Source organism: Kitasatospora sp. CM 4170 (genome assembly GCF_032110285.1).
Taxonomy (GTDB): Bacteria; Actinomycetota; Actinomycetes; order Streptomycetales; family Streptomycetaceae; genus Kitasatospora; species Kitasatospora aburaviensis.
In genome coordinates this window covers 4,743,133-4,800,803 of the sequence record NZ_CP134877.1, presented here as the reverse complement: position 1 = coordinate 4,800,803, position 57,671 = coordinate 4,743,133, and the positions used below count along the sequence as shown (strand labels likewise).

Below are 57,671 nucleotides of genomic sequence, written 5' to 3'. Positions count from 1 at the left end.
CGACTACACCGGCTCGACCGCCTTCGGCGACTGGCTGGAGGAGAACGCCCGGCAGGCCGAGGTCTACACCGAGAAGGCCGGCGTCAACACCGTGGTCGTCGACTCCACGGACGACTACAAGGGCATGCTGAACAACCTGGCCTTCTCCGTCTCGCTCTACAGCGGCCAGATGTGCACCACCCCGCAGAACCTGCTGATCCCGCGCACCGGCATCACCACCGACCAGGGCGACAAGTCCTACGACGAGGTCGTCACCGACCTCGCCGCCGCCGTCGAGGGGCTGCTCTCCGACGACGCCCGCGCCGCCGCCATCCTGGGCGCCGTGGTCAACCCCGGCGTGCTGCAGCGCTCGGTCGCCGCGGCCGACGGCGAGTACGGCGAACTCGCGCTCGCCCCGCGGGTGGTGCAGTCGCCCGAGTTCCCGGCCGCGACCGTCCGCACCCCCGCGCTGGTCAAGCTGGACGCCGACAAGCCGGACGACCGGGCGGTGTTCCGCAGCGAGTGCTTCGGCCCGGTCTCCTTCGCCGTCGCGGTCGAGTCCACCGCCGCCGCCGTCGAGTTGATGCGCGACACGGTCCGCACCCAGGGCGCGATGACCGCCTCCGGCTACACCACCTCGCCCGAGGTCGAGGCCGACCTGGTCGAGGCCGCGCTGGACGCCGGCGTCTCGCTCTCGCTCAACCTCACCGGCGGGGTCTACGCCAACCAGACCGCGGCCTTCTCCGACCTGCACGGCACCGGCGCCAACCCGGCCGCCAACTCCGCCTACTGCGACGGCGCGTTCGTCGCCAACCGGTTCCGCACGGTGGAGATCCGCCGCCACAGCTGAGCCGCCGCACCCGGGCCCCGGCGCACCCGCGCCGGGGCCCGACGCGTGCCGCCGCAGCGCCGGAGCACGCCACCGGGGGCCCGGAGATTCACAGCCCCGCCCGGGGCAGCGATGATGGAGAGCGGGAGGGCGCCCAGCGGGGCGTCCAACCTCCGTCCGAGCACCGGGAGCTGACACATGACCGCGAAGCAGACCGTCACCGACGTCCTGATCGTCGGCGCCGGACCGACCGGACTGCTGCTGGCCGGCGACCTGGCCGCCGCCGGGGTCCGGGTCACCGTCCTGGAGAAGCGCGGCACCGAGTCCAACCTCACCCGGGCCTTCGCCGTGCACGCCCGCACCCTGGAGCTGCTCGACGCCCGCGGCCTCGCCGACGACCTGATCGCCACCGGCCGCCCGCTCTCCTCGCTGCGGCTCTTCGACCGGCTCCACATCGACCTCTCCACCCTGCCGACCCGCTTCCCGTTCGTCCTGATCACCCCGCAGTCGAACACCGAGCGGCTGCTCCAGGAGCGCGCGCTGAAGGCCGGCGCGACGATCCTGCGCGGCGCCGAGGTGACCGGGCTGCGCCAGGACGCCGAGGGCGTCACCCTGGAGACCGTCGAGGACGGCACCGCCGCCGTCCACCGGGCCCGCTACGCGGTGGGCACCGACGGCGTCCACTCCACCGTCCGGGACCTGCTCGGCATCCCGTTCCCCGGCGAGTCCGTGGTCAACTCGGTGGTGCTGGCCGACGTCCGGCTGGAGCGGACGCCCAGCGAGGTGATCACCGTCGGCGCCACCGGGGACGGCTTCGCCTTCATCGCCCCCTTCGGCGACGGCTGGTACCGGGTGATCGCCTGGGACCGGACCGAGCATTACGCGGACGGCCGGCCGCCCACGGTCGAGCGGATCGCCGAACTCGTCCGCACCACCGTCGGCGAGGACTACGGCCTGCACGACGCCCGCTGGACCTCCACCTTCCACAGCGACGAGCGCCAGGTCCCCAACTACCGCTCCGGCCGGGTCTTCCTGGCCGGCGACGCCGCCCACTGCCACTCCCCGGCCGGCGGCCAGGGCATGAACACCGGCCTCCAGGACGCCGCGAACCTCTCCTGGAAGCTCGTCGCCGCCGTCCGGGGCCACGCCACCGACGCGCTGCTCGACACCTACCAGACCGAGCGGCACCCGGTCGGCAGGGCGGTGCTGCGCAGCTCCGGCGCGCTGATCCGGCTCGCCCTCGCCCACTCGGCGCCCACCCGGGCGCTGCGCGGCGCGCTCACCACGCTGGCCGACCACGTCGACGCCGTGCCCGCGCGCGGCGCCCGGATCGTCTCCGGCATCGGCATCCGCTACGCCGCCCCCAAGGACGCCCACCCGCTGGTCGGCCGACGCGTCCCGGACCTGCGGCTGACCAGCCTGGAGCAGCCCGGCGAGGACGCGGCCACCGGGCCCGAGCGGCTCCACGAGGCGCTCCGCGCCGGGAAGTTCGTGCTGGTCAGCAATGACGAGCTGACCGCCGCCGAGCCGTGGGCGGACCGGGTGGTCACCGCGGCCCCGGCCGATCCGCACGGCAAGCTGCGCGACACCGTCCTGCTGGTCCGACCGGACGGCTACATCGCCTGGGCCGCCGTCGACCCGGGCCGTGGCGAGCTCCGGGCCGCCCTCGGGCAGTGGCTCGGCGCCCCCACCGAGGACTGACCGGACCGGCTCCCGCGGGCGGGGCCGGTGCGGGAGCGCCCCGTGCCGGCCCCGCCCGCGGAACCGCCCGCCGTCAGCCCCGCACCTTCTCGTAGTGCCGCGCGGCCTTCGCCCGGTTCCCGCACACCGCCATCGAGCACCACCGCCGCCGGCCGTTCTGCGACGCGTCGAAGAAGTGCAGAATGCACGCCTCGTGCGCGCACTTCCTGATCCGGTGCGGCCCCTGCGCCAGCAGGGCGAGGAAATCGTCCACCGCCAGCCAGGCCGCCAGCCGCTGCGGCGCGTCCACCTCGACGTGCGACGCCGGCCCCGCCGGACCGAGTTCCCGCCGCAGCCGCCCGTGCTGCAGCACCTCGTTCAGTCCGGCCACCGCCGCCGCCCCGATCGCGCCCTCCCGGTCCAGGTCCCCGACCGCCGCCGCCAGCGCCGCGCGCGCCTCCCGCAGGGCGGCCAGCCCGGCCTCGTCGGCGCTGCAGCGCCCGGCCAGCCCGGCCGAGGAGAGCCAGACCGCGTACCCGCCCGGCTCCGCCAGCAGGTCGTTCACCGGGGTCCCCGCCCAGCGGGTGTTCAGCAGGTCCAGGGAGAGCGGCTCGCCGATCAGCGGGCGCGGGTCCTGCGGGTCCGCCGTCCGGTCCGTCATCGGTCCTCCCTCACGCTCGCCCGTCACCCGATTCTACGTCCGCCCTTCCCGCCCCGAACGTCCCCGAATTCCCCGGAAGGAACCGACCGGAACGAATCGGCCGGGCCGGCCGCGGGGAATCGGGCGGGCCGGCCGCCGCGAATTCCGGCTTTCACTGTATGGAGCACCCTCCATTCCGTTCTCCACAGTTGACTGTTCTTTAGCAACGAATTGCTTGACCATGAGCCAATTCCCGCACCGCCTCTGACATGTTCTAGCCAGCGCCTCGCCCCAGAGGCGCCCTGGCCCCTGCCGGCCCCCACATGCCGGCCAGAGGAGGATTCCGTGCGCCCCCGCTCCCTCGCCCTCGCCGCGGCCTTCGCCGTGCTGCCGCTGTCCGCCGTCTCGCTCGGCGTGACCACCGCACAGGCCGCCACCACCCCCAACGCCGCCGCGCCCCGGGTCGCCCTGCCCGAGACGGTGACCCCCGCCGTGGCCCGCTCCGAGAAGAAGGGTGACGTCCCGGCCGACCAGCAGCTCTCGGTCGCGGTCAGCCTGAAGCTGCGTGACACCGCCGGGCTGGACCGCTTCCTCGCCTCGGTCGCCACCCCGGGCACCCCGGAGTACGGCCACTACCTGACGCCGCAGCAGTTCACCGAGCGGTTCGGCCCGACCCAGGCCGCCGTCGACCAGGTCAAGGCGTACCTCGCCGCCCAGGGCCTGACCGTCTCGGGCGTCAGCGACAACCGCCAGGTGGTCGACGCCCGCGGCAGCGCCGAGCAGATCGCCAAGGCCTTCGGCACCCACGAGAGCGCCTACCTGGACCCGCAGCAGCAGCGCACCTTCTTCGCCAACGACGCCGCCGCCTCGGTGCCGGCCGACCTGGCCGCCGTGGTGCAGGGCATATCCGGCCTCAACAACCACACCGTCCGGACCACCCGCAACGTCAAGCCCTCGGCCGCCGCCGCACCCGACGCGGTGGCCGCCGCCCCGAGCGGCTTCGGCCCGACCCAGTACGACGGCGCCTACAACCTGGACAAGAGCGGTGCCGACGGCACCGGCGTCACCGTCGCCCTCTGGGAGTTCGACGGCTACAGCGCGAACAACCTGAAGACCTACGACAGCCAGTACGGCCTGACCGGCCCGGCCGTCACCACGGTGTCGGTGGACGGCGCGAACTACGACTCCAAGCCCGGCGAGGGCCAGGGCGAGGTCGAGCTGGACAGCGAGATCGTGCGCGGCGTCGCTCCCAAGGCGACCCAGCTGGTCTACGAGGCGCCCAACAGCGACCAGGGCGAGATCGACATGGCCGCCAAGATCGTCGCCGACAACCGGGCCTCGGTCATCTCGATCTCCTGGGGCTCCTGCGAGCCGGACACCACCGCCTCCTCGATGACGGCGGTCGACAACTCCTTCAAGCAGGCCGCCGCCCAGGGCATCTCGATCTTCTCCGCCTCCGGTGACGACGGCTCGCGCGACTGCACCCGCTCCACCAGCGGCTCCACCGTCAAGGCGGTCGACTTCCCGGCGTCCAGCCCACACCAGACCGGCGTCGGCGGCACCAACCTCAAGGTCTCCGGCTCCGCGTACTCCTCGGAGAGCGCCTGGAGCACGGCCGGCGGCGGCGTCTCGACCGTGTTCGGCAAGCCCGCCTGGCAGACCGGCACCGGCGTCTCCGGCACCATGCGCACCGTGCCCGACGTCTCCTCCAACGCCGACCCGGCCAGCGGCTTCGCCATCTACACCGTCGGCGGCTGGCAGGTGTACGGCGGCACCAGCGCGGCCGCGCCGCTCTGGTCCGGCTACGCGGCCCAGTTCAACCAGAAGGCGAAGGCCGCGTCCAAGCCGGTCCTCGGCGAGGCGAGCCCGAAGCTGTACGCGGTGGCCAACAGCACCGCCTACGGCTCGGCGTTCCACGACGTGACCACCGGCAAGAACCAGGACTTCACCACCAAGGCCGGCTACGACCAGGTCACCGGCTGGGGCAGCCCGATCGCCGACGCCCTGACCACCGCGCTGCTCGGCGACACCACCCCGCCGCCCTCGGGCGGCTGCACCGCGGCCCAGCTGATCGGCAACGGCGGCTTCGAGACCGGCACCGCGGCGCCGTGGACGGCCAGCAGCGGCGTGGTCGACAACAGCACCGGCGAGGCGGCCCACGCCGGCTCCTGGAAGGCCTGGCTGAACGGCTACGGCAGCGCCCACACCGACACCCTGGCGCAGACCGTCACCGTCCCGGCCGGCTGCAAGGCCACGCTCTCGTTCTGGGTGCACGTCGACACCGCCGAGTCCGGCAGCACCGCCTACGACAAGCTGACCGTCCAGGCCGGGTCGACCACGCTGGCCACCCTGTCGAACGCCAACGCGGCGACCGGCTTCGTCCAGAAGTCCTTCGACCTCTCGGCCTTCGCCGGCCAGACGGTGACGATCAAGTTCACCGGCACCGAGGACTCCTCGCTCAAGACCAGCTTCGTGATCGACGACGCCGCGGTCGCCGTCTCCTGACCCCTCCCGGTCACGCCCGCGTGATCACCCGCCGGTCGCACGACCGGCGCCCCGTCACCGGGGCGGTCCGCACCAGGACCGCCCCGGTGGTGTGTTTCCGCACTGTTTCAAGATCGATAACCTTGAGGTTCGACACTCGTGACCACTGTCATACGCACGACTGATGACGTAGCCTCTCGACCGTGCATAGGGTTCCCCACAGCTCGGTGAAGCCGCTGACGGCGCCCCCCGGCGCCGGCGGCCCGGCCACGCCGAACCCGCATGGTGGGGAAGGTAACCGCATGGGCTCACAGCACCCCCAGGACGCTCGGCTGCGGCTGGTCGGCCCGCGCCCCGTCACGCCCGCGCCCGCCCCGGCGCCCGTACCCGCGCCGGCCGCGCCCGCCGCCGTCGGCCGCCCGGCCCCCAACGGGGGGTTCGCCGAGACGCTGCACCTGGCGATCGAGGCCAGCGGCCTCAGCCTGGACCGGATCCGCGCCGCCCTGGCGCAACGCGGGGTCAGGGTCAGCGTCACGACGCTCAGTTACTGGCGCCGCGGGCGCAGCCAGCCCGAGCGGGCCAGCTCGCTGCGCGCCGTCCACCTGCTGGAGGAACTGCTCGGGCTGCCGCACTCCACGCTCTCCGCGCTGCTCGGCCCGCCCCGCCCGCGCGGCCGCTGGGCCGCCGCCGCCAACACCTGCACCCTGCGGCTGGAGGACGTCTGGCCGGGCGAGCAGGAGATCGCGGACGTCTTCGCCGAGCTGGACGCCCCGCCGGCGGGCGAGCTGGAGCGGCTCTCCATCCACGACTCGTACTACGTCGGCGCCGACCGGTGCGGCAACCTGCTGCGGATGCGCCAGGTCGTCCGGGCCACCGTCGGCGGGGTCACCCGCTGCCTGGTCGTGCACAAGGCCGACGAGGAGGCCTCCGGCTGCCCGGAGATCACCGGGGTCCGGCACGGCCGGCTCGGCCGGGTCCGCCGCCGCCCGGAGATCGGCCTGATCGTCGCCGAGCTGATGCTGGACCGCCCGCTGGGCCTCGGCGACAGCACGGTCTTCGAGTACGAGGTGGAGATCCCGTCCGGCGGCGCCGAGACCATGGAGTACAGCCGCCGGTTCGCCATCCCGGTGCGCGAGTACGTGCTCCAGGTGCACTTCGACCCGGCGGCCGTCCCGGTCCACTGCGAGCGCTACGACCGCGACCCCGGCGAGGACGTCGACCGCCGCCGCGAGCAGCTCTGGATCGGCGCCTCCGCCAGTGCCCACGTGCTCGCCCCCGACCAGCAGCCGGGCCACATCGGCATCCGCTGGGAGTGGGAGTAGTCCCACCGCCCGGCCCGGGCGTGCCCCTCCGGGGCCGCACTCGGGCGCATTCTTGTCATGCAACGGACATCATTCTTCGAATCTAACCCCTTCACCGGCGCGTACCGGTTGACGCCTCATCATCTAACCCTTAACGTCTTTAGCAACGGTTAGGTATCGGCATCCCCCGGGATGCCCCGGCCACGGGAGTGATCCGGCATGTCCAGCACCACCCTCAGCAGCACCCTGCAGACCGGCCACATCGGCCTGAACGTGACCGACCTGGACCGCTCCGTCGCGTTCTACCGGCGCACCCTCGGCCTGGAGACGATGCGCGAGGGCACCGAGCCCGACCGCCGCTTCGCCTTCCTCGGCCGCGAAGGCCGTCTGGTGATCACCCTCTGGCAGCAGAGCGAGGGCACCTTCGCCACCGGCGCGCCCGGTCTGCACCACCTCTCCTTCCAGGTCGACTCGCTGGAGGAGGTCCGCGCCGCCGAGCAGGTGCTGCGCGAGCTGGGCGCCGGGTTCGCCCACGACGGCGTCGTCCCGCACGGCGAGGGCACCGCCTCCGGCGGGATCTTCTTCACCGACCCGGACGGCATCCGGCTGGAGATCTACACCCCGAAGGGCGTGGACGAGACCGGTGCCGAGGCGCCCACCAAGTCCGCCCCGACCTGCGGTTTCTTCTAACCGGCGGCCCTCCGGCCGCCGGTCCGGGCCGCACCCACCCCCTCGCAGACCCAGGAGGCACCGCCATGACCGGCAGCACGCCCTACCACCCGGGCGAGCGGGCGGTGCAGGCCCGGGCCGGCCGCACCGACCGGGCCGACCACTCCGGCCGCGCCATCGGCTCGACCATCCCGGCCGTGGCCGCCCGCTTCCTCACCGAGCGGCAGGTGCTGGTGGTCGGCGCCGCCGACGCCGACGGCCGGCTCTGGGCCACCCAGCTCACCGGCGAGCCCGGCTTCCTCCGGGCGCCGGACGAGCGGACCCTCACCGTGGCGGCCGGGCCCGCCGCCGACGACCCGCTGGCCGCCGTCCTGGCCGGCCCGGCCGAGGTCGGGACGATCGCACTGGACCCGGCCGGCCGGCGCCGGATGCGGCTCAACGGCCGCTCCACGCCGGACGGCCGGGGCGGCCTGGTGATCGCCGCCGACCAGGTCTACGCCAACTGCCCGAAGTACATCCAGCGCCGCAGCCCGGCGGGCCGGCCGGCCGCCGGCACCCCGTACGCGGTCGCGGCCGGTCCCGCGCTCTCCACCGCCCAGCAGCTGGCGGTGACCACCGCCGACACGTTCTTCGTCGCCACCGCCGGTCCGGACGGCCGGGTGGACGCCTCGCACCGCGGCGGCAACCCCGGGTTCCTCCGGGTCCTCGGGCCGGACCGGCTGCGCTGGCCCGAGTACGCCGGCAACAGCATGTTCATGACCCTGGGGAACCTGGAGCTCGACCCGCGCGCCGGGCTGCTGCTGCCCGACTGGGAGACCGGCGGGGCGCTGCTGATCACCGGCGAGGCCCGGACGGACTGGTCCGGGCCCGCGCGGGACGGTCTGCCGGGCGCCGAGCGGGTGGTCGACCTCACCGTCACCGCCGTCCTGGAGCTCGCCGACGCCACCCCGCTGACCTGGACCGAGCCCGAGTACTCCCCGGCCAACCCGCCCGCCGCCGCCTGACCCGCCGCCGCCCGGCCCGCCCGGCGGCCGCGGCCACGGCTACCGCGGCGGGCCGGGCGGGCGCCCCGACATCCAGTGGAAGAGGCCCATCGCCACGCTGGTCGCCAGGTTGAAGCTGGAGACCCCCGGCTGCATCGGCACCGCGACCAGGTGGTCCGCCCGCGCCCTGAGCTCGTCCGAGACGCCGTGCCGCTCGGTGCCGAAGGCGAGCAGGGCGTCGTCCGGGAAGGCCGTCGTCCGGATGTCAGCGCCCTCCGGGTCGAGCACGTAGAGCGGGCCGGCGGGCAGCTCCGGCAGCTCCAGCCGCTCCACGGCGGTGGCGAAGTGCAGGCCCGCGCTGCCCCGGACCACGGTGGGGTGCCAGGGGTCCAGGGCACCGGTGGTCACCACGCCGGTGGCGCCGAAGCCGGCGGCCAGCCGGATCACCGCGCCGACGTTGCCGAGGTTGCGCGGGTTCTCCAACAGGACGACGGGGGCGGTCCGGGGACGGCGGGCGAGCGCGGCCAGGTTGGCCGCCGCGGTCGGCCGGGCGGCCAGTGCGATCACGCCGGTCGGGTGCAGCCGCGGTACCAGCTCCCGCAGCACCGCCTCAGGCAGCTCCACCGCCAGGCGGTCCAGCGCCGGCCCCACGTCCTCGGCCAGCTCCGCGGCGAGCGCCAGCAGCACCGCCCGGTCGGCGGTCAGCACCTGCCGGACGTCCCCGCCGAAGCGCAGCGCGTGCTTCAGTGCGTGGAAGCCGTCCAGCAGCACCGTCCCGGGCTCCTGCGACCCCGCCCGCCAGGCCCGCACCCACTGGTCGTCGTTCATGCCGCCCACTCTGCCACCCCGGGCGCCCGTCCCCGTCGGCGGGCGGTCGTCCGCTTCAGCGGGCGGTCGGCTCCGCCGCGAGCTGGGCCGGGGTGGCGGTGCCGCCTCCGCGCAGCGCGCGTTCCAGCTCCCGCAGGGCCTGCAGCAGCAGTCGGCTGCTGGCCCGGACGACGTCCCGCTGCACGCTGGCCGGCGCCGCCGCCAGCCGCTCCTCCAGCAGCTCCTGCGCCTCCCGCGCCGCGTCGAACTCCACCGGCCGCCCGGTGAGCAGCGCGCCCGCCCCCAGCGCGGTGGACAGCTTCAGCTCCTCGGCGAACTCGGCCGTGCCCGGCACCGGTTCGGCGTCCGGCACGGGCAGGTGGGCCTCCAGCAGGACGACCACCCGCCCGAAGTGGCCGACCGCCGCCCGCGCCCGGTCGAGCTGGCGGCGGCTCACCCCGGGCAGCCCGGAGGCGTGCCGGCCGGGCTCGGCGTCGGCCCGCTGGATCGCCTGGAGCAGTTCCGAGCGGGCCTCCCGGGAGTCCAGCAGCGCCGAGCGGACCTCCCGCCCGCGCGGCGCCGCCGGGTGTTCGTAGACGGCGAGCACGGCCGCCGCGTACTGCCCGACGGCGGCCAGCCACTCGGCCAGCCGCTCGCCGAGCCGGGCGGTCTGCCAGGTCGGGAAGAGCGCGTACGCGAGCAGCGCGACCGAGCCGCCGAGCAGCGTCAGGCCGACCCGTTCGACGGCGGTCAGCAGCGGGTCCCCCTCCTGCAGGCCGAGCAGGAAGACCACGTACGAGGAGACGCAGACCGTCATCAGCGCGTAGCCGGTGCGCAGCGTCAGGTAGGCGCCGCCGATGCAGAGCACCGCGAGTGCCGCCAGCACCCACTCACCGGGGTGGGCCAGCTGCACCACCAGGGTGGAGATCGCGACGCCCACCATCGTCCCGGCCAGCCTTGCCACGCCCCGGCTGTAGGTCTGGGCGAAGTCCGGCCGCATCACCATGGCGGCGGTCATCGGCGCCCAGTAGCCGTGCTCGAAGCCGACCAGCCGGGCGAGCAGGTAGGCGAGGACGACCACCCCGGTGAGCCGGACGGCGTGCTGGAAGACCGCCGAGCGCGGGTGCAGCTGACGGCGCACCGCCCGGGCGGCGACCGGCAGCATCCGGGAGAGCGGCGGCTTGCGCAGCTGTCCGCCGCTCTCGACCACGGGGGTGCTGATGGTGTCCTCGTCGCCGCGTTCCAGGGCGTCGGCGGCCTTGCGCAGCAGCCCGGCCAGCCGGCGGGCGGCCCGCCGGGCGGCGCCCCGCAGCTCGGGCCCGTCGGCGGGGACGGCCAGGGTGAGCGCCGGCGCCGAGCGGGGCAGCTGCAGCGGGTCGCCGCTGCGGATCGCCCGGGCGAGCGCGTCCATCGCCTCGGCCGAGGCCGCCAGCACGGCGCGGGCCCGGTCCCGCTCCGGCCCCTCGGCGGGGGCGCCGACCTTGGGGTCGGCGACGGCGCCCAGGGCGGGCCGGATCCGCTCCGCGATCCCCCGCAGCCCGCGCAGCTCGGGCGGCCGGTTACGGTCCTGCCAGGGCGTCAGCGTGGCCGCGTGCCGGGCCGTCATGAACGGTTCCGGGTCCACGTGCGCGGTCGGGTCCTGGCGCAGCCGGCGCGCGTAGTCGGCGAGTTCGGCGTAGGTGTCGGCGAGCGCCGCGCGCTGGGCGGTCCAGCTGCCGATCGGCCAGAGCGTGATGACGGCCGCCTGGACGAGGCCGCCTACGGCGCAGAGCAGCCCGTGGCCGAACGCCTCGGCCGCGCTGACCGGGAGTTGGACGACGACCAGCATCACCGCCAGGGTGTTGGCGGCGACCACCCCGGCGGTCGGCCCGATCGCCCAGACCAGCCCGGCGCCGAAGGCCCAGAGCGCGAGCAGCACCGGGAACGCGCCGGGCACGCCGACGGCCAGGTAGCCGAGGAAGGTGCTGGTGCCGAGCCCCGTCCCGGCGGCGACGGCGAGCGAGGCCCGGGGCCGGAAGCTGCGCTGGAAGGTGGCCGTCCCGGCGATGAAGGCACCCATCGCGGCCGAGGTGGCGAGCCGCGCCCCGCCCAGCGCCAGGGCCGGGAAGAGCACCAGCGCGACGGCGACGGCGCCGCGGACCGCGCGTTGCGGGTCGGTGAGCGCCCGATCCAGGGTCAGTCCGGTTCGCGCGGTGTCTCGAAGGGCGGCGAACCAGGACATACCGGTCAGCTTAGGGGAGCGGCTCCCCCGACGGCCGGAGGCGGCGGATCCAGGGCCGGGGAGGCCTTGAGCGGGGAGGCCGGGCTGCCCGGCGGCGGTACGGCCGGCGGCGGTACGGCCGGCGGACGCAGCCCGGGGAGCCCGATCCACCGCCCGACGCCGGCCACCCGGGCGGCGAACCAGCGCAGCGCCCCGGTCGGCAGGAAGACCGCGTCCGCCGCGACCATCGCCAGCGAGAACACCGGCAGGCCGAGCAGCACCGCGATCCCCAGGTGCTCGGCCATCATCACCACCAGCAGCGCGTTCTTGACCCGCCGGCTGACCAGCGTGAACGGGAAGGCGACCTGCAGCACCACCGTCCCGTAGGAGATCAGGAAGACCGGCAGCAGCGCCGAGGCGACCAGCCCGGAGAGCCCCGGCCAGGGGGTGAAGTAGTCCAGGTGCAGCGGGTAGTAGAGCGCGGTGCCGTCCTGCCAGCGCGAGCCCTGCACCTTGTACCAGCCGGCCGTGGCGTAGATCAGCACGACCTCGGCGGCGATCACCAGCATCGCGCAGTTGTGCACCATGGCGGCCAGCGCGTCCAGCACCGCGCGCGGCTCCCCGTCCGGCCGCAGCCGCCCGAGCAGCCACCAGATGCCGGCCACCGCCCACAGGCCCCAGAACATCGGGGCCCAGCCGACGTACGGGAAGGCCGCGGCCGTCCAGGTCAGGCTCTCGCCGGAGAAGTCGCCGAGCTGGCAGACCAGCAGCAGCCCGCCGAGCACCGCCCAGAGCAGTACCCCGCCCCGGCCGGCGGCCGGGCGCCGGGCGTCCAGCGACCAGACCTCGGCACAGCGGGTGAAGACCAGGTAGACCGCCATCAGGTGGACGACGTTGTCGCCGCCGTCGCCGAGGAAGACGTTGCGGTTCTGCAGCGACAGCACGGTGACCAGGAACAGCACGCTGCTCGCCCTGGTCCGCCAACCGAGCAGCAGCGCGGCGGCGGAGAGCACCGCCAGGTGGTAGACGAGCTCGAACCAGAGCCGGCCGCCGAACCAGGGCAGCACGGTCAGCGCCCCGTTGTCGGCGAGCAGCCGCTCGGCCAGGCCGAGCGACCAGGGCGAGGTGTCGCCGTAGAGCATCCGCCGGTTGGGCCACTCCCGCACCAGGTACGCCAGCCAGACCAGGCCGAAGCCGATCCGCACCGCCGCCGCCTGGTACCGCCCGAGCGTCCGGCCGGTGAAGGCCGCGAACAGCCGGGCGAGCACCGCGCCGAGCTCCTGGCCCCGGCGGGCGGCGGCCGTTCCGGGCACCGGCGCCGCGGCCGTTCCGGCGGCCGGGGGAACGGCCGGCCGGGCGGGGACGGCGTCGGGCAGCGGCCCCGGGCCGGCCGCCTGCGTCGTCTCGTTCACCCGAGCCCCCGGTGGTCCTCGTCGTCGACCGGCCACCAGGGCAGCTCGCGCACCTTCGGCGCGGGCGGCGCGGCCTCACCGCTCCACTCCGGCGGCGGGACGGTCGCGGCCGTCACCCGGAACTCGATCTCCAGTATCCGGTCGCCCTCGACGGTGCGGCCGATCCGCTGCAGCGCGATCCGCTTGAGGTACGTCTCCGCCAGTTTGCCGCGCGGGTTGGTCAGCGAGTCGTCCTGGGCGCTGTGCGAGCCCTCGTAGAAGTCCCAGGCCCGGCGGAGCAGGTTCTGGTCGGCGTGGCTGGGCGCCGGGTTGCCGCGGATCGCGGCGACGTCCCGGGCGGTCAGCCCGATCCAGTCGTGGGTGCGGGTGGCGCCGCCGGGCTCGACCGTCCGCACCCGGGCGTCCAGGGCGACGTTCTGCTGCAGCGGGTTGGGCGCGAACAGCTTCCAGTTCTGCTCGAACTCCGGGTACACCAGGCCGTCGACCTCGTCCCGGTACTCCCGGGACAGCGTGTTGGCCGGGGCGACGTGCAGGAACACCGCGCCGAGGAAGAGCCCGGTGGCCGCCACGAGCAGCACACCGGCCGTGCCGAGCACCACCAGCGCCGGCCTCGACCAGGCCCGCCCACCGGGCGGCGCGTCGGCGCTCTCCGCCATGGACCCTCCCCCAAGCTGCGGCCGGGAGGCACCGCCACCCGGGCGGGCGCCGCCGGTCCCGTCCCGGCTCGGTCGCGCGCCCATCCTGCCCTACCGGCCGCGGCGGCGGGAGCCGCGGCCGCGCCGGACGGCGCCCGGGGCCGGAGCCGGAGCCGGAGCCGGAGAGGACCCGGGAGAGGACCTAGAGGACGAAGGCGTCCTGGCCGCCGGAGGAGACCATCGGACGGCCGGCGCCCTCCCAGGCGTACATGCCGCCGTCCACGTTCACCGCGTCCCGGCCGTTCTGCACCAGGTACTGGACGACCTGCGCGGAGCGCCCGCCGACCCGGCAGAAGACGTACAGCTTCTCCTCCGGCAGCTCGCCGATCCGCGCGATCAGCTGGCCCATCGGGATGTGCAGCGCGCCGTCCACGTGGCCGGCGTCCCACTCGTCCTGCTCGCGGACGTCGAGCAGGGCGGCGTCGGCGGGGACGGAGGCGGCGTCGGTGGTGGGGATCTGGGCGAACATCGTCTGGCTCTCCTGGGGCTCGGAACGGTCCGGTCCATTGTCCCGCACGGCCGGGCCCCCGCCGAGCAGCTGCTCCAGCTCGGCCTGCTGGGCGGCGGCCTTGGCCAGCAACTGCTCGGCGAGCTCCTCCAGCAGCTTGTCCGGGTCCTGCGGGGCGAGCGCGAGCAGCTGGCCCATCGCCGTGTTCTCCAGCCGGACCTGCTCGGTGGCGGTCTCGGCGATCTTGGCGTTCAGCCACTCCAGCCGGCGGCGCAGCCAGCCGAGCCGGTCGGGGGAGTCCACCGCGGGCGCCGCCTCGGGGGCGGTCGACCACTCCGCGGCGAGCCCCTCCAGAGCGGCGGTGTCGCCGAACGCGTAGGCCTCGTTGACCCGGACGAGGAACCCCGCCCGGCGCTCCTGCTCGGCCGGGTCGGTGGTCAGGTCGGGGTGGGCACGGCGGACCAGCTCGCGGTAGATCCGCTGGGCCTCCCGGCCGGGCCGCACCCGGGCCGGCGCGGCCGGCGGCGGGGCCGCGTCCTGCTCCTGGACGCTGTCGAACAGCGCGTCCAGGTCGGGCAGTTCGTCCACCCGCCGGCGCGCCTCGGCGGCCCGCCGGACGTCCTCCGGGTGCCCGGTGCGGGCGGCCACCGTCTCGGCGATCAGCGCGTCCAGCTCGTCCAGCCTGGCGTAGAGCGGGCCGAGCAGCTGGTGGTGGATCAGGGCGAAGTTGTCGATCTCGACCCGCAGCGTCTGCATGTCGACGTCCATGGTGAGCCAGGCGAGTTCGGCGGCGGCGACCCGCTCCTCCAGCTCCTGCTGCTCCGGGTCCGTCCAGCGGGCGGGGATCTGCGCGGTCACGTCTCGCCTCTGTCTCGTCCTGCCGACTCGGTGCCGCCGCCTCGACCTGCCGCCCGGCCCTCCGGGTGCCCGCCGCACGGCGCGGCTCGGCCTGCCACCCTACCCCGCGCGGTTTCCCGGCCACCCGCCCTCGGCGGGCCCTCCGTCCGGGGCACCGCCGCCGGTCGACGGGGAGTGCGGACCGGCGCACGCCGAGTGACACGCAACTGATACTGATGAATCTCCCCGTTTCGGTACCGAGTCCGGCCCGGTCCGTGCTTCGCTGGTATCCGCACAGCGTGCCTTCCTCCGTAGAGACGGGCCGCCTCCAGGCGTGGCGGCCAGGCGGGAGCAGACCGAATCCATGGTGGACGAGCCCAACTCCACAGCGCGCACGGCGGCCACCGCGGCCGCCCCCGGAGCCGCGTCGGGTGACCAGTCGTCAGGCGTGGTCGCCCTGGTCCGGCTCGCCCTCGTGCTGGTCGACCGCACGGGCCGGATCGCGCAGTGGAACCGGGCCGCCGAGGAGCTCTTCGGGCACCGCGCCGAGGTCGCCCAGGACCGCCCGGCCGCCGGCCTGCTGCCCGCCGTCGAGCCGCGCAGCGTCCCCGGGCCCGCCGCCCCCGGCGCCCGCCGCCGCTGCGACGCCCTGGAAGCCCTGGCCGAGCTGACCGCCGCCGAGGGTGCCTGGGCCGGGCAGATGCCGGTCGTCGACCGCGAGGAGCACCTGCGCGACGTGCTCTGGTGGGCCTACCGCCCGGCCGACCCGGCCGCCGGCCTGCTGGCCCTGGCCGCCGACGCCCGGCCGCTGCGCTCGGCCGGCCCGCGGCTCGCCCTCGGCGAGCGCCGGCTGCCGTTCGCCGCCGCACCCGCCGCCCGGGGCGGCTTCCACCGGCTCTCCGCCGCCCTCACCGCACCCGGCCGCCCGGTGCCCGAGCCGTTCACCCGGCTGCTCCCGGCGGGCTCCGCCGAACGCCGGGCCGCCCTGCTCGACGGGCTCGGCCGCGCCGGCCTGCCCGCCCTGCGGCTGGACCCCGGCACCCTGCTACCGGTCCTGCCCGCCGACCCGCCGACCGGGGCCGCGCACGCCGCCGCCGGCATCGGCCGCCGCTACCCGACCGCCCAGCAGCGGGCCGGCCGGAGCGGCCCGCCGCCGCAGCCGGAGCAGTCCGCGCCCGGCCGCCGGCCCGCCGGACCCCTGCCCGTCCAGCGCGACGCCGCCGACCGGCCCGCCGCCTCCGCCGCCGCGGGCCAGCCCACCGGGCACCCCGCGGCCGCCGCGGGCGCCCCGCCCGCGGCCACCCCGCCCGTCCAGGCCGCGACCGCCCCGGCCCCGTCCGCGCCGGCCCCGCCCACAGGAGGACCCGCCATCGAGCAGGCCGCCGTCGAGTCGTCCGCCAACGGCCACCAGGCCCGCCGGGGCGACCAGGCCACACCCCCGACCGTGCCCTGCCCCGCCGCCGCGGAGGAGGGCACCCGGCCGAGCGGCCGGCTCGGCCCGTTCCTGACCAACGGCCAGGCCGGCGAGCAGCTGGCCCTGCTCAACGAGGTCGGCGGCAAGGTCGGCACCACCCTGGACCTCGGCTTCACCGCCCACGAGCTCTGCCAGGTGCTCGTCCCCCGGGTCGCCGACTTCGCCTGCGTCGACCTGGTGGACGGCCTGATCTCCGACTCCGAGCTACCCGAGGCCCGGCCGGACGACGACACCATGCTCCGCCGGGTCGCCCTGGTCTACAACGAGTCCGCCGGCCAGTGGGACCACGTCCTCGCCGAGGGCGCGCTGGTCGCCATGCCCCGCCGCACCCCGCCCGGCATGGCGCTCCAGCTGAACCAGCCGGTCCTGGTCCCGGTGGTCAGCCAGGACGTCGCCGTCGACTACGCCGCCGCGCTCGGCGGCCCCCGGCTCGCCTCCGTGGTCACCGGCCGCTCGATGCTGGTGGTGCCGCTCTCCGCCCGGGGCACCGTGCTCGGCATCCTCAAGCTCCTGCGGCTGCCCGACCGCGCCCCCTTCGACGAGGGCGACGCCGCCACCCTCAAGGAGCTGGCCGCCCGCGCCGCGCTCTCGCTGGACAACGCCCGGCTGCACCGGGCCGAGTCCAAGGTCGCCACCACCCTGCAGCGCTCGATGATCCCGACCCGCCCGCCGCAGATCCCCGGCGTGCAGATCGCCCACCGGTACCTGCCGGGCGACTCCAAGGCCGAGGTCGGCGGCGACTGGTTCGACGCGATCCAGCTGCCCGGCAGCCGGGTCGCCCTGGTGGTCGGTGACGTGATGGGCCACGGCCTCCACTCGGCCGCCGCGATGGGCCGCTTCCGCACCGCGATGCAGACCCTGGCCGCCCTCGACCTGCCGCCCGGCCAGCTGCTGCGCCACCTGGACAACCTGGCCCACAAGCTCGGCGACGACCACCTAGCCACCTGCCTCTACGCCGTCTACGACCCGATCAACCGGACCTGCGAGCTGGCCAGCGCCGGCCACGTGCCCCCGGTACTGGTGCACCCGGACGGCAGCGGCGAGCTGCTGGAGATCCCGGCCGGCGCCCCGATCGGCGTCGGCGGGGTGCCGTTCGTCGCCAAGACCATCGACGTCTCCGACGGCTCGATGCTGGTGCTCTGCACCGACGGCCTGGTCGAGGTCCGGGGCGGCGACATAGGGGCGGGGCTGGCGGCGCTCTGCGGCAACCTGATCGACCCGCGGCAGAGCCCGGAAGAAGCCTGCGACGTGGTGCTGGAGCGGCTCCACTCGGACGACCGCAAGGACGACGTCGCCCTGCTGGTGGCCCGCTTCGACGGCGTCGCGCCGACCGAGGTGGCCACCTGGGACCTCACGGTCGACCACCGCGAGGTCCGCCGCGCCCGGGCCCTGGTCCGCGAGCAACTGGCCGCCTGGCACCTGGAGACGTTGAGCGACACCACCGAGCTGCTGGTCAGCGAACTGGTGACGAACGCCGTCCGGGTCGCCCGGGACCGGGTCCAGCTGCAGCTGATCCGGGTGGACAAGCTGCTGGTCGAGGTGAGCGACGACAACCACAACCTGCCGTCGCTGGAGCCCGCGGAGCAGCTCGGCGAGACCGGCCGCGGCCTGACCCTGGTCACCAAGCTCGCCGAGCACTGGGGCACCGCCCGCAAGGCCGTCGGCAAGGTGGTCTGGTTCGAGCTCCCGCTACCCCCCGCCTGACCGCAACCCGCTCGCCCCGAGCACCACCCCGGGGCGAGCGGGCGAATCACAGCCGATCAAGCCTGGGCGGCGCCGGCGGACGTCCGGCGGCGGGCCTCGGCGGCCACCTCCATCGAGGCGGCCGCCGCCACCGATGCGGCCGCGCCGACCCCGGCGAGCACCCGGGGCCAGAAGTCCCCGAACACCTCCACCGAGACGGCGATCAGCAGCGCCATGATCACCGCGACCACGTGCTCCAGACCCGCCAGGTTCGGCAGGATGATCGCCTCACCGACCATCAGCGCCACCACCAGCCCGGCCGTGAACCAGGCCCGGCAGCGGAACGCGATGCAGATCGCCAGCGCCACCACGGCCGCCGACGGCCCGGTGTCGCGGACGTAGGCGACCCACTTCGGGAAGCCGAACACGTGCTCCGGGCCGATCGCCACGCCCACCCGGGCGAACAGCGTCCCGGCCAGGGTGCAGGCGTAGGCCACCACCAGGGTCAGCCGCCGGCCGAGCACGATCTCGGCGATGCCGAAGACCACGAAGACCTGCGCCAGCGCCCCCCAGACCGGCAGGTCCAGCGCCGGCACGTACAGCGACAGCGGCGTCCGCAGCAGCGAGACCTCCAGCGGCAGCGCGGCCTTCACCACCCCGATGTGGGTGACGAGCCGCTCGCCGCCCGGCAGGTGCTGGACGATGCTGAACAGCAGGATCAGGGCCGTCGCCGCGGTGGCGAGCGGGACGGCGGCGAACTTCTTCGCCACCAGTCGCTCGCGAACCGTGCCGAACAGCAATCCCCACTCGGCGACAGCGGCCGCCCCGGCAATAGCCAGCGGCCCCTTTCGCACGCCCCCCGCGTGGGTCAGGTCAATCACAGCAGTCTCTCCAAATCCCCGAAGCCATCCCCGAAGCCGGAACGCCTTCCCGACCACCCCAACATTAGAAGCCGATTAATGAATCCACATCGGCATAAATGTGGAGCCGCGTCATCCTCTGGGGGGAGAGAACAGCACGAAACACCCCCATACGGACGACCGGTCCCCTCCGCCCCCCGGCGGAGGGACTACCCCTTCCCGTCCCGCGCCGCCACCGGCACCCGGGGAGCCGCCACGGCGGTCCCGGAGTGCCGACGACGGAACAGGGCGGGCAGGCTCGGTGCGGTGATGAAGCCCTCGGCCCGGGCGCTGGCGATACCGATCCGCGGAATCTCGCTGCTCTTCTCGAAGAGCAGATAACGCGGCTCCCAGATCGGCCGGTACTTGGCGTTGGCCCGGTACAGCGATTCGATCTGCCACCAGCGGGAGAAGAAGCCCAGCACGGAGCGCCAGAGCCGGAGCACCGGACCGGCGCCGAGTCGCGAACCGCGCTCGAAAACGGAACGGAACATCGCGAAGTTCAGCGAGACCCGCTTCAGCCCGACCTCGTCCGCGCGCTGCAGGAGTTCGATCACCATGAACTCCATCAGGCCGTTCTCGGTGTCCCGGGCCCGGCGCATCAGGTCCAGCGAGAGCCCGTCCGGCCCCCACGGGACGAAGCTCAGCAGCGCCTTCAGCTCGCCGTCGCCGTCGTGGCACTCCAGCATCACGCAGCGCCCGTCGGCCGGGTCGCCGAGCCGGCCGAGCGCCATCGAGAAGCCGCGCTCGGTCGCGCCGTCACGCCACTGGTCGGCCTTGGCCACCAGATCGGCCATCTCGGACTCGGGGATGGCCTCGTGCCGCCGGATCCGCACCGTGTAGCCGGCCCGCTTGACCCGGTTGTAGGCCTGGCGCACCACCCGCATCGCCCGGCCGTCGAGCGAGAACTCGTCCAGCTCGACGATCGCCTCGTCGCCCAGCTCCAGCGCGTCCAGCCCGTGCCGGGCGTAGATCACCCCGGCCTCCTCGGACGCACCCATCACGGCCGGCGCCCAGGCGTGCTCACGGGCCTCGGCCAGCCAGGCGTCGATCGCGCCGGGCCAGGCCTCCGGGTCGCCGATCGGGTCGCCGGAGGCCAGCGAGACCCCGCCGACCACCCGGTAGGTCACCGCCGCCTTGCCGCTGGGGGAGAACACCACGGCCTTGTCGCGGCGCAGCGCGAAGTAGCCCAGCGAGTCGCGCTCGCCCTGCTTGTCCAGCAGCCCGCGCAGCTGCTCCTCGTCCTCCGGGGTCAGCAGCTCCTTGCCCCGGGGGCTGCGGAAGGCCACGTAGAGGACGATCAGGAAGAGCACCGCGCCCATCGCGTTGATCACCGCGTTGACCCAGGTCGGCGCGGAGATCACCGAGCGCAGGTGCTCGGACGGCGTGATGGTGATCATGCGGCCGACCGAGTAGCGGAAGAGGTCCCAGAAGTCGGCGCCGGAGCGGTCGTTGGCCAGCCAGACCAGGAACGCGCCGACGATGCCGCCGAAGGCCAGGCCGCCGACGAAGGTGGCCGCCGCGGTCTTCGGGTTGGAGCGGTCGCCCTTGGAGGTGAACTCCTTCCGCCCGACCAGCAGCGCCAGCACGAAGGCGCAGGTCAGCACGGTGGAGACGTAGTTCAGCGGGTGCCGGTCGAAGCCCTCGCCGGGCAGCGCCATGGCCACCAGGTAGAGCAGCGCGAAGAGCCCGGCCAGCGCGGTGTTGAAGATCCACGCGGCCCGCTTGCGCCGCCGCATCGCGATGGCGAGGAACACCGACAGCACGGCGCTGCTGAGGCCGGCCGTCATCAGGTAGGGGGTGAAGTACTCGCCCTCGTTGTGCGTCTCGACCTGGTCCCGGAAGGGTGCCAGCAGCACGGTCACCAGGTTCAGCAGCGCGATCAGGCGCAGGTACCAGACGGTGGCCGTCGCGGCCCGCGGGCGCCAGCGGTCCAGCAGGGAGCCCGGCCGGGACCCGGTCGAGGCGGCGGACGGCTCCGACTTCACAGTGGACGACACAGCTCAATTCCAAACGATCAGATGGTGGGGCGCATCCGCACACGGCCCGGCGCCGGGCGCCCGCACGGGCCCGACGGACTGACCAGCGGCCCTCGCCGAGGCCGGAAGAACCGGCAAAGGGGCAGCCAATTCCATGGTTCCCCACCCCGGATGAGAATTGCGTGAACCCGGTAGGCGATTCCGACCCCCGCCGAACGGCGGGGGTGCACGCCCCGCCGTGCGCTCGGCCCCCCGCGCACGCCGGCACGGCGCGGATAGCCGGCCACGCACTAGTCTCGAAACCGCGCAAACAGACCACATCGAGCGCGGACCGGCGGGCCCGGGCGCCCGAACCGAGGAGGGGACCATCACCACCACCCGTGTGCTGATCGTCGACGACGAGATCCTGGTCCGCTCCGGCCTCGGCCTGATCGTCGGCTCCGCCCCCGATCTGGAGGTGGTCGGCGACTGCTCCGGCGGCCAGGCCGAGCAGTGCGTCCAGCGCCTGCGCCCGCACGTGGTGCTGCTCGACATCCGGATGCCCGACCTGGACGGCATCTCGGTGCTGCGACGGCTGCGCGCCCTCCCCGATCCGCCGGCCGTGGCGATGCTGACCACCTTCGACTCCGACGAGTACATCGGCACCGCCCTGCGCGCCGGGGCGGCCGGCTTCCTGCTCAAGGACACCGCCCCGGACCAGCTGGTGCACGCCGTCCGGGTGCTCGCGGCCGGCGGCAACATCCTCTCCCCGACCGTCACCCGCACCGTGATCGGCGGCTACGTGGACGGCGGCGGCCCGGACGCCGAGGCCGCCGGCCTGGCCCGCTCCCTCACCGGCCGCGAGCTCGACGTGCTGGCGCTGCTCGGCGAGGGCCTCTCCAACGCCGAGATCGCCGACCGGCTCTTCCTCGGCACCGGCACGGTGAAGGACCACATCAGCGCGATCCTCGGGAAGCTCGGCGCCGCCAACCGGGTGCAGGCCGCCGTCATCGCCCACCGGGCCGGCCTGGTGCGGCCCAAGCCCGGCGACGGCGCATGAGCGCCGACGGGCCGCCCCCCGCCAGACCGGCCGGGGCCTGGTACACCGCGCCCTGGCTGATGCTGCTGCTGCCCACCTGCTACTCCCTGGTGGACGCCGCACTGGTGGCCCGGGACGCGCCCTGGTGGCAGGTCCTGCTCTCGACGCTCGCCGCCGTCGTCCTGCTCTGGCGCCGGCGCTTCCCGGTCACCGTGCTGCTGCTGACCATGCCGGGCAGCTACATCGACGACATCTGGCTCGCCCCGATAACCGCCGTCTACACGGTGGCCGCCGAACGCCCCTCCCCGCGCGTGGTGGTGCCGTGCGCGAGCCTCTTCGCCCTGGTCGAGTTCTTCCACTGGCCGCTCTCCGACCAGACCTTCGCACTCAACCGGGACACCGCCCTGTACGCGATCCAGTCGGTCATGCTGGCCGCCGGCCCGGCCGCCACCGGCCTGCTCTCCCGCACCCGGCGCGAGCTGGCCGCACGGCTGGACGAGCTGACCAGGGGCCAGGAGCGGGAGAGCCGGCTGCTCGCGGAGCGGGTCCTGATCAGCGAACGCGGCCGGCTGGCCCGGGAGATGCACGACGTGGTCTCGCACCAGGTCAGCCTGATCAGCATCCAGGCCGGGGCGCTCCAGGTCAGCACGGCCGACCCGGCCGCCGCCGCCACCGCCCGGACCATCCGGGAGCTCTCCGTACGCACCCTGGAGGAGCTGCGGCAGATGGTCGGGGTGCTGCGCACCTCCGGCCTGCGCCCGGACGCCCCGCTGGCCCCGCAGCCCCGGCTGGCCGACCTGCCCCGGCTGATCCGGGAGAGCGGTCTGGCCGCCGAGAGCGAGCTGGCGCCCGGCGACCGGCCCTGGCCGGAGGCGGTCGAACGGGCCGCCTACCGGACGGTGCAGGAGGCGCTCACCAACATCACCAAGTACGCGCCGGAGGCCGCCGTGCACGTGAAGGTCAGCGCCCGCGGCCGCCGGCTGCGGGTCGAGGTCCGCAACGAAGCCCCGCCGGTGCGGCCGGCCGAGACGCTGCCGGGCGGCGGGCACGGGCTGGTCGGCCTGCGGGAGCGCGCCCAGCTGCTCGGCGGCACGCTGACGGCCGGCCCGACCCCCGAGGGCGGCTTCGAGGTCCGTGCCGACCTGCCGGCCGGCCGGAGCTGACCGGTCGGCCGAGCCGGGCCACGGGCTCCCCTGACGAGTCACGGACACCCCGACGGGCCGGGGCGTCGAACTGCCGCTGCGCCGGGCCTGGGGAGAACGAGAAAGCCCCGCAGATCCGTAGATCTGCGGGGCTTCGCTGTGCGCGAGGGGGGAGTTGAACCCCCACGCCCTTTCGGGCACTGGAACCTGAATCCAGCGCGTCTGCCTATTCCGCCACCCGCGCATGGGTGTTTGTCGTGGTTGCCAGCCGATCAACCGATCCGCCCGGTACCATGTGGCCCTTCGCGGTTCTTCGATCCGGCTCCCTTGCGGGCGCCCCTTCCGACGTGGAAAACAGTAGCACGACCTGCGGGCCACCTCCGAATCCGTTTCCCGGAGCGGCCGAACGCATCCGAACGGATGCCCGGCGAACTGGCGAGCGAGGGATGGGGCGGCCGTCGGAGGGGTAGCCCTGGCATGCTGCCGCGGGGATGCGTCACCCTGTGTGTCCGAGCCCACCCCCGGGCACCACGCGGTCCGGGAACCGTATGGATGGCCCCGGCGTGGATACGATCAGTACGGAAGTACCGCAAGTAGGCGCGACCGGCTCCCCGGGATCCGGTCGGCAGGCAGGCGAACGAACCCTGGAAGGGGGTGCCCCATGGGAGTGCTGAAGAAGTTCGAGCAGCGACTTGAGGGTCTCGTCAACGGCACCTTCGCCAAGGTGTTCAAGTCCGAGGTCCAGCCCGTGGAGATCGCCGGCGCTCTGCAGCGCGAGTGCGACAACAACGCGAGCATCTGGAACCGCGACCGCACCGTCGTGCCCAACGACTTCATCGTCGAGCTGAGCCCGCACGACCACGAGCGCCTGAGCCCCTACTCCGGTCAGCTGGGCAACGAGCTGGCCGGCATGGTCCGCGAGTACGCCGAGGCCCAGCGGTACAGCTTCATGGGCCCGCTCCAGGTGAACCTGGAGAAGGCCGACGACCTGGACACCGGCCTGTACCGGGTGCGCAGCCGCACGCTGGCCGCCGAGGAGCCGCAGCAGCAGGCCCCGGCGCAGCCCACCCAGGGCGGCGGCTACGGCCGCCCGCCGGCCGCCCCGGCCCCCGGCGCACCGTGGCAGCAGTCCGGCGCCGACCCGTACGGTGCGCCCCCGCCGCCGGCCGCGCCCCCCGCCATGCCCGCCGGTGCCCCGCCCGCGGGCGGCAACGTGCGCCCGTTCCCGGGCGCCGGCCACGGCACCTCCGTCCGCCGCTGGATCGAGGTGAACGGCGCCCGCCACCAGATCTCCGGGAACGCCTGCGTGCTCGGCCGCTCGACCGAGGCCGACGTGCGGATCGACGACCCCGGGGTCTCCCGCAAGCACGCCGAGATCCGGCCCGGCACCCCCTCGATGGTGCTCGACCTGGGGTCCACCAACGGCATCGTGGTGGACGGACAGCACACCCAGCGCGCTACGCTCCGCGACGGCTCGCGAATCGTCGTGGGCTCCACCACCATCGTCTACCGACAGGTCGAAGGGTAGAGCGGCGCGGTTATGTCTGAACTGACCCTCACGGTCATGCGGCTGGGTTTCCTCGCCGTGCTGTGGCTCTTCGTCATCGTCGCGGTCCAAGTGATCCGCAGCGACCTCTTCGGCACCAGGGTGAACCCCCGGTCCTCGCGCCGCGGCGGTGCCGCGACCGCGACCGGCGGGGCCGCCCCGGCCCCCGGCCGCGCCCCGCAGGGGCAGCCCGCCGCCCAGCAGACCCAGGGCGGCGGCCGCCGCCGCGGTGCCCCGACGCAGCTGGTCGTCGTCGCGGGCTCGCTGGCCGGGACCACCGTCGCGCTGCAGGGCCAGACCATCACGCTGGGCCGCGCGCACGACTCCACCATCGTCCTGGACGACGACTACGCGTCCTCCCGGCATGCCAGGATCTATCCGGATCAGACTGGGCAGTGGACGGTCGAGGATCTAGGCTCCACCAACGGCACCTATCTGGACCGGCAGCGCCTGACCGCGCCGACGCCGCTCCAGCCGGGCATGCCGATCCGTATCGGCAGGACCGTCATCGAACTGCGGAAGTAGAGCGCATGAGGGACAGCATCCCGTCCATGACCCAGAGGGGGGCTCAGGTCGCATGACCCTGGTGCTGCGCTTCGCCGCCGGCTCCCACAAGGGGCTGATCCGGGAGGGGAACGAGGACTCCGGCTACGCCGGGCCGCGGCTGCTTGCCGTGGCCGACGGCATGGGCGGCGCCGCGGCCGGTGAGGTCGCGTCCTCCGAGGTGCTCGGCTCCATCGTCCGCTTGGACGAGGACGTGCCGGGCGCCGACCTGCTGACCCTGCTCGGCGACGCCGTCCAGGGCGCCAACGACCGCCTCCGGCAGATGGTCGAGGAGGATCCGCAGCTGGAGGGCATGGGCTGCACCCTCACCGCGATGCTCTGGACCGGCCAGCGGATGGGCCTGGTGCACGTCGGCGACTCCCGCGCCTACCTGCTGCGGGACGGTTCGCTGGTGCAGATCACCCAGGACCACACCTGGGTGCAGCGCCTGGTCGACGAGGGCCGGATCACGCCCGAGGAGGCCGAGACCCACCCGCAGCGCTCGCTGCTGATGCGGGCGCTGGACGGCCGCGGCCAGGTCGAGCCCGACCTGTCGATCCGCGAGGTCCGGGCCGGCGACCGCTACCTGATCTGCTCCGACGGCCTCTCCGGCCCGGTCAGCCACCAGACGCTGCAGGACACCCTCGGGAGCTTCTACTCGCCCGAGCAGACCGTGCAGGAGCTGATCCAGCTCGCGCTGCGCGGCGGCGGTCCGGACAACATCACCTGCATCGTGGCGGACGTCATCGACGTCGGCGCCACGGACACCATGAGCGGGCAGTTCAACGACGTCCCGGTGGTCGTCGGCGCGGTCGCCGACACCCCGCCGTCCTCGGCCGCCGCCGACCGCTCGATCGCCGACACCCCGGCCGGCCGGGCGGCCGGCCTCGGGCGCTCCCCGCAGGGCGCCTTCGGTCCCGCCGAGGGCTACGACGGCGGCTACGGCGCCGCCCCCGCGGGCTTCGGCCCGGCGGAGGGCTACGACGCCGGCTACGGCGCCGGCGAGCCGTCCGTCTACGGCACCGAGGACTACGACGACGAGCAGCCGCGCAAGCGCAAGGGCAAGGCGCTCAAGCTCTCGGTGGTGGCGCTCGTCACCCTGGGCCTGCTCGGCGGCGCCGGCTTCTTCGGCTACAAGTGGACGCAGGACCAGTACTACGTCGGTGCCGACGGCGACCACGTCGCGATCTACCAGGGCCTCAACCAGAACCTGGTCGGGCTGAGCCTGTCCTCGGTGCACACCTCGTACAAGGACATCGAGCTCAAGTACCTGCCGCAGGACCAGCGCACCCATGTGACGAACACCATCACGGCGAGCAGCTTCGGCGACGCCGACGACAAGGTGAAGAAGCTGGCCGAGCAGGCCACCTTCTGCCACCGGGTCGCCGACGCCCGGGCGAACGCGGGCGGCCAGGCCACCGCGGGCACGCCGGCGGCCGGCCAGCCCACCGCGGCGCCCGCCGCCACGGTGGCGCACGCCGGGTTCCTGGCGGCCGGCTCACCCAGCCCCTCCGCGACCGGCCGGGCCCCGGCCGCGGCCGCGCCCACCCCGAGCGCGACCCAGACCCCGGCGCCCGGCACGGCGGCTCCCAGCCAGAGCGCCGCCGCCCCGGCCACCGGACCGCAGGGCGACCTGCCCGGCTTCACCGACGAGGAGCGGCAGAAGGCCGACTCCTGCCCGAAGCCGTGACGGCCGTGACCCGACATAGGCCCGCCCGGCGCGGGCCCGCCGGCCGTCAGGGAGCGGCCACCAAGTGAGCGAGCGAATGATCGAGAGGCGCGCGTGGGCGCCTGCCCCTGCCGGGCGAACGGGTTCCTCCCGTTCGGCGGCCGGGGGAGAGGCGGGAGCATGAGCACCTTCGACCTGAGCAACGGCGCGAACCGCCGGTCCGACGGCGTGCCGGCGGACCGCGCGTCCTCCCGGCGCCGGGGCAACACCACCATCTCGGCCCCGGGCACGCCGAACCGGCGCAACACCGAGCTGGCGATGCTGGCCTTCGCGGTGGTGCTGCCGGTCCTGGCCTACGCCAACGTCGGCCTCGCGATGGACGACTCGCTGCCCGCCGGCATGCTCGGCTACGGCCTCGGCATGGGTGCGCTGGCCCTGATCGCGCACCTGCTGATGCGCCGCTTCGCCCCGTACGCCGACCCGCTGATGCTGCCGATCGCCACCCTGCTCAACGGGCTCGGCGTGGTGATGATCTGGCGCCTCGACAAGGCCGGGAAGCTGCTGCACAACAACTACCCCGCCGCTGCCAACCAGCTGATGTGGTCGGGCCTCGGGGTGGCCTTCTTCATCTTCGTGATGATCTTCCTGAAGGACCACCGGGTCCTCCAGCGCTACACCTACATCTCGATGGCGGCGGCCCTGGTGCTGCTCGCGGCGCCGGCCTTCTTCCCGGCCCGCAAGGAGGACTTCGGCGCCAAGATCTGGATCCGGATGGGCGCCTTCTCGATCCAGCCCGGTGAGTTCGCCAAGATCATCCTCACCGTGTTCTTCGCCGGCTACCTGATGGTGAAGCGGGACGCACTGGCCCTGGCCAGCCGCCGCTTCATGGGCCTCTACCTGCCGCGCGGCCGCGACCTCGGGCCGATCATCGTGATCTGGCTGCTCAGCCTGCTGATCCTGATCTTCGAGAACGACCTCGGCTCGTCCTTCCTGTACTTCGGCCTCTTCGTGGTGATGCTGTACGTCGCCACCGAGCGCACTAGCTGGATCGTCTTCGGCCTGCTGATGTCCGTGGGCGGCGCCGTCGCGGTCGCCTCGACCGCCAGCCACGTCAAGGTCCGCATCGACGCCTGGCTCGACCCGATGGCCGCCTTCTCGCCCAAACCACCCCTCGGCGCCACCGAACAGATCGGTCAGTCGCTGATGGCGCTGGGCTCCGGCGGGGTCACCGGCTCCGGCCTCGGCCAGGGCCGCTCCTGGCTGATCGACTTCGCCGCCAAGAGCGACTTCATCCTCGGCTCGTTCGGCGAGGAGCTCGGCCTCACCGGCCTGATGGCGATCTTCATGCTCTACGCACTGCTGGTCCAGCGCGGCCTGCGCACCGCCGTCGCCGCCCGGGACCCGTTCGGCAAGCTCTTCGCCGTCGGCCTCTCCTCGGCGATGGCGCTCCAGGTCTTCGTGGTCGCCGGCGGCGTCACCGGCCTGATCCCGCTGACCGGTATGACCATGCCGTTCCTCGCCCAGGGCGGGTCCTCGGTGGTCGCCAACTGGGCCCTGGTCGCGATCCTGCTGAAGATCAGCGACAACGCCCGCCGACCGGGGGTCGAGCCGTCGCCCACCCCGGAGATCCAGGGAGGACCCGTCTCGTGAACAAGCCGATCCGCCGGGTCTCGATCTTCTGCCTCGTGCTGATCCTGGCCCTGATGGTCCGCACCAACTGGGTGCAGGGGGTCCAGGCCGAGTCCTGGGCCACCAACAAGAACAACAAGCGCCAGGAGTTCGACCGCTACGCCCACCCGCGCGGCAACATCATCGTCGGCGGGCAGCCGGTCACCTCCTCCGAGTTCGTCAACGGCCTGCGCTACAAGTACAAGCGCACCTGGATCGACGGCCCGATGTACGCGCCGGTCACCGGCTACACCTCGGCCTTCCAGAGCACCGGGCTGGAGAACCTGGAGGACGGCATCCTCTCCGGGACCGACGACCGGCTGTTCTTCCGCAACACCCTGGACATGCTGACCGGCGAGCCGAAGAAGGGCGGCGACGTCGTCACGACGATCAACGCCAAGGCCCAGAAGGCCGCCTTCGACGGCCTGGGCAACAAGAAGGGCGCGGTGGTCGCCCTCGACCCGCGCACCGGCGCCATCCTGGCCCTGGTCTCCACGCCCTCCTACGACCCGAGCACCTTCTCCGGCTTCGAGAAGTCCGACGGCGAGGCCTGGAACAACCTCAACGCCGACACCAACAAGCCGCTGCTCAACCGCGCGCTGCGCGAGACGTACCCGCCCGGCTCGACGTTCAAGCTGGTCACCGCGACCGCGGCGTTCGAGAACGGGATGTTCCAGAACATCGACGACACCACGCAGACCCCCGAGCCGTACACCCTGCCGGGCACCAAGACCGACCTGAAGAACGAGAGCCCCAACGAGCGCTGCGAGAACGCCACGCTCAAGTCGGCCATGGACCAGTCCTGCAACACCGTCTACGGCAAGATCGGCGTGGACCTCGGCCGGGACAAGATGCGGGCCCAGGCCGAGAAGTTCGGCTTCAACAGCACGGTGGACACCCCGGTCCGCACCGAGAAGAGCCTCTACCCGACCGCCTCCACCCCGGACGGCACGGCGATGGACGCGATCGGCCAGCACGACACCCGGGCCACCCCGCTGCAGATGGCGATGGTCTCCGCCGCGATCGCCAACAACGGCTCGCTGATGCAGCCGTACCTGGTGGACCAGGAGCGGTCGGCCTCGCTGACCACCATCTCCAAGCACACCGAGAAGCAGTTCTCCCAGCCGATGAGCCCGGCCACCGCGCAGAAGCTGCAGGAGATGATGGTCTCCGTGGTCGAGAACGGCACCGGCAAGAACGCCCGGATCTCCGGCCTGCAGGTCGGCGGCAAGACCGGTACCGCCCAGCACGGCGAGGACAACGCCGGCCTGCCGTTCGCCTGGTTCACCTCGTTCGCCAAGACCGCCGACGGCCAGTCGGTCGCGGTGGCGGTGGTGGTCGAGGACGGCTCGAACAACCGTGACGGCATCAGCGGCGGGCGGCTGGCCGCGCCGATCGCCAAGGCGGTGATGCAGGCCGCCCTCGGCAAGTAGCAGCGGCCGCCACGAGTGAGTGATATGTCACGATCGGCACCCCCGTACGGATACCGGTCTGGTATCGGCCGAGAGCTGACTCCGGTCCGGCGCGGTGCGACCGGTAGCGTATCCGCAAGCAGCGGGTGTGCCCGTTGCCGCCCGCGAGGCGCCGCAGGGTCCTGACCGCAAGAACCACCCGGGGCCGGGCCGGCGCCACTCAGGGCGTGCGGGGACACCTACGTCACAACCTCACCGGCGGGTGAGGGAGAGGGTCGGAACTATGGAAGAGCCTCGTCGCCTCGGCGGCAGGTACGAGCTCGGCGGCGTCCTCGGGCGCGGCGGCATGGCCGAGGTGTACCTCGCCCATGACACCCGGCTCGGCCGTTCCGTCGCAGTGAAGACGCTCCGGGCCGACATGGCCCGCGACCCGTCCTTCCAGGCCCGCTTCCGTCGTGAGGCGCAGTCCGCGGCATCCCTGAACCACCCCGCGATCGTCGCCGTGTACGACACCGGCGAGGACTACATCGACGGCATCTCGATCCCGTACATCGTGATGGAGTACGTCGAGGGCTCGACCCTGCGCGAGCTGCTGCACTCCGGGCGCCGGCTGCTGCCGGAGCGGGCGCTGGAGATGACCATCGGCATCCTGCAGGCCCTGGAGTACTCGCACCGGGCCGGCATCGTGCACCGCGACATCAAGCCCGCCAACGTCATGCTGACCCGCCAGGGCAACGTCAAGGTCATGGACTTCGGCATCGCCCGGGCGATGGGTGACGCCGGGATGACCATGACGCAGACCTCCGCCGTCATCGGCACCGCCCAGTACCTCTCCCCCGAGCAGGCCAAGGGCGAGCAGGTCGACGCCCGCTCGGACCTCTACTCCACCGGTTGCCTGCTGTACGAGCTGCTGACCGTGCGCCCGCCCTTCGTCGGCGACTCGCCGGTCGCGGTGGCGTACCAGCACGTCCGGGAGGAGGCGCAGCCGCCGTCCGCCTTCGACCCCGAGGTGCGCCCCGAGGTCGACGCGATCGTGCTGAAGGCGCTCGCCAAGGAGCGCGACTACCGCTACCAGAGCGCCGACGAGATGCGCGACGACATCGAGCGCTTCCTCGACGGCCTGCCGGTGGCCGCCGCCCAGCAGGCCGCCGCCTACGGCATGGGCGGTGCGGCCGGGTACGGCTACGACCAGAACGGCTACCCGCAGCAGCACGACCCGTACGGCCAGACCAACGTGCTGCCCGCACAGCCCGGCGGCGGTCCGACCACGGTGCTGCCGCAGGCCGGCGGCCAGCCCGGCTACGGCCAGCAGCCCGGCTACTCCGACGACGGCTACGGCCAGACCTACGCGGGCGGCCCGGGTGGCGGCGCCGGCGGCGAGGACGGCTACGGCCGCGGCTCGCGGCGCGGCGAGGAGCCGCCGAAGAAGAGCAACACCTCCTGGATCGTGCTTGCGGTGGCCGCCGTGCTGGTCCTGGTCGGCACCTTCTTCGTCGCCCAGGCGATGTTCAGCGACAAGAAGGACGACAAGAAGGACGCGGTCAAGGTCAGCGCGCCGAACCTGGTGGGCAGGACGCTGGCCGAGGCCAAGACCGCCGGCCAGCAGGCCAAGCTGGTGGTGACCGAGGGCGAGAAGATCGCCTGCCCGGACTCCAACGTCAAGAAGGACCAGATCTGCGTCCAGAGCCCGGCGGCCGGCCAGCAGGTCGCCGAGGCCGGGACGATCACGGTGCAGCTCTCCTCCGGCCCGGCCAAGGCCACCATGCCGACCGTGACCGGCAAGACCAAGGAGCAGGCCACCAAGGCGCTCGCCGACGCCGGCTTCACCAACATCGCGCAGCCCGAGTACAAGGACGACGACAACGCTCCGCAGGAGACCGTCCTCTCCCAGGACCCCGCGGCCGGCGCGCCCGCCGACCCGAGCGCCCCGGTGAAGCTGACCGTCTCGCAGGGCAAGGCCAAGATCGCCGTGCCGAGCGTGGTCGGCCAGCAGAAGGAGGCCGCGCAGGCCGCGCTGGAGACCGCCGGGTTCCAGGTCGACGCGTCGAAGACCACGCCGACCAACGACCCGAGCAAGATCAACACCGTCGCCTCGCAGCAGCCGGCGGGCGGGAAGGTCCCGGCCAACACGAAGATCGTGCTGACCGTCTTCAAGGCGCCGGACAAGGTCACCGTCCCGCCGCTGCAGAACGTCACGGTCAAGGAGGCCACCAAGCAGCTGCAGCAGCTCGGCCTCGGCTACACGCTGCTCGGCTCGCAGGACCCGAACGCACTGGTGACGGGCTCGATGCCGGGTGCCGGCTCCCAGGTGGACCCGAACACCTCGGTCACCCTGATGACGAGGCCGCCCGAGCCGACCAAAGGGGGCAACGACGGTCCCAACCCCTCGCCCTCCAACACCAAAGGGGGCAACCCCTAACCCGTGGTTCCCGTGGCTCTGAGCCGGTGAGGCTCCGGACCCACCCCGAGGGGCCCGTCGAAGCGGTTCACACCGGCTTCGACGGGCCCCTCGGGCGTTCCCCGGGCTCCGCATCGGGCCGGGCAGGCGTGGAACGGCCCGGGACGGCCCCGGAACGGCCCCGGGCGGCCCGCCACGGGGCCCGGCGGGGCCGACGGGGCAGGAGGAGCCGGAAGGGGCCCGGTGGCCGTCCCGGGCCGCCTGGGGCCCGCGCACGGCAGCCGCCGCCGGAGGACCGCGAGCGGGTCCCCGGCGACGAGAGCGCCCAGGAGATCGCCTAGGAGTGGCGCAGCTCGGCCGGCGGGGTGCGCCCGGCGTCCATGTCGTCCACCCGGACCAGGCTGCCCCAGACCGCCATCCGGTAGCGCGAGGTGTACACCGGCGTGCAGGTGGTCAGCGTGATGTAGCGGCCGGGGGACTGGTAGCCGGAGCCCTTGGGGACGGGCGCGACGATGCCGGTGTCGTACTTGGACGTCTCCGCCAGGGTGCTGTCGACCCGGTAGACGTACCACTTGTCCCTGGTCTCGACGACGATCGCGTCGCCCTTGTGCACCGCGTCCAGGTCGTGGAACTTCGCCCCGTGGCCGTCCCGGTGCGCGGCCAGCGCGAAGTTGCCCGCCGCGTCCCACGGCATCGCCGCGCGGTACGGCTGCTCGTACACCCCGGCGACGCCCTCGGCCAGGGTGTCCGGATCGGTGCCCATCCGGATCAGCACCTGGTAGTCCCGGCCCATCGCCGGGACGTGCAGGAAGCCGACCCCGTCCCCCGCCGCGTAGGCCGGACCGGACGCGCCGGGGGAGGGCGTGGCCGCCGGCCCGCCGGGGGGAGCACTCGGACCGGCCGCCCAGGAGTCGCGCAGCCGGTCGGAGGCCCGGGCCGCGGCGGCGTCGGCCTCGACGTTGGTCCACCAGAGCGAGTAGGCGACGAAGAGGCCGAGGACCAGGCCCAGGGTGATCAGCAGCTCGCCGACGACCCCGACCGCGGCCAGCACCGGGCCGCGCTTGCGGCGCGCGGGCTCGGGCCGCGGAAAGGCCTCCTCCGCCACCGGCTCCGCCGTCTCGTCCTGCTGCTGCACTGCTGCTCCCCCTCGTGCCCTGTCCACACCGTCCGACGGCGGTGCCGCGTGCCCGCCCCGGGCCCGGCCGCCGCCCCGGGCCGGTCGGCCGGTCGGCCGTCAGCCGGTCGGCCGTCAGCCGGCCGTGAGCGCGGGCGGCTTGCCCTGGCTCCGCGGCCGTTCCTCGGTCATCTTGCCAAAGAGGATCAAGCGCGCCTTCGAGCTGAACTCCGGCGTGCAGGTGGTCAGCGTGATGTACCGGCCGGGCTGGGTGTACCCGGAGCCGTTGGGCACCGGCTTGATCACGCTCACGTTCGACGGCGGGGTCTCCGGGATGCCCCCGGTGACCTCGTACGTGTAGTACGCGGTCGCCGTCTCCACCACGATCTTGTCGCCCTTGCCGAGCTGGTTGATGTGCCGGAACGGCTCGCCGTGGGTGTTGCGGTGCGCGGCCAGCGCGAAGTTCCCCTGCTTGTCGGCCGGCATCCCGGTGCCGGTGTAGTGGCCGACCAGGCCCTTGTCGAGCACCGAGGCCTTGGCGGTGCCCTCGGCGATCGGGAACTTCAGGCCCAGCTTCGGCAGGTGGATGATCGCGAAGCCCTTGCCCGGCTCGAAGGTCTCCGGCTTGGCCGGGTCCGGCGCGGGCTGCCCGGGTGCCCCGGGCGCCGGCTGGGCCGAGTCGAACTGCTGCTCCAGCTGGTTGCGGGCGCCGTCGGCGGCCGCATCGGCCTGCACGTTGGTCCACCAGAGCTGGTAGGACACGAACAGCAGCATCACCAGGCCGAGCGTTATGCAGAACTCGCCCACGAACCGGGCGCCGACCACGAGCGCCGACTCCTTGGGCCGTGCCCGCTCCCCCGCAGCCGCGCGACCGCCCGCCCGGCGGCGCCCACTGCCCGAGCGCACCGACATCCGGCCCTGCGCGGCCCGGCGGCGCTCGGCGCGGCCGCCGGTCGGCGGCTCGTCCGCGCCGGCCGGCGGCGGGACGCGCAGCTGGATGGTCCGGTCGGCCGACCAGGGGGCGTCCGGCTGCTCCGCGCCCGCGGTGCCGTCCGGCCCGGCCTGGAGCGGCTGCTCGGCCTGCTCGTAGACGCCCCAGCCGTCGTCGGCGGCACGGCCCGGCCGCTGCTGGGCCTGCCGGACGGGCTGGACCTGCTGGACGGGCCGGGTCGGCTGGTCCTGCTGGCCCGGCCGGCCGGCGTACTGCTCCTGGTACTGGTACTGGCCGTGCTGCAGGTAGTCCTGGGCACCCTGGCCGACCTGGGCGCCCTGGCCCGCCTGGCCACCGGGCCCGGCCTGGCCGTACTGCCCGTACTCCCCCGGCTGCCCGGCCTGGCCGTACGACCCGTCCCGGCCGTACCCGCCGCCCAGTGGGTCCGCCCCCGGCTGGAAGCGCCCCTCCGGACGCACCGCGGTCACGTCGCTCAGCCCCGGCCGATCACCGGGGCGAGCCCGGCCGAACGGCCGACGGCCTGCGGGTCACCGCACTCGGCCAGCCAGTTGGCGAGCATCCGGTGCCCGCCCTCGGTGAGCACCGACTCGGGGTGGAACTGCACGCCCTCGACCAGCAGCTCGCGGTGGCGCAGCCCCATGATCACGCCGCTCTCGGTCCGGGCGGTGACGACCAGCTCCTCCGGCACGGTGGCCGGCTCGACCGCCAGCGAGTGGTACCGGGTCGCGGTGAGCGGCGAGGGCAGGCCCTCGAAGACCCCGCCGTCCTCGTGCTCCACCAGCGAGGTCTTGCCGTGCAGCAGCTCCGGCGCCCGGTCGACCACCGCGCCGTAGGCGACCGCGATCGACTGCAGGCCCAGGCAGACGCCGAAGACCGGCAGCCCGATCCGTGCGCAGTGGTGCACCATCTCGATGCAGACCCCGGCCTCCTCGGGCGCGCCCGGGCCGGGGGAGAGCAGCACCCCGTCGAAGCCCGTGCCGCCGTCACGGCGCACCGCGTGCCCGACCGTCACCTCGTCGTTGCGCACCACCTCGCAGGTGGCGCCCAGCTGGTAGAGGTACTGGACCAGGTTGAAGACGAAGCTGTCGTAGTTGTCGACGACCAGGATGCGGGGCGGGCTCGGCTGGGAGGTCATGAGCGTGCGGTCTCCGTGGGGTGCGGGGCTGGGGGGAGGAACGGGGCCGACGGATCAGCCCGCGGCGCCTTCGCCGCCGTCCACTGTGACGTCGCCGAAGGGGAGCAGCGGTTCCGCCCACGGGAAGACGTACGTGAACAGGAGGTAGACCACGCCCAGGACGAGGAGCAGCGAGATGAGGGCCCGGACCAGGGTGTTCCCCGGGAGGTGACGCCAGATCCAGCCGTACATGGTGCTCCCTCGACGTAACGGACTGGGGTAAGAGTAGACCGGTGGTCGCGGGCCGTGGGGCGGGCTTCCCTCTTCCGGCGTCCTGATCCGCCCCGATCCGACCCGATCCGCCGCGATCCGCCGCGAATCGTCGAACACTCCCGGCGGGGACCGTCGGACGGGCCCTACGGCTGCCCGCCCGCCGAGCGCAGGTCGGCCGTGCCGGAGTAGCCGGGCACCGCGAGGTCGCCGCTCTCCTGCACCTTCCAGCCCAGCCCGTACGCCTGGACGTACTGCAGGTAGTTGCGGATCGTCGGATCCGCCTCCACGGCCGCGCGCAGCGCGTCGGTCCGGCCGACCGCCTTGACCACGTAGGGCGGCGAGTAGACCCGGCCCTGGAGCAGCAGGGTGTTGCCGACGCAGCGGACGGCGCTGGTGGAGATCAGCCGCTGGTCCATCACCTGCACGCCCTCGGCGCCGCCGCGCCAGAGCGCGTTCACCACGGCCTGGATGTCCTGCTGGTGGATGACCAGGTCGTTGACGCCCGGCTCGGGCACCCCGGGGATGCGCGCGGTGGCGTTCGGCGGGGCGTCGTTGAGGGTGACGGTCAGACCGGGGCCCTGCAGCGGCTCCAGTGCGGCGGCGTCCCGGAGGGCGTCCTGCCGGGCGGTGTCGGCCGGGTTGCCGCCCTGCTGCTCGGTGAGCTCCTGCGAGCGGGCCTGGAGGTCGGCGAGCTGCGCCTGGGCCTGCTGGTTCTGGGAGCTGCGCTGGCGTATCACGTCGCTGAGGCTGAGCAGCGAGTTGTCGGTGCGCAGGTCGGTGCCGCGCGCCGTCTGCGCGCTGACGTAGAAGAGCAGACCGGCGAGCGCGAAGACGGCGCAGGTCAGGGCACGGCCGACAATTCGGGTGCCGGCGGCAGGGGTGCGGGACGGCTGAGGGGGAATCGACAAATTAGGCACCGTACCCTTATCTACTTCAGACCCGCCGAGCCACTACGCTAACGGACGCCGGTGGCATGTGCGGGGGCGGACCCCATAGCGTTCTCCTCGATCACCGCCGCCGGCCGCCTCACCCCCGCTGAACCCTGCGCGGTCTCACAGCGCATCGACAGGAGAGCCCCTCGTGCCGAAGTCTCGACTCCGCAAGAAGTCCGACTACACCCCGCCGACCACGGCCACGGTGAAGATCAGTTCGGGCCGCGGCTGGGTTGCCCCGTTGATGCTGGCCCTGTTCCTGGTCGGCCTGGTGTGGATCGTCACCTACTACGTGACCAGTGGCAGCTGGCCGGTCGAGAGCTGGCACAACTGGAACATCCTGGTCGGCTTCGGCTTCATCGCGGCGGGGTTCGGCGTCTCCACCCAGTGGAAGTGACGCCGGGGCTCCACCCCTGAGCGCATTCCGCCGCCCCGGAGGGTTCTCCTCCGGGGCGGCGTTCCGCCGTGTCCCGGCGCGGCGGCGACCGTGCGGTACGGCCCACGCGTACGGCCCGTCGCGGCGCGGCCGCCCGTTATGTGTGGATATCGTCCGCCGGTTATCCCGCTATCCCGCTTATCCACACGGTTATCCACACTGGGGAAAAGTCGCCGCAGCCTGTGGATAACTTGCGCCCCGGGCGCTTTCCACACCCTCGCGCGCCGTCCCCCGAATGCCGGATACGCACAGCGGGACACGCGTAGAACAGCAGTCCACGGGCGGTTCCCCCGATCGGCTGTGCACAGCACCCCACCCGCTGTGGACAAACGTCCGACGGCTCAGCCGCCGTAGCGGGCCATCCCCACCAGGACCATCAGCAGCACCAGGCTGGCCATCCCCGCGACCGTCAGCGACTGCACCAGCGTCCGGTGCTCCCGGGGGGCGTACATCAGCCCGACCGCGGTCAGCGCCCCGGCGACCAGCCCGCCGATGTGCGCGCGCCAGTCGATGCCGGACAGCGAGAACGTGATGACCAGGTTGAACACCAGCAGCGCGACCACCGGACCGAGCGGCGTCCTGGTCCGCTTGAACATCACCACGGTGGCGCCGAGCAGGCCGAAGAGGGCGCCGGAGGCCCCCAGCGAGTTCATGAAGTCGCCGGCCACCAGGAACGCGAACGCGCTGCCGGCCAGGCCGGAGAGCAGGTAGACGGCCAGGAAGCGGATCCGGCCGAGCGCCGCCTCCAGCGAGGGGCCGATCACCCAGAGCATCACCATGTTGGTGCCGATGTGCCAGAGCTGGACGTGCAGGAAGGTCGCGGTCAGCAGCCGGTACCACTGGTCGGGCCCGGCCGCGACGCCGTACGGGTAGCCGGTGATCTGCGGACCGACGCTGAACAGCGAGAGGTCCTCGGCCAGCCAGGGCTTGAGCACGTAGGCGGCCAGCAGGAAGACCACCAGGTTGATGCCGATCAGGGCCTTGGTGACCAGCGCGCCGTCCGCGGTCAGCTGGCCGCCGAACCGGGTGGTCGCCTTTCGTACCTCGCGGCCGGCGCCCTGGACGCACTCCGGGCAGTGGAAGCCCACCGACGCGCTCACCATGCACTGCGGACAGATCGGCCGGCCGCAGCGGGAGCAGCCGATACCGGTCTCCTGGTCCGGGTGCCGGTAGCAGCGCGCCGCGCCGGACCCGCCCCCGGGCCGCGGGGTGTGGTCCGTCGGCGGCCTGGGCTCGTCCGGGAGCATCAGCGGTTTCCCCTTCTCGCACGGTCTCGCTCGGTCTCGCGCGCCTGCATCGCGATCACGGCGGCGCTCCGCCGAACGGGAGACCACCGGGATCGCCAGCGTACTGCGGCGCGATCGGCGGCGGGGGCGCCCCGACCGGCCGGTTGCCCGCCCCGGAGCGACTCCCCCGCACCACCCGCCGCCCCGCGTACGGCCCACTCCGGAGTGCTGCCGGACAAATCAGGATGCATGATCAGCATTCAGGTGGATATGTGCATATAGGACGCCACCAGGAGGAGAGACTCGTGACCCGTTTGGACACAGCTCGTGAGACGGCCGGCAGGACCCGGGACACCCTCGCGCCCTACGCCGTCACCGCCAAGGAGACCGCGGTGCACTTCGCGGACGGCGCGAAGCAGCGGCTGGGCCCCGCCGTGGACGCCCTGGGCCCGAAGGCCGCCCACGCCGCCCAGAGCGCTCGCGTCCAGTACGCCAAGCACATCGCCCCCCAGCTCGGTCACGCCTTCGCCAGCCTGCCGCCCGACGCCCAGCAGAACGTCCTGAAGACCCTGCACCGCGCCCAGGAGGCCGCACTGGCGGCCAAGCTCAACGCGGCCCGCGCCACCGAGCAGGCCAGGTCCACCGTCGGCCCGCGGATCGCCCAGGCGGTCGACGACGCCCGCTCCGCCGTCGTGCCGGTCGCCCAGGAGGCACAGACCCGCGGCGCCGCCGCGGTGGCCGCCCTGCAGGGCCACGTGACCGCAGCCGAGATCAACGAGCTCGCCGCCCGGAACGCCCGGCGGGAGCACCGCAACGTCTGGGCCACCGGCCTGGCCGTGGCGGGCGCCGTCGCGATCGGCAGCGGCATCGTGATCTGGCAGTGGTGGCGCCACCACAGCAATCCCGAGTGGCTGGTGGAGCCCCCGGCCGACACCTCCGCCCCGTCCCGCCCCACCGGCGCCCACGCCGCGAGCACCGGCGGCGCTCCCGGCGGCACCGGCGGCACCGGTGGGCCAGGCGACGCCGGCGGCTCGGTGAACGGCTCCCCGGCCGGCTCCGCCCCCGAGGCGGCGGGTGAGGAGACCGCGGGCGGCGAGGCCGGTTCCAGGTCGGAGGCCGGCACCGCCGGCCCCAAGCCGGGCCCACCGCCCGGCAAGCCCGCCCCGGGCGACGACCGCCCCAAGCCGCACGACCCGCGCAAGCCGTACTGACCGGGTCCGCCGTCCCGGACCGCACCGGGACGCAGAACGGCGATCGGCCGCTGACCCGGATTCAGGTCAGCGGCCGATCGCCGTTCGAACTGTGGAGCTTAGGAGACTCGAACTCCTGACATCTGCCTTGCAAAGGCAGCGCTCTACCAACTGAGCTAAAGCCCCGCGGCGGCACCACGCGTACCGCCGGGCACTAGCGTACCGGGTTCCGGCCGGATTCCCACGCCCGATCCGGCACCTGCTGCCCGGACCGCGTGCGGGAACCCGGTGGAACCGGTCGCTCGACCGGCCCACCGGGCCCGGGAGACGCCGTGCGGCGCCTCCGAAGATCGTCGATCGTCAGATCGTCCGGGGCCTCAGCGACCGGCCGGGACCGGGTCGGTGGCCTCGGTCCACAGGTCCTGCTCGGCACGGTCCGCCTGGACCTGACGGTAGACAAAGAAGCCGCCGAGGGCGACCAGGGCGACCAGGAGAAGCTTCTTCACCGCGGGACCTCGTCCTTCTTGCGTAGCGGACTCAGCAGCCGTGCTCCGACCGGATTGGCCGGGCCGACGAGTCCATGAATTGTTTCGAGCACAAACGGGCTGCCGGGTGCCAGACTGCCCTTGCGGCCGATGATACACACCGGTGTCCCAATCGTGACCAGCCCACCGCTGCCTCCAACCAAGCCGTCCGGTCGAAGGATTGACGCCGCACCTTCTGTCGTACGGTCGGCCCGGCCGGTCACGGCCCCGAGCGCACCACTACGGCCTTTCCGGCCGCCAGGTCCACCCGCGTCCGTGGCGGGGCGCCCTCGCCCTCCTCGTCGCGCAGCATCAGCGTGCTGCGCCGCTCGTCGAGCTCGTGCTGCTTGCCGGCCGCGAACTGCGCGTGCAGCTGCTCGATGCCGGTCGCCGAGATCTGCCCCTCCCGGCCGGTCCCCCGCCAGGGGACCCGGCGGGACTTCCGCGCCCGCAGCGCCAGCTGGTCGACGAAGGCCACCGCGACCAGCGCGCAGACCAGTCCGGGGATGCTCATCGCCCAGAACACCGCCATCACACCACCGCCTCTCCGCCGGTGCCCCCACCTCCTACAACCCCCGGGAGGTGAGCAGGGTTCCGGCCGCGGGCCCCGGGAACGCCGAAGGGCCCGGAGCGAGATCGCTCCGGGCCCTTCGCGGTGGTGGGCCTAACAGGACTTGAACCTGTGGCCTCTTCCTTATCAGGGAAGCGCTCTAACCGTCTGAGCTATAGGCCCTTGCCGCACTGAAAGATTAGCGGACCGACGGCCGATCTCCAAAATCAGAATCGGCCGGGGCGCCGGCGGGGCCCTGCTGGTGGGGCGCGGTGGCGGAGCGGCGCAGCAGCCACTCCTCCCGGCTGGCCGGCAGCTGGGAGGCGCCGTCGGGGCCGGTGCGGACGGCGAGGATCTGGTTCACGCCGATCCGGTTCTCCTCGAAGGCGAGCGCGGAGGCCGCCATGTAGAGCCGCCAGACCCGGGCCCGGCCGCGGCCGGCCAGCCGGACCGCCTCCGTCCAGTGCGCCTCCAGGTTGGCCACCCACTCGCGCAGGGTCAGCCCGTAGTGCTCGCGCAGCGACTCGACGTCGCGGACCTCGAAGCCGGCCTCCTCCAGCCGGGCCACCGTGGAACCGACCGGGGAGAGCTCGCCGTCCGGGAAGACGTAGCGGTCGATGAACGGGCTGGGGCGGTACGCCTCGCCGGGGTGCTCGGGGCGGCGGGCGATCTGGTGGTTGAGCAGCCGGCCGCCGGGCGCCAGCAGCCGGTAGAGGCCCTCGGCGTAGACCCGGTACTGCTCGGTGCCGACGTGCTCGGCCATCCCGACGCTGGAGATCGCGTCGAACGGGCCGTCCTGGACCTCCCGGTAGTCCTGGAGCCGGATCTCCACCCGGTCGGCCAGCCCGGCCTCCGCGACCCGCCCGCGGGCCAGCGCGACCTGCTCGGCCGAGATCGAGACGCCGACCGCCGTGACGCCGTAGTGCCGGGCCGCGTGTAGCACCAGCGAACCCCAGCCGCAGCCGACGTCCAGCAGGCGCATCCCGGGCCGCAGGCCCAGCTTGCGGCAGATCAGGTCGAGCTTGGCCTCCTGGGCCGCCTCCAGGCTCTTGGCCGCGGGCTCCCAGTAGGCGCAGGAGTACACCATCGACGGGCCCAGGACGAGGCCGTAGAAGTCGTTCCCGACGTCGTAGTGGTGGCTGATGGCCGCGCGGTCGCGGCTGCGGCTGTGCCGCCGCCCCTGGGCCGTCCCGGCCTCCTCGGCCGGCGGGGCCGGATCCGGGCCCAGCGCGCCGGCCCGCAGCAGCGCCTTCAGCGCCTGGCGCCCCCTGGGGCCGAGGACGTCGGCCGGGCGCAGCCGGAGCCGGCGGATCTCCGGGCGCTCGGCGAAGTGCGCGACGGCCGTCAGCACCGCGTACAGGTCGGTGCCGGGGGCGAGTTCGAGGTCCCCGGAGACGTAGGCGCGGGCCAGGCCCAGCTCGCCCGGCTGCCAGAGCAGGCGGCGCAGTGCGCGGCGGTTGCGCAGCACGAGGGTCGGCGCCCCGGGCGGGCCGGCCACGCTGCCGTCCCACACCTGCACCCGCAGCGGCACCGGGACCCCCAGCAGCCCTTCCAGGGCCTCGACCAGTTGCCTTGCGAGCTGAGCCATCGCGCGCCTCCCGTCCAGCCGTACCTGCACCGCCGCACCTGCTCCGGCCCGGGCCGGGGCGGCCCGCGGCAGTCGGAAGCTCGGAACGAGCGCACCCAGCTAATCCCACCGCGGCGGAGGCCGATTCGGGCGGCGCGCCGCGGGGGCCGGCTGTCACCCGAATGCCGACGGGCCCCGCAGGCTGCAACAGCCTGCGGGGCCCGTCCATTCCGTCCGGGGACGGAGAACTGACCAGGGGTCAGCCGCCCGGCGGGGCGACCCGAGCCGGTCGTGCGCCGGCCGGGGTCAGTCCTCCTCGGCCAGGGTCAGCTCGATGCCGCCGGTGAAGCCGGCCGCCGCGTTGTAGATGAACGCCGAGAGCGTGGACAGCGCGGTCAGCAGCACGATGTCGACCACCGCGATCAGCGAGGTGAAGGTCATCACCTTGCCGAAGCCGACGTAGTCCATCAGGTTGATGCCGCTGTTCGGGGCCTCGCCGGCGGTGACCTCCAGGAGGGTCTTGCTCAGCGAGTCGAAGACGCCCAGCGAGTCCAGCGTCATCCACAGCACCGCGGCCGCGACGATGATGATGATCCCGACCGCCACCGACAGCAGGAAGCTGACCTTCATCACCGACCACGGGTCGGCCTTGGTCACCCGCAGCCGGGCCTTGCGGGTCCGGCCGAGGCCGACCCCGCCGGTGCTCGGCGCGGGCCGGCGCGCGGCGCCGCCCGCGACGGGCGTCCCGCCGGGCGGCGTGTTGCCGCTCACCCGGGTGCCGCGGGCCGGCGTCGGCTGGCCCTTCGCGTACGTGGTCGGCTGCGAGAAGCCGCCCGCGCCCGGCGCCGGCGCGTTCGGCGGCGGCGGCGTCGACTGGCCGCCGTAGGTCGCCCCGCCGCCCTGGCCCGCCGCACCGACCGGTGGCATCAGCGAGGTGGACGCGGAGGGGTGTTCGGCCGGGGGCTGCGGCACCCCGTACCCCCCGCCGCCCTGTGCTGCGCCCGGACGGCCGCCGGTGGCTCCTCCCGCAGCACCCGTGGCTCCACTCACCTGGTCCTCCCGCACTTCCCACCAGGGCGGCGGCGCCGCCCTGCGTCGTCACTCGTCATCCAGCGCCCGGCGGGATTGCCCGGAACTGGCCGGCGGCCGGTACCGGCGCGCCGTTACGCGCGACGGTACCGGCCGACGGTGTGGCGGTCAGGCCTGGGCCTCTTCGCCGTCCGCCGTCTCCGTACCCTCGGCCGCGGGGGACTCGGCGACTGCCGCCTCGTCCTCCGCCGACTCCTCGTCCTCGGCCTCCGCCTCGGCGTTGCGGGCCATGCCCACGACCGCGTCGCGCTTCCCGAGGTTGATCAGTTGGACGCCCATGGTGTCACGTCCGGTTTCACGAACCTCGGAAACCCTCGTGCGGATCACCCCACCCGAGAGGGTGATCGCCATGATCTCGTCGCTGTCGTCCACCACCAGGGCGCCGACCAGCGAGCCCCGGCCCTCGACGATCTTCGCCGCCTTGGTGCCGTAGCCGCCGCGTCCCTGGACACGGTACTCGTCCACGCCGGTGCGCTTGGCGTACCCGCCGTCGGTGGCCGTGAAGACGTAGGTGCCGGGCCGGACCACGTTCATCGAGAGCAGTTCGTCGTCCTCGCGGAAGGCCATGCCCTTGACGCCGGAGGTGGCGCGGCCGGTGGGCCGCAGCGCCTCGTCGGTGGCGGTGAACCGGATCGACTGGGCCTTCTTGGAGACCAGCAGCAGGTCGTCCTCGGCGGAGACCAGCTCGGCGCCGATCAGCTCGTCGTCCCGGCCCTCCTCGTCCTGCCGCAGGTTGATCGCGATCAGGCCGCCGGAGCGCGGGGAGTCGTAGTCCTTCAGCGGGGACTTCTTCACCAGGCCGGCCCGGGTGGCGAGGACCAGGTAGGGCTTGTCCTCGTAGGTGCGGATCGCCATCACCTGGGCGATGTGCTCCTCCGGCTGGAAGGCCAGCAGGTTGGCCACGTGCTGGCCGCGGGCGTCGCGCCCGGCGTCCGGCAGCTCGTAGCCCTTGGCGCGGTAGACCCGGCCCTTGTTGGTGAAGAACAGGATCCAGTTGTGGGTCGTCGTCACGAAGAAGTGGTCGACGATGTCGTCCTGCTTCAGCTGGGCCCCGCGCACGCCCTTGCCGCCGCGCTTCTGCGAGCGGTAGAGGTCGGAGCGGGTCCGCTTGACGTAGCCGCCACGGGTGATCGTGACGACGATGTCCTCCTCGGCGATGAGGTCCTCGATGGAGAGGTCGCCGTCGGACGGGATGAGGGTGGAGCGCCGCTCGTCGCCGTACTTCTCGACGATCGCGGTGAGCTCGTCGGCGATGATCCCGCGCTGGCGCTCCGGGGAGACCAGGATCGCGTTGTACTCGTCGATCTTGCGCTGCAGCTCGTCGTGCTCGTCGGTGATCCGCTGGCGCTCCAGGGCGGCCAGGCGGCGCAGCTGCATCTCCAGGATGGCGTTGGCCTGGAGCTCGTCGATCGAGAGCAGGCCCATCAGGCCGGTGCGGGCGGCGTCGGCGCTCTCCGAGGCCCGGATCAGCGCGATGACCTCGTCGATCACGTCCAGGGCGCGGAGCAGCGCGCGCAGGATGTGCGCCCGCTCCTCGGCCTTGCGCAGCCGGAAGGTGGTGCGGCGGACGATGACCTCGACCTGGTGGTTGACCCAGTGCCGGATGAAGGCGTCCAGCGACAGGGTCCGCGGCACGCCGTCGACCAGGGCCAGCATGTTGGCGCCGAAGTTGGTCTGCAGGTCGGTGTGCTTGTAGAGGTTGTTCAGCACGACCTTGGCGACGGCGTCGCGCTTGAGCACGATCACCAGGCGCTGACCGGTGCGCGAGGAGGACTCGTCGCGGACGTCCGCGATGCCGGCGATCCTGCCGTCCTTGACCAGGTCGGCGATCTTCAGCGCGAGGTTGTCCGGGTTGACCTGGTACGGCAGCTCGGTGATCACCAGGCACTGGCGGCCCTGGATCTCCTCGACCTCGACCACCGCGCGCATGGTGATCGAGCCGCGACCGGTGCGGTACGCCTCCTCGATCCCGCGGCGGCCGACGATCAGGGCGCCGGTCGGGAAGTCGGGGCCCTTGATCCGCTCGATCAGGGCCTCCAGCAGCTCCTCGTTGGGGGCGTCCGGGTGCTCCAGCGCCCAGAGCGCGCCGGAGGCGACCTCGCGGAGGTTGTGCGGCGGGATGTTGGTGGCCATGCCGACCGCGATGCCGGTGGCACCGTTGATCAGCAGGTTGGGGATGCGCGCCGGCAGGACGGTGGGCTCCTGCGAGCGGCCGTCGTAGTTGGGCGCGAAGTCGACGGTCTCCTCGTCGATGTCGCGCATCATCTCCATGGCCAGCGGCATCATCTTGCACTCGGTGTAGCGCATGGCCGCGGCCGGGTCGTTGCCCGGGGAGCCGAAGTTGCCGTTGCCGTCCACCAGCGGCATCCGCAGCGACCACGGCTGGGCCAGGCGGACCACGGTGTCGTAGATCGAGGTGTCACCGTGCGGGTGGTAGTTGCCCATGACGTCGCCGACGACGCGGGCGCACTTGTAGTAGCCCTTCTCGGGGCGGTACCCGCCGTCGTACATCGCGTAGAGCACGCGGCGGTGCACCGGCTTGAGGCCGTCGCGCACCTCGGGCAGCGCGCGGCTCACGATCACGCTCATCGCGTAGTCGAGGTACGAGCGCTGCATCTCGGTCTCGAGCTCGATCGGCTCGACCCGCATGGTGACCGCGGCGGCGGCCTCGGGGGTCTCGGGCTGCTCGCCTTCGGGACGGTTGTCGTCGACCACTGGTGGTCAGTTTCCTTTCACGCGGACTGGTACGTGCGGGGCCTGCGGGCAGGCGTCGTCACACGTCCAGGAAGCGGACGTCCTTGGCGTTGCGCTGGATGAAGGAGCGGCGGGCCTCGACGTCCTCGCCCATCAGGACGGAGAACAGGTCGTCGGCGCGGGCGGCGTCCTCCAGGGTGACCTGGAGCAGCAGGCGGTGGGCCTGGTCCATGGTGGTGACCCGGAGCTCCTCGGCGTTCATCTCGCCGAGACCCTTGAACCGCTGGATCGCGTCGTCCTTCGGCAGCCGGCGCCCGGCGGCCACGCCGGCCGCGATCACGGCGTCGCGCTCGCGGTCGGAGTAGACGTACTCGAAGTCGTCCTTGCCCCACTTGATCTTGTACAGCGGCGGCATCGCCAGGTAGACGTACCCGGCCTCGACCAGCGGCCGCATGAAGCGGAACAGCAGGGTGAGCAGCAGGGTGCGGATGTGCTGCCCGTCGACGTCGGCGTCCGCCATCAGAACGATCTTGTGATAGCGGAGCTTGGACTCGTCGTAGTCCTCCTGGATGCCGCAGCCGAAGGCCGAGATCAGCGCCTGGACCTCGGTGTTCTGCAGGACCTTGTCGATCCGGGCCTTCTCGACGTTCAGGATCTTGCCGCGGATCGGCAGGATGGCCTGGGTGCGCGGGTCGCGGCCCTGCTTGGCGGAGCCGCCGGCGGAGTCACCCTCGACGATGAAGATCTCGCACTCGGCCGGGTCCTTGGACTGGCAGTCGCTCAGCTTGCCCGGCAGCGAGGCGGACTCCAGCAGGCCCTTGCGGCGGGTCAGGTCGCGGGCCTTGCGGGCGGCGACGCGCGCGGTGGCGGCCTGGATGGACTTGCGGATGATGTCCGCGGCCTCGTTGGGGTTGCGGTCCAGCCAGTCGTTCAGGTGCTCGTGGACCACCTTCTGGACGAAGGTCTTCGCCTCGGTGTTGCCCAGCTTGTCCTTGGTCTGGCCCTCGAACTGCGGCTCCCCGAGCTTGACCGAGATGATCGCGGTCAGGCCCTCGCGGATGTCCTCGCCGGAGAGGTTGTCGTCCTTCTCGCGGAGCAGCTTCTTGTCCCGCGCGTAGCGGTTGACCAGACCGGTCAGCGCGGCGCGGAAGCCCTCCTCGTGGGTACCGCCGCCGTGCGTGTGGATGGTGTTGGCGAAGCTGTAGACGCTCTCGGTGTAGGAGGAGTTCCACTGCATCGCGATCTCCACCGAGATCGACTTGTCCTTGTCCTCCGCCTCGAAGTCGATGACCGAGGGGTGGATCACCTCGCCCTTGCGGGAGTTGAGGTGGGTGACGAAGTCGGCGATGCCGCCGTCGTACTTGTAGGTGACGGAGAGCGGGTTGCCCTCCTCGTCGGCGTGCTCCGGGCGCTCGTCGGTCAGCGCGATGGTCAGGCCCTTGTTGAGGAACGCCATCTCCTGGAACCGCCGGGAGAGCGTCTCGAAGGAGTAGACCGTGGTCTCGAAGATGTCCGGGTCGGCCCAGAAGGTCACGCTGGTGCCGGTGCGGTCGCTGGCCTCGTTCTTGGCCAGCGACGCGGTCGGCGCGCCCATCTTGTAGTCCTGCGTCCAGCGGTGGCCCTCGGTGTGGATCTCCACCGCGAGCCGGGTGGAGAGCGCGTTCACCACCGAGACGCCGACGCCGTGCAGACCGCCGGAGACCGCGTACCCGCCGCCGCCGAACTTGCCGCCCGCGTGCAGCACGGTGAGCACGACCTCGACGGCCGGCTTCTCCTGCCCGGGGACGATGCCGACCGGGATGCCGCGGCCGTTGTCGACCACCCGCACGCCGCCGTCCGCGAGGATCGTGACGTCGATGGTGTCCGCGTGCCCGGCCATGGCCTCGTCGACGGAGTTGTCCACGACCTCCTGCACCAGGTGGTGCAGGCCACGCTCACCGGTCGAGCCGATGTACATGCCGGGACGCTTGCGGACGGCGTCGAGGCCCTCCAGCACCTGGATGTTGCTGGCGTTGTAGGACTTCTCGCCCTGGTCGGTCTGGTCTGGGGTCTGGCTGGGGTTGCCGGAATCGGCCACGAAGCGCCCTCTCTGGCACAGCACGGGCCGCATCCCCGCCCCGTGTGGGCGGGCGTGCGACCACGGCGTTTCGACTCGGTTGCCACTAGCAACAGTGTTTGGCTCTCAGTCTACCGGTACGACTGACAGAGATGGGCGTTTGGCAGCCCCTGAGGGCAGATATGCCGCCCTGAATCCCCTCTGCACATGTCCCGATACTCGACCCGGGGGCCCAGGGCGCCAGGAAGGGCCGTCAGGGGTTCCGGAAGATCCCGGTCCGCTCGCCGCCCGGCCGGCCCGGCTCAGCCCCAGGTGTCGCCCGGCCCCTTGCTGCCCGGCGCGCGCAGCCGGCCGTAGCCGCGGACCGGCGCGGCCGGGCCCAGCACCTTGATGGTCCGGACCGTGCCGTGCCCCAGCTCGTGGTTCAGACGTGCCACCAACTGCCGCGCCAGCCAGCGGAGTTGTGTGGCCCAGGCGGTGGAGTCGCACTGCACGGTGAGTACCGCGGCGGTCTCGTCGTACGAGGTGGGCGAGCAGTGCGCGGCGATGTCCGGGCCGACGATCTGCGGCCAGCGGCCCATCACCCCGCCGACCGCCGCCGAGGACTCCCAGCCGCGCTCGGTCAGCAGCCGGTTCAGCGCGGCGCCCAGCGGCACCGGGTCGCGGCCGTCCGAACGCGCCCCGCTGCGCAGACCGGTCCGCTTCGCCTCGCGCTTCTCCCGGACCTGCTCACCGCGCTGCCGCGCCTGGGCCCGGGCCGCCCGCAGCGCCGAGCGGGCCAGGTCGGCCCCGGTCGGTTCGGCGACGCCCGACTGCGGGGACTGCTCGGCCGGCTCGCTCACGGCGATCTCCTATCCCCAGGCTGTGGACAACGGTGAGCCGTCCAGCGTACGGGAGCGGACGGTGGGCGGGTGGCCCGGGCGCGACCGGGGCACGGGCGGACCCGGTGTGGAAGAGGTGTGGAAAGAAAGGGGAGGGCCGGACGGCCGGAGCGGTCAGGCGTCGACGCGGCGCACGGCGCCGTCGGACACCGCGTAGCGGGCGCCGGCCAGCGCCTTCGGCACGTCCTCCGCGACCGCGGCGGTGACCAGCACCTGCTCGCCGCCGGCCACCAGCTCGGCCAGCCGGTCCCGCCGGGTGGCGTCCAGCTCGGCGAAGACGTCGTCGAGGATCAGCACCGGCTCGCCGCCGTCGGCGCGCAGCAGCTCGTACGAGGCCAGCCGCAGCGCCAGCGCGTACGACCAGGACTCGCCGTGGCTGGCGTAGCCCTTGGCGGGCAGCGGGCCGAGCCTGAGCACCAGCTCGTCGCGGTGCGGGCCGACCAGGGTCAGACCGCGCTCGACCTCCTGCCGGCGGACCGTCCGGAGGGCCTGGAGCAGCTGTTCCTCGGCCTGCTCGCGGCTGGTCGGCAGCTCGCCCTCGAAGGAGCTGCGGTACTCCAGCACGGTCTCCCCGCCGCCGGGGGCAAGCTGCCCGTAGGCGGCCGCCACCAGCGGCTGGAGGGCGGACACCAGCTGGATCCGGAAGGCGGTGAGCTCGGCGCCGGCGCGGGCCAGGTGGCCGTCCCAGACCTCCAGGGTGGAGAGGTCGGCGCCCTTGCCGCCGCCGGACCGGCGGGCCATCGCGGCGGTCTTCAACAGGGCGTTGCGCTGCTTGAGCACCCGCTCGTAGTCCTGCCGGACCCCGGCCAGCCGGGGGGCGCGTGCGGTCAGCAGCTCGTCCAGGAAGCGCCGCCGCTCCCCCGGGTCGCCCTTGACCAGGGCGAGGTCCTCCGGGGCGAAGAGCACGGTGCGCAGCAGGCCCAGCACGTCGCGCGGGCGGACGTTGTCCGAGCGGTTGATCCGGGCGCGGTTGGCCTTGCCGGGGGTGATCTCCAGCTCGACCAGGGTGGTCCGGGTGCCGGCCACCACCGAGGTGCGGATCACCGCCCGCTCGGCGCCGAGGCGGATCAGCGGCGCGTCGGTGGCCACCCGGTGGCTGCCCAGGGTGGCGACGTAGCCGATCGCCTCGACCAGGTTGGTCTTGCCCTGGCCGTTGGGACCGACGAAGGCCGTCACACCCGGGTCGAGGGGCACCTCGACCCCGGTGTACGACCGGAAGTCGGCGAGCGACAGGTGCGCGACGTGCATGGCTGTGGACTGCGCTCGCCTTCTGTGACGGTGCCCGCCGGGGGACGGTCCCCGTCCCCCGGCCGGTCGTGGACTTACTTCGACTCGACCGCGTGGCCGCCGAACTGGTTGCGCAGCGCGGCGATCATCTTCATCTGCGGCGAGTCCTCCTGGCGGGAGGCGAAGCGGGCGAAGAGCGAGGCCGTGATGGCCGGCAGCGGGACGGCGTGGTCGATCGCGGCCTCGACGGTCCAGCGGCCCTCGCCCGAGTCGGCGGCCCAGCCCTTGAGCTTGGCCAGGTGCTCGTCGTCGTCCAGGGCGCGGACGGCGAGGTCCAGCAGCCAGGAGCGGATGACGGTGCCCTCCTGCCAGCTGCGGAAGACCTCGCGCACGTCGGTCACCTCGGGGGCGGCCTCCAGCAGCTCCCAGCCCTCGGCGAAGGCCTGCATCATGGCGTACTCGATGCCATTGTGGACCATCTTGGCGAAGTGGCCGGCACCGACGGCGCCCGCGTGCACCGAGCCGAAGTCGCCCTCGGGCTTGAGCGCGTCGAAGACCGGCTTCACCAGGGCGACGTGCTCGGCGTTGCCGCCGTACATCAGCGCGTAGCCGTTCTCCAGGCCCCAGACGCCGCCGGAGACGCCGCAGTCGACGAAGCCGATGCCCTTGGCGGCCAGCGCCTCGGCGTGCTTGACGTCGTCGGTCCAGCGGGAGTTGCCGCCGTCGACCACCACGTCGCCGGGGGAGAGCAGCTCGGCCAGCTCGTCCACGGTCGCCTGGGTGGCGGCGCCGGCCGGAACCATGACCCAGACCACGCGCGGGCCCTGCAGCTTGGTGACCAGCTCCTGCAGGCTCTCGACGTCGGAGATGTCGGGATTGCGGTCGTAGCCGATGACGGTGTGGCCGGCGCGGCGGATCCGCTCGCGCATGTTGCCGCCCATCTTGCCGAGACCGATGAGGCCGAGCTCCATGACCAAGTCCTTACTTTGGTGACGTGCCTGCCGGCGGCGCCGTTGCCGCACAGCCTGAGCCTACGCGCTGAAGTACGAGGGCCTCCCCCGGTCGGAGCCCGACCGGGGGAGGCCGTCCACAGGCTGTGCACAGCCTGTGGGTAACGCGGAGGAGGTCAGCCGGAGAGGCGGACCGGCATGATCAGGTACTGGTAGGCCTCGTCCGCCTCGCTGTCCACCGCGGCCTTGCCGCTCAGCAGGGCCGGCTTGGTCGGCGTGGTGAAGCTCAGCTGGGCGTAGGCGGAGTCGATGGCCTTGAGGCCCTCCTCCAGGTAGCCCGGGTTGAAGGCGATCGAGATGTCGTCGCCTTCGAGGTCGGCGTCGATCCGCTCGGTCGCCTGGGCGTCGTCGCCCGAGCCGGCCTCCAGCGTCAGCACGCCCTGCTCGAAGTTGAGCCGGACCGGGGTGTTGCGCTCGGCGACCAGCGAGACGCGCTTCAGCGCCTCCAGGAAGGGCTGGGTCTGGATCGCCGCGACCGCGCTGAACTCGGTCGGGAAGAGGCTGCGGAACTTGGGGAACTCGCCCTCCAGCAGCCGGGTGGTGGTGCGGCGGCCGGCGCCCTCGAAGCCGATCAGGCCCTCGCCCGCGCCGCCCGAGGAGAGCGCGATCGAGACGTTGTCGCCGCTGCCGAGGGACTTGGCGATGTCCTGCAGGGTCTTGGCGGGCACCAGGGCGACCGCGGAGATGTCCTGCTGCTCGGGCTTCCACAGCAGCTCGCGGACGGCGAAGCGGTAGCGGTCGGTGGCGGCCAGGGTGATCCGGTCACCCTCGATCTCGACCCGCACACCGGTGAGCACCGGGAGGGTGTCGTCGCGGCCCGCGGCCACGGCGGCCTGGCTGACCGCGGAGGCGAAGACGTCGCCGGGGACGGTGCCGGTCGCGGTGGGCATCTGGGGCAGGGCCGGGTACTCGTCCACCGGGAGGGTGGGGAGGGTGAACCGGGAGCTGCCGCAGACCACGCTGACCCGCTGGCCGTCGGTGGAGATCTCCACAGGCCTGTTGGGAAGGTTGCGCGAGATGTCGTTGAGCAGCCGGCCGGAGACCAGCACGGTGCCGGCCTCCTCGATGTCGGCCTCCAGCTCGACCCGGGCCGAGACCTCGTAGTCGAAGCCGGACAGCGCCAGGCTGCCGTCCTGCGCCGTCAGCAGCAGGCCGGCCAGCACCGGCACCGGCGGCCGTGCCGGGAGGCTGCGGGCAGCCCAGGCCACCGCCTCCGCGAGGACGTCACGCTCCACCCGGAACTTCACCGGTAACCGCCTCCTGGATCGAGCGCTCCCGCTCGCACGTCTGGTTCTTCTGGTCTTGATCGTCGCTGCGGCTGTCCGTCGAGCTCTGCCGCTCCGCTTCCAGTCGCCGAGGACAGTCTGACGTACTCCACCGACAGACGGGGCAGACGGGCGGAAGCAACCCGAACGGATGTCGGGTCACGGTTGTCCACAGATTTCGCCCCCAGCCGCTTTTGAACGAGGCGATGGGTCTATAGGTGTAGTGGTAGTAGTAGGGCCTGTGGAAACCGTGGATAACCCCGTTTCCGCAGGTCAGACCCCGTTTTTTGTCCACAGTGGGTGTGGACGGCGGCTGTGGACGGACAGGGCCCGCTGTGGACAGCGGAGCGTTACCCACAGCCCACCGTGGGTATCCACAGGTTTTCCCCAGCGCTGTCCCCAGATCCTGGCACGGTTATCCACGGGGGCCGGTCAACATTTCGTGACGCCTTTCACACCAGGGCATGAACGCCGCCCCAAGGTTGTCGAACTGTGGACGCTCCTGTGGACAACCTGGGGATAACCCGGTCGGCCCTGGGGACAACCGGTGGACAACCCGAACGGCCCACTGACGGGACGCCAATTGTCCACACCCTGTGGATAACCGTTGTGCACAAGTCCACAGGCACCTGACCTGCGCGGAAGAGCGTAGCGGCGGGCGGCCTGTGGAGGAATTCTGGATAACTGCGGACTCCCCGGCCTGTGGACGGTGGAGAAGTGGCTCCGGCTGTGGACAACGGCCCACTGCGCCGATCGGGTTCGAATACCCGGTCAGATGTTCGGCGCGACCTGTGGACTGGCGGAGCGTCCGTCGTCGAGAACCCTGCCCAGCGAATCGCCGACCCACACCTGTGGATATGCGGAAAGGGCGTCAGGATCGCTCCTGACGCCCTTTCCGGGGCCTTGTGCGGGGTCCGTGCGGGCCGCGGGCCGGACCTAACTCTTGATGCGGTTGGTCAGCTCGGTGACCTGGTTGTAGATCGAGCGCCGCTCGGCCATCAGCGAGCGGATCTTGCGGTCCGCGTGCATCACCGTGGTGTGGTCGCGGCCGCCGAACTGCGCGCCGATCTTCGGCAGCGAGAGGTCGGTGAGCTCGCGGCAGAGGTACATGGCGATCTGGCGGGCCGTCACCAGGACCCGGCTGCGCGAGGAGCCGCAGAGGTCGTCCACGCCCAGCCCGAAGTACGCGGCGGTCTGCTGCATGATGACCTGCGCGGTGATCTCCGGGCCGGCGTCCTCGTCCCCGCCCGGGATCAGGTCCTTGAGGACGATGCCGGCCAGCTCCAGGTCCACCGGCGCCCGGTTGAGGTTGGCGAAGGCGGTGACCCGGATCAGGGCGCCCTCCAGCTCCCGGATGTTGCGGGTGATCCGGGACGCGATGAACTCCAACACGTCCGCCGGCGCGTTCAGTTGCTCCTGGATCGCCTTCTTGCGCAGGATCGCGATCCGGGTCTCCAGCTCCGGCGGGGTGACGTCGGTGATCAGCCCCCACTCGAAGCGGTTGCGCAGCCGGTCCTCCAGCGTGGTCAGCAGCTTGGGCGGCCGGTCGGACGAGAGGACGATCTGCTTGTTGGCGTTGTGCAGGGTGTTGAAGGTGTGGAAGAACTCCTCCTGCGTGGACTCCTTGCTCGCCAGGAACTGCACGTCGTCCACGAGCAGGATGTCCATGTCCCGGTAGCGCTTGCGGAAGGTGTCCGCCTTGCCGTCCCGGATCGAGTTGATGAACTCGTTGGTGAACTCCTCCGAGGACACGTAGCGCACCCGGGTCCCCGGGAAGAGGCTGCGCGAGTAGTGCCCGATGGCGTGCAGCAGGTGGGTCTTGCCCAGCCCGGACTCGCCGTAGATGAAGAGCGGGTTGTACGCCTTGGCCGGGGCCTCGGCGACCGCCACCGCCGCGGCGTGCGCGAAGCGGTTGCTCGCGCCGATCACGAAGGTGTCGAAGAGGTACTTGGGGTTGAGCCGGGCGGCCGGCTCGTCCTTGCGCGAGCCGCCGGCCGGGGGAGCACCGGGCGGGGCGGGCACACCGGGCACCGCGGGCCGGTCGGTGGCGCGCTCGGCCGGCGCCTTCTCCGCGGCGCGGCCGGCCGACGGGCGGGCGCCGGGGGTGCGGCGGCCGGAGCCGGTACGCGGGTGCTCACCGGGGCCGGGGCCGTAGGCGCCGCCGAAGAGGTCGCCCTGGGTGGTCGCGGGCGGTCCGGGGACCGGCCGGTGCGGGCGCGGGGCGGGCTCGGGCTCGCCGTAGCCGTCGTGGTCCTCCCAGGACGGCTGCGGGGCCGGACCGCCGTAGGGCGCCGGCTGGCCCGAGCCGTACGGGGGCGCCGGGTGCTCACCGTAGCCACCGGGGCTGCCGTACGGCTCCTGCTCGTACTCGGGGTAGTCGGGCTCGGAGTAGTCGGACTGGTAAGACCGCCCGTACCCCTGGTGACCCTGGTGGCCGGGGGCGCCGTACTCGGGGCCGCCCTCGGAGCGCGGGTAGGGCTCGACGGCCGGCGGCTCGGCGGGTGCCGGGGCGGGGGTGGTGGGCGCGGCGTTGGCGTCGACCATCACGGCGATCCGGACCGGACGGCTGAGCTCGCGGCTGAGCGCCTCGGTCAGCTGCGGCAGCAGCCGGCCCTCCAGCACCTGCTTGGCCCGCTCGTTGGGGGTGGCCAGCAGGGCGGTGTCGTGCATCATCCACATCGGCTGGGTGCGCTGCACCCACTGCTTGTCCATCTCCCCGATGTCCGGGTCGCTGACCAGCCGCTCGACGACCCTCGCCCAGACCGGGACGAGGTCGCTGTTGACATCAGCCACTGGTGCACGCTTTCTCGGTTCCCCGCGGCTCCAGCAGGGGTGGTGGATCAGGAGACTGTGGATCGGGGGCCGTCTACGCAGAACAAACCAGACAAGTCCTGCAACGGTAGTCAGCGAACTGGGCCGGATCAAGTCGTTGTCCACAGGCTGTGGGCGACGGGCGGATCCGGTGGGTACGAGCCGCCGCGCACAGACGGCTGGTTTGACCCTCGTGCCCCGTCCCGCGTACCGTATCGAGGTCGAGTTGTCGATGGCCGCTGCCGCATGTCCGCGGGTCCACCCGCTCCATAAGGCGCGCAGCACGGGCGCCGTGGATTGCCTCAGACCCCAGCCGAACTGGGGCGATGGGCCGGATTTCCGTAACAGGGGAGATCACGCGGACGCACGGTGACGGCCAAGCGACTCCCCGTCATCCTACGATTCACCTCAGGAGCCCCCGAGTGAGCAAGCGCACCTTCCAGCCGAACAACCGTCGCCGCGCGAAGACCCACGGCTTCCGGCTGCGTATGCGTACCCGCGCCGGCCGCGCCATCCTGGCCGCCCGCCGTGGCAAGGGCCGCGCCAGCCTGTCCGCCTGATCCGCGCCAGAGTCTGTTGTGCTGCCCTCCGAGAATCGGCTGCGGCGGCGCCAGGACTTCGCGACCGCGGTGAAACGCGGTCGCCGGGCCGGCCGGCCCCTGTTGGTCGTCCATCTCAGCAGAGACGGTGACCCCGGGGCGCAGGCCGACCGGACGAGCGACTCCCGCCCGCACGTCGCCGAGGGGACTCCTTCGGCGCGTGCGGGTTTCGTCGTGAGCAAGGCCGTCGGTCCGGCGGTCGTCCGCAACCTGGTCAAACGCCGACTGCGCCACCTCGTACGTGATCGCCTGTCCAGGCTGCCCGCCGGTAGCCTGATAGTGGTGCGTGCGCTGCCCCAGGCCGCGTCCGCCTCGTACCAGGACCTGGAACGCGACCTGGACGCGGCGCTGAAGCGATTGCTGAAGGCGGAGCCCGCCGCTGCGGCGCCGACGGGAGCAGGGCGATGAAGTACCTGCTGATGGGTCTGATCAGGGTGTACCAGTGGACCATCAGCCCACTGCTCGGTCCGGTGTGCCGCTACTACCCCTCCTGCTCGCACTACGGCTACGAAGCCGTGAGGGTGCACGGGGCGGTCAAGGGCGGCGGCCTGACCGCCTGGCGCATCCTGCGCTGCAATCCGTGGACGCCGGGCGGGGTCGATCACGTCCCGCCGCGCAAGCACCCGGTGTGGCACCGCCGACTGCGCGACCTGCTGAACAGCAGGTCCGCGGTCGATCAGCCGGTGACCACGCCCCCCGCCGGTCCGGACCCCGAGGGCCCGGCGACCATTGGTCCCGTGGGGCCGATCCCAATGTCCAAGGAGCCTGACCGGTGACCTTCTCCTTCCTGAATCCCCTGTACACAGCGGTGTCCTGGATCATCGTCCAGTTCCACTCGCTGTACAGCCACGTCTTCGACCCGAACGGTGGCTGGGCCTGGGGTCTGGCCATCGCCTCGATGGTGGTCGTCATCCGGATCTGCCTGATCCCGCTCTTCGTGAAGCAGATCAAGGCGACCCGGGCCATGCAGGCGATCCAGCCGAAGATGAAGGCCATCCAGGAGCGCTACAAGAACGACAAGCAGCGCCAGTCCGAAGAGATGATGAAGCTGTACAAGGAGGCGGGTACCAACCCGTTCTCCAGCTGCCTTCCCATCCTCGTCCAGGCGCCGTTCTTCACCGCCCTCTACGGCGTGCTCGCCAAGGTCGCCGACGGCAAGCCGATCGGTGTCATCGACGGCGCCACGCTGGACAGCGCCCAGCAGGCCCACATCTTCGGTGCGCCGCTCTCCGCGACCTTCGTGGGCAGCTCCGAGGTCAGCGTCAAGATCGTCGTCGCCGTGATGATCGTCCTGATGTCGCTGTCGCAGTTCATCACGCAGCGCCAGCTGATGACCAAGAACGTGGACCTCACGGTCAAGACGCCGTTCATGCAGCAGCAGAAGATGCTGATGTACGTCTTCCCGATCATGTTCGCCGTGATGGGCATCAACTTCCCCGTTGGTGTGCTGGTCTACTGGCTGACCACCAACGTCTGGTCGATGGGCCAGCAGCTGATCGTCATCCGCAACAACCCGACTCCGGGCAGCAAGGCCTGGGACGAGCGCCAGGCGCGGCTGAAGAAGGCCGGCCGGCTCAACCCGGACGGCACCGTGATCAAGGGCGCCCTCTGGGGCCTGCTGCCCCCGAAGAAGTCGGCCCCCGCGTCGGCCGAGGCCGTCGTCGAGGACGCGGTGCACGTGCGCCGCCAGCAGCCGCGCAAGCAGACCAAGTCGCAGCGCCAGCACAGCGGCGGTCCGACCGCGAGCCTGACCAAGGACGCCCCGG

46 protein-coding genes and 3 tRNA genes (2 of these 49 only partly in view) are annotated in these 57,671 nt (G+C 72.9%); 21 read left to right on the top strand and 28 right to left on the bottom strand.

Annotated elements, in window-relative coordinates; translation table 11 throughout:
* Both paaN and RMN57_RS20340 read left to right on the top strand, forming a co-directional pair.
* On the top strand, positions 1-829 hold the end of the coding sequence (gene paaN, locus RMN57_RS20345; protein ID WP_313764767.1) for a phenylacetic acid degradation protein PaaN. The gene continues 872 nt to the left of window position 1, outside the view; only the last 829 of its 1,701 coding nucleotides appear in the window; its start codon lies off the left edge, out of view; the stop codon is at positions 827-829.
* A gap of 177 nt (positions 830-1,006) precedes the next feature.
* Complete coding sequence (locus RMN57_RS20340) at positions 1,007-2,509, top strand: FAD-dependent monooxygenase (RefSeq protein ID WP_313764766.1); 1,503 nt, start codon at positions 1,007-1,009, stop codon at positions 2,507-2,509.
* Between the two features lie 73 nt (positions 2,510-2,582).
* Here the strand turns inward: RMN57_RS20340 and RMN57_RS20335 are convergent, their stop codons facing one another.
* Complete coding sequence (locus tag RMN57_RS20335) at positions 2,583-3,149, bottom strand: CGNR zinc finger domain-containing protein (protein WP_313764765.1); 567 nt, start codon at positions 3,147-3,149, stop codon at positions 2,583-2,585.
* A gap of 324 nt (positions 3,150-3,473) precedes the next feature.
* Between RMN57_RS20335 and RMN57_RS20330 the strand changes: the two genes are divergently transcribed.
* From RMN57_RS20330 to RMN57_RS20315, 4 genes are all read left to right on the top strand, one after another.
* On the top strand, positions 3,474-5,633 hold the full coding sequence (locus RMN57_RS20330) for a protease pro-enzyme activation domain-containing protein (RefSeq protein WP_313764764.1): 2,160 nt from the start codon (positions 3,474-3,476) through the stop codon (positions 5,631-5,633).
* A 281-nt stretch (positions 5,634-5,914) separates the two neighbouring features.
* Complete coding sequence (locus RMN57_RS20325) at positions 5,915-6,934, top strand: hypothetical protein (protein ID WP_313764763.1); 1,020 nt, start codon at positions 5,915-5,917, stop codon at positions 6,932-6,934.
* Positions 6,935-7,132: 198 nt separating this feature from the next.
* A complete protein-coding gene (locus RMN57_RS20320) occupies positions 7,133-7,603 on the top strand; it encodes a VOC family protein (protein WP_313764762.1) in 471 nt (156 codons plus the stop codon).
* Positions 7,604-7,668: 65 nt separating this feature from the next.
* Entirely contained in the window at positions 7,669-8,586 is a 918-nt protein-coding gene (locus RMN57_RS20315; protein ID WP_313764761.1) for a pyridoxamine 5'-phosphate oxidase family protein, read from the top strand.
* Between the two features lie 39 nt (positions 8,587-8,625).
* Here the strand turns inward: RMN57_RS20315 and RMN57_RS20310 are convergent, their stop codons facing one another.
* From RMN57_RS20310 to RMN57_RS20290, 5 genes are all read right to left on the bottom strand, one after another.
* Positions 8,626-9,393, bottom strand: a complete 768-nt coding sequence (locus RMN57_RS20310) for a TrmH family RNA methyltransferase (RefSeq protein ID WP_313764760.1) — start codon at positions 9,391-9,393, stop codon at positions 8,626-8,628.
* A 55-nt stretch (positions 9,394-9,448) separates the two neighbouring features.
* A complete protein-coding gene (locus tag RMN57_RS20305; protein WP_313764759.1) occupies positions 9,449-11,593 on the bottom strand; it encodes an FUSC family protein in 2,145 nt (714 codons plus the stop codon).
* Positions 11,594-11,598: 5 nt separating this feature from the next.
* Positions 11,599-12,984 (bottom strand): HTTM domain-containing protein, encoded by a 1,386-nt coding sequence (locus RMN57_RS20300; protein ID WP_380237715.1) that lies wholly within the window; start codon positions 12,982-12,984, stop codon positions 11,599-11,601.
* Entirely contained in the window at positions 12,981-13,640 is a 660-nt protein-coding gene (locus RMN57_RS20295; protein WP_313764758.1) for a DUF5819 family protein, read from the bottom strand. Before RMN57_RS20295 ends, RMN57_RS20300 begins: the two co-directional genes overlap by 4 nt.
* A gap of 181 nt (positions 13,641-13,821) precedes the next feature.
* Positions 13,822-14,985 carry a rhodanese-like domain-containing protein gene (locus tag RMN57_RS20290; protein ID WP_313764757.1) on the bottom strand — a complete coding sequence of 388 codons (1,164 nt, stop codon included), beginning with the start codon at positions 14,983-14,985 and terminating at the stop codon, positions 13,822-13,824.
* A 343-nt stretch (positions 14,986-15,328) separates the two neighbouring features.
* Here RMN57_RS20290 and RMN57_RS20285 point away from each other — a divergent pair, with 343 nt between their 5' ends.
* Complete coding sequence (locus RMN57_RS20285) at positions 15,329-18,142, top strand: SpoIIE family protein phosphatase (protein WP_313764756.1); 2,814 nt, start codon at positions 15,329-15,331, stop codon at positions 18,140-18,142.
* Positions 18,143-18,198: 56 nt separating this feature from the next.
* On the opposite strand, the gene RMN57_RS20280 is transcribed toward RMN57_RS20285, so the two are convergent.
* Both RMN57_RS20280 and RMN57_RS20275 read right to left on the bottom strand, forming a co-directional pair.
* Positions 18,199-19,002 (bottom strand): hypothetical protein, encoded by an 804-nt coding sequence (locus RMN57_RS20280; RefSeq protein WP_313764755.1) that lies wholly within the window; start codon positions 19,000-19,002, stop codon positions 18,199-18,201.
* A 188-nt stretch (positions 19,003-19,190) separates the two neighbouring features.
* On the bottom strand, positions 19,191-21,020 hold the full coding sequence (locus tag RMN57_RS20275; RefSeq protein ID WP_380237158.1) for a phosphatidylglycerol lysyltransferase domain-containing protein: 1,830 nt from the start codon (positions 21,018-21,020) through the stop codon (positions 19,191-19,193).
* 367 nt (positions 21,021-21,387) lie between these two features.
* Between RMN57_RS20275 and RMN57_RS20270 the strand changes: the two genes are divergently transcribed.
* Both RMN57_RS20270 and RMN57_RS20265 read left to right on the top strand, forming a co-directional pair.
* Positions 21,388-22,038: a response regulator transcription factor gene (locus tag RMN57_RS20270; RefSeq protein WP_313767894.1), complete on the top strand. Its 651-nt coding sequence runs from the start codon at positions 21,388-21,390 to the stop codon at positions 22,036-22,038.
* A complete protein-coding gene (locus RMN57_RS20265) occupies positions 22,035-23,180 on the top strand; it encodes a histidine kinase (protein WP_313764754.1) in 1,146 nt (381 codons plus the stop codon). Before RMN57_RS20270 ends, RMN57_RS20265 begins: the two co-directional genes overlap by 4 nt.
* A gap of 139 nt (positions 23,181-23,319) precedes the next feature.
* Here RMN57_RS20265 and RMN57_RS20260 read toward each other — a convergent pair.
* Positions 23,320-23,403, bottom strand: a tRNA-Leu gene (locus RMN57_RS20260).
* Positions 23,404-23,820: 417 nt separating this feature from the next.
* Between RMN57_RS20260 and RMN57_RS20255 the strand changes: the two genes are divergently transcribed.
* The 6 genes from RMN57_RS20255 to pknB all read left to right on the top strand — a co-directional run bounded on the left by RMN57_RS20255 (position 23,821) and on the right by pknB (position 32,416).
* Positions 23,821-24,687, top strand: a complete 867-nt coding sequence (locus tag RMN57_RS20255; RefSeq protein ID WP_313764753.1) for a DUF3662 and FHA domain-containing protein — start codon at positions 23,821-23,823, stop codon at positions 24,685-24,687.
* 12 nt (positions 24,688-24,699) lie between these two features.
* On the top strand, positions 24,700-25,230 hold the full coding sequence (locus RMN57_RS20250; protein WP_313764752.1) for an FHA domain-containing protein: 531 nt from the start codon (positions 24,700-24,702) through the stop codon (positions 25,228-25,230).
* Between the two features lie 52 nt (positions 25,231-25,282).
* On the top strand, positions 25,283-26,938 hold the full coding sequence (locus RMN57_RS20245) for a protein phosphatase 2C domain-containing protein (RefSeq protein WP_313764751.1): 1,656 nt from the start codon (positions 25,283-25,285) through the stop codon (positions 26,936-26,938).
* Positions 26,939-27,097: 159 nt separating this feature from the next.
* Positions 27,098-28,567, top strand: coding sequence for an FtsW/RodA/SpoVE family cell cycle protein (locus RMN57_RS20240; RefSeq protein WP_313764750.1), 1,470 nt, complete (start codon positions 27,098-27,100; stop codon positions 28,565-28,567).
* A complete protein-coding gene (locus RMN57_RS20235; protein ID WP_313764749.1) occupies positions 28,564-30,018 on the top strand; it encodes a penicillin-binding protein 2 in 1,455 nt (484 codons plus the stop codon). The genes RMN57_RS20240 and RMN57_RS20235 overlap by 4 nt, the downstream gene beginning before the upstream one ends.
* Positions 30,019-30,280: 262 nt before the next feature.
* On the top strand, positions 30,281-32,416 hold the full coding sequence (gene pknB, locus RMN57_RS20230; RefSeq protein ID WP_313764748.1) for a Stk1 family PASTA domain-containing Ser/Thr kinase: 2,136 nt from the start codon (positions 30,281-30,283) through the stop codon (positions 32,414-32,416).
* Positions 32,417-32,732: 316 nt separating this feature from the next.
* On the opposite strand, the gene RMN57_RS20225 is transcribed toward pknB, so the two are convergent.
* From RMN57_RS20225 to RMN57_RS20205, 5 genes are all read right to left on the bottom strand, one after another.
* Positions 32,733-33,530 carry a class E sortase gene (locus RMN57_RS20225; RefSeq protein WP_313764747.1) on the bottom strand — a complete coding sequence of 266 codons (798 nt, stop codon included), beginning with the start codon at positions 33,528-33,530 and terminating at the stop codon, positions 32,733-32,735.
* 114 nt (positions 33,531-33,644) lie between these two features.
* Positions 33,645-34,928, bottom strand: a complete 1,284-nt coding sequence (locus tag RMN57_RS20220; protein ID WP_313764746.1) for a class E sortase — start codon at positions 34,926-34,928, stop codon at positions 33,645-33,647.
* Between the two features lie 5 nt (positions 34,929-34,933).
* Positions 34,934-35,596 (bottom strand): aminodeoxychorismate/anthranilate synthase component II, encoded by a 663-nt coding sequence (locus RMN57_RS20215; RefSeq protein ID WP_313764745.1) that lies wholly within the window; start codon positions 35,594-35,596, stop codon positions 34,934-34,936.
* A gap of 54 nt (positions 35,597-35,650) precedes the next feature.
* Positions 35,651-35,827 (bottom strand): hypothetical protein, encoded by a 177-nt coding sequence (locus RMN57_RS20210; RefSeq protein WP_238860502.1) that lies wholly within the window; start codon positions 35,825-35,827, stop codon positions 35,651-35,653.
* Positions 35,828-35,991: 164 nt separating this feature from the next.
* Positions 35,992-36,756 carry a DUF881 domain-containing protein gene (locus RMN57_RS20205; protein ID WP_380237152.1) on the bottom strand — a complete coding sequence of 255 codons (765 nt, stop codon included), beginning with the start codon at positions 36,754-36,756 and terminating at the stop codon, positions 35,992-35,994.
* A 172-nt stretch (positions 36,757-36,928) separates the two neighbouring features.
* Between RMN57_RS20205 and crgA the strand changes: the two genes are divergently transcribed.
* Positions 36,929-37,177: a cell division protein CrgA gene (gene crgA / locus RMN57_RS20200; RefSeq protein ID WP_313764744.1), complete on the top strand. Its 249-nt coding sequence runs from the start codon at positions 36,929-36,931 to the stop codon at positions 37,175-37,177.
* Between the two features lie 380 nt (positions 37,178-37,557).
* Here the strand turns inward: crgA and RMN57_RS20195 are convergent, their stop codons facing one another.
* Positions 37,558-38,463 carry a rhomboid family intramembrane serine protease gene (locus RMN57_RS20195; protein WP_313764743.1) on the bottom strand — a complete coding sequence of 302 codons (906 nt, stop codon included), beginning with the start codon at positions 38,461-38,463 and terminating at the stop codon, positions 37,558-37,560.
* Between the two features lie 284 nt (positions 38,464-38,747).
* On the opposite strand from RMN57_RS20195, the gene RMN57_RS20190 reads away from it, so the two are divergent.
* Positions 38,748-39,653, top strand: coding sequence for a DUF5324 family protein (locus RMN57_RS20190; RefSeq protein WP_313764742.1), 906 nt, complete (start codon positions 38,748-38,750; stop codon positions 39,651-39,653).
* A gap of 92 nt (positions 39,654-39,745) precedes the next feature.
* On the opposite strand, the gene RMN57_RS20185 is transcribed toward RMN57_RS20190, so the two are convergent.
* The 13 genes from RMN57_RS20185 to dnaA all read right to left on the bottom strand — a co-directional run bounded on the left by RMN57_RS20185 (position 39,746) and on the right by dnaA (position 55,288).
* A tRNA-Ala gene (locus RMN57_RS20185) sits at positions 39,746-39,818 on the bottom strand.
* 191 nt (positions 39,819-40,009) lie between these two features.
* Entirely contained in the window at positions 40,010-40,138 is a 129-nt protein-coding gene (locus RMN57_RS20180; RefSeq protein WP_014137031.1) for a DLW-39 family protein, read from the bottom strand.
* Positions 40,139-40,376: 238 nt separating this feature from the next.
* Positions 40,377-40,688, bottom strand: coding sequence for a DUF6191 domain-containing protein (locus tag RMN57_RS20175; RefSeq protein ID WP_313764741.1), 312 nt, complete (start codon positions 40,686-40,688; stop codon positions 40,377-40,379).
* A gap of 124 nt (positions 40,689-40,812) precedes the next feature.
* Positions 40,813-40,889, bottom strand: a tRNA-Ile gene (locus tag RMN57_RS20170).
* 16 nt (positions 40,890-40,905) lie between these two features.
* The gene (locus RMN57_RS20165) at positions 40,906-42,294 is read right to left on the bottom strand and encodes a cyclopropane-fatty-acyl-phospholipid synthase family protein (RefSeq protein ID WP_313764740.1); all 1,389 of its coding nucleotides are present in this window, start codon (positions 42,292-42,294) and stop codon (positions 40,906-40,908) included.
* Positions 42,295-42,579: 285 nt separating this feature from the next.
* Positions 42,580-43,245 carry a DUF3566 domain-containing protein gene (locus tag RMN57_RS20160; protein ID WP_313764739.1) on the bottom strand — a complete coding sequence of 222 codons (666 nt, stop codon included), beginning with the start codon at positions 43,243-43,245 and terminating at the stop codon, positions 42,580-42,582.
* Between the two features lie 225 nt (positions 43,246-43,470).
* Positions 43,471-46,011 carry a DNA gyrase subunit A gene (gene gyrA, locus RMN57_RS20155; RefSeq protein WP_313767892.1) on the bottom strand — a complete coding sequence of 847 codons (2,541 nt, stop codon included), beginning with the start codon at positions 46,009-46,011 and terminating at the stop codon, positions 43,471-43,473.
* Positions 46,012-46,135: 124 nt separating this feature from the next.
* Positions 46,136-48,157 (bottom strand): DNA topoisomerase (ATP-hydrolyzing) subunit B, encoded by a 2,022-nt coding sequence (gene gyrB, locus RMN57_RS20150; RefSeq protein WP_313764738.1) that lies wholly within the window; start codon positions 48,155-48,157, stop codon positions 46,136-46,138.
* A 257-nt stretch (positions 48,158-48,414) separates the two neighbouring features.
* Positions 48,415-48,954 carry a DciA family protein gene (locus tag RMN57_RS20145; RefSeq protein WP_313764737.1) on the bottom strand — a complete coding sequence of 180 codons (540 nt, stop codon included), beginning with the start codon at positions 48,952-48,954 and terminating at the stop codon, positions 48,415-48,417.
* Positions 48,955-49,107: 153 nt separating this feature from the next.
* Positions 49,108-50,241, bottom strand: a complete 1,134-nt coding sequence (gene recF, locus RMN57_RS20140) for a DNA replication/repair protein RecF (RefSeq protein ID WP_313764736.1) — start codon at positions 50,239-50,241, stop codon at positions 49,108-49,110.
* Positions 50,242-50,315: 74 nt separating this feature from the next.
* Positions 50,316-51,242, bottom strand: coding sequence for a phosphogluconate dehydrogenase (NAD(+)-dependent, decarboxylating) (gene gnd, locus RMN57_RS20135; protein WP_313764735.1), 927 nt, complete (start codon positions 51,240-51,242; stop codon positions 50,316-50,318).
* Between the two features lie 104 nt (positions 51,243-51,346).
* The gene (dnaN, locus tag RMN57_RS20130; protein ID WP_313764734.1) at positions 51,347-52,477 is read right to left on the bottom strand and encodes a DNA polymerase III subunit beta; all 1,131 of its coding nucleotides are present in this window, start codon (positions 52,475-52,477) and stop codon (positions 51,347-51,349) included.
* 954 nt (positions 52,478-53,431) lie between these two features.
* A complete protein-coding gene (gene dnaA, locus RMN57_RS20125; RefSeq protein ID WP_313764733.1) occupies positions 53,432-55,288 on the bottom strand; it encodes a chromosomal replication initiator protein DnaA in 1,857 nt (618 codons plus the stop codon).
* A 440-nt stretch (positions 55,289-55,728) separates the two neighbouring features.
* Here dnaA and rpmH point away from each other — a divergent pair, with 440 nt between their 5' ends.
* The 4 genes in view from rpmH to yidC are tightly spaced (at most 18 nt apart) and all read left to right on the top strand, a layout consistent with a single transcriptional unit that may run on beyond the window.
* Complete coding sequence (gene rpmH, locus RMN57_RS20120) at positions 55,729-55,866, top strand: 50S ribosomal protein L34 (RefSeq protein WP_030059672.1); 138 nt, start codon at positions 55,729-55,731, stop codon at positions 55,864-55,866.
* A gap of 18 nt (positions 55,867-55,884) precedes the next feature.
* On the top strand, positions 55,885-56,313 hold the full coding sequence (gene rnpA / locus RMN57_RS20115) for a ribonuclease P protein component (protein ID WP_238860479.1): 429 nt from the start codon (positions 55,885-55,887) through the stop codon (positions 56,311-56,313).
* Positions 56,310-56,681 (top strand): membrane protein insertion efficiency factor YidD, encoded by a 372-nt coding sequence (gene yidD, locus RMN57_RS20110; protein WP_313764732.1) that lies wholly within the window; start codon positions 56,310-56,312, stop codon positions 56,679-56,681. The genes rnpA and yidD overlap by 4 nt, the downstream gene beginning before the upstream one ends.
* Positions 56,678-57,671, top strand: partial view of a membrane protein insertase YidC gene (gene yidC / locus RMN57_RS20105; RefSeq protein WP_313764731.1) — the 5' portion only. 179 nt of this gene lie beyond the right edge of the window; only the first 994 of its 1,173 coding nucleotides appear in the window; the start codon lies at positions 56,678-56,680; its stop codon lies off the right edge, out of view. Before yidD ends, yidC begins: the two co-directional genes overlap by 4 nt.

Coding starts and splice junctions, on each gene's coding strand:
- RMN57_RS20340 (WP_313764766.1), top strand. CDS start 1,007: ATGACCGCGAAGCAGACCGTCACCGACGTCCTGATCGTCGGCGCCGGA.
- RMN57_RS20335 (WP_313764765.1), bottom strand. CDS start 3,149: ATGACGGACCGGACGGCGGACCCGCAGGACCCGCGCCCGCTGATCGGC.
- RMN57_RS20325 (WP_313764763.1), top strand. CDS start 5,915: ATGGGCTCACAGCACCCCCAGGACGCTCGGCTGCGGCTGGTCGGCCCG.
- RMN57_RS20320 (WP_313764762.1), top strand. CDS start 7,133: ATGTCCAGCACCACCCTCAGCAGCACCCTGCAGACCGGCCACATCGGC.
- RMN57_RS20315 (WP_313764761.1), top strand. CDS start 7,669: ATGACCGGCAGCACGCCCTACCACCCGGGCGAGCGGGCGGTGCAGGCC.
- RMN57_RS20310 (WP_313764760.1), bottom strand. CDS start 9,393: ATGAACGACGACCAGTGGGTGCGGGCCTGGCGGGCGGGGTCGCAGGAG.
- RMN57_RS20305 (WP_313764759.1), bottom strand. CDS start 11,593: ATGTCCTGGTTCGCCGCCCTTCGAGACACCGCGCGAACCGGACTGACC.
- RMN57_RS20295 (WP_313764758.1), bottom strand. CDS start 13,640: ATGGCGGAGAGCGCCGACGCGCCGCCCGGTGGGCGGGCCTGGTCGAGG.
- RMN57_RS20285 (WP_313764756.1), top strand. CDS start 15,329: ATGGTGGACGAGCCCAACTCCACAGCGCGCACGGCGGCCACCGCGGCC.
- RMN57_RS20265 (WP_313764754.1), top strand. CDS start 22,035: ATGAGCGCCGACGGGCCGCCCCCCGCCAGACCGGCCGGGGCCTGGTAC.
- RMN57_RS20255 (WP_313764753.1), top strand. CDS start 23,821: ATGGGAGTGCTGAAGAAGTTCGAGCAGCGACTTGAGGGTCTCGTCAAC.
- RMN57_RS20250 (WP_313764752.1), top strand. CDS start 24,700: ATGTCTGAACTGACCCTCACGGTCATGCGGCTGGGTTTCCTCGCCGTG.
- RMN57_RS20245 (WP_313764751.1), top strand. CDS start 25,283: ATGACCCTGGTGCTGCGCTTCGCCGCCGGCTCCCACAAGGGGCTGATC.
- RMN57_RS20240 (WP_313764750.1), top strand. CDS start 27,098: ATGAGCACCTTCGACCTGAGCAACGGCGCGAACCGCCGGTCCGACGGC.
- pknB (WP_313764748.1), top strand. CDS start 30,281: ATGGAAGAGCCTCGTCGCCTCGGCGGCAGGTACGAGCTCGGCGGCGTC.
- RMN57_RS20215 (WP_313764745.1), bottom strand. CDS start 35,596: ATGACCTCCCAGCCGAGCCCGCCCCGCATCCTGGTCGTCGACAACTAC.
- RMN57_RS20210 (WP_238860502.1), bottom strand. CDS start 35,827: ATGTACGGCTGGATCTGGCGTCACCTCCCGGGGAACACCCTGGTCCGG.
- RMN57_RS20195 (WP_313764743.1), bottom strand. CDS start 38,463: ATGCTCCCGGACGAGCCCAGGCCGCCGACGGACCACACCCCGCGGCCC.
- RMN57_RS20175 (WP_313764741.1), bottom strand. CDS start 40,688: ATGGCGGTGTTCTGGGCGATGAGCATCCCCGGACTGGTCTGCGCGCTG.
- RMN57_RS20165 (WP_313764740.1), bottom strand. CDS start 42,294: ATGGCTCAGCTCGCAAGGCAACTGGTCGAGGCCCTGGAAGGGCTGCTG.
- gyrA (WP_313767892.1), bottom strand. CDS start 46,011: ATGCGGGTCGAGCCGATCGAGCTCGAGACCGAGATGCAGCGCTCGTAC.
- recF (WP_313764736.1), bottom strand. CDS start 50,241: ATGCACGTCGCGCACCTGTCGCTCGCCGACTTCCGGTCGTACACCGGG.
- yidD (WP_313764732.1), top strand. CDS start 56,310: ATGAAGTACCTGCTGATGGGTCTGATCAGGGTGTACCAGTGGACCATC.